At 67.3% G+C, this 57671-nt stretch carries 51 protein-coding genes, 2 pseudogenes and 1 riboswitch (2 of these 54 running past the window's edge); of the genes and pseudogenes, 27 read left to right on the top strand and 26 right to left on the bottom strand.

All coding sequences use genetic code 11. The annotated features are described in order from the left end of the window. Positions 1–1645, bottom strand: partial view of a helix-turn-helix transcriptional regulator gene (locus MLP_RS12260; RefSeq protein ID WP_013863411.1) — the 5' portion only. It extends 1262 nt beyond the left edge of the window; only the first 1645 of its 2907 coding nucleotides appear in the window; it begins with the start codon at positions 1643–1645; its stop codon lies off the left edge, out of view. Positions 1646–1843: 198 nt separating this feature from the next. Between MLP_RS12260 and MLP_RS27425 the strand changes: the two genes are divergently transcribed. After that, entirely contained in the window at positions 1844–2149 is a 306-nt protein-coding gene (locus MLP_RS27425; RefSeq protein WP_156821134.1) for a hypothetical protein, read from the top strand. 70 nt (positions 2150–2219) lie between these two features. Next, on the top strand, positions 2220–3908 hold the full coding sequence (locus MLP_RS26330; protein ID WP_013863409.1) for a DUF2786 domain-containing protein: 1689 nt from the start codon (positions 2220–2222) through the stop codon (positions 3906–3908). 24 nt (positions 3909–3932) lie between these two features. On the opposite strand, the gene MLP_RS12245 is transcribed toward MLP_RS26330, so the two are convergent. Beyond that, complete coding sequence (locus tag MLP_RS12245; RefSeq protein WP_013863408.1) at positions 3933–4772, bottom strand: aldo/keto reductase; 840 nt, start codon at positions 4770–4772, stop codon at positions 3933–3935. A gap of 27 nt (positions 4773–4799) precedes the next feature. On the opposite strand from MLP_RS12245, the gene MLP_RS12240 reads away from it, so the two are divergent. Further along, the gene (locus MLP_RS12240; protein WP_013863407.1) at positions 4800–5621 is read left to right on the top strand and encodes a transglutaminase-like domain-containing protein; all 822 of its coding nucleotides are present in this window, start codon (positions 4800–4802) and stop codon (positions 5619–5621) included. 61 nt (positions 5622–5682) lie between these two features. On the opposite strand, the gene MLP_RS12235 is transcribed toward MLP_RS12240, so the two are convergent. Next, positions 5683–6708 (bottom strand): magnesium and cobalt transport protein CorA, encoded by a 1026-nt coding sequence (locus MLP_RS12235; RefSeq protein WP_231851459.1) that lies wholly within the window; start codon positions 6706–6708, stop codon positions 5683–5685. A 110-nt stretch (positions 6709–6818) separates the two neighbouring features. On the opposite strand from MLP_RS12235, the gene MLP_RS12230 reads away from it, so the two are divergent. Genes MLP_RS12230 through MLP_RS12220 form a run of 3 tightly spaced genes read left to right on the top strand, consistent with a single transcriptional unit; the run spans position 6819 to position 8308 of the window. Then, positions 6819–7049, top strand: coding sequence for a FitA-like ribbon-helix-helix domain-containing protein (locus tag MLP_RS12230; RefSeq protein WP_013863405.1), 231 nt, complete (start codon positions 6819–6821; stop codon positions 7047–7049). Further along, a complete protein-coding gene (locus MLP_RS12225; protein WP_041790001.1) occupies positions 7036–7443 on the top strand; it encodes a type II toxin-antitoxin system VapC family toxin in 408 nt (135 codons plus the stop codon). The genes MLP_RS12230 and MLP_RS12225 overlap by 14 nt, the downstream gene beginning before the upstream one ends. Next, the gene (locus MLP_RS12220) at positions 7433–8308 is read left to right on the top strand and encodes a putative protein N(5)-glutamine methyltransferase (RefSeq protein ID WP_013863403.1); all 876 of its coding nucleotides are present in this window, start codon (positions 7433–7435) and stop codon (positions 8306–8308) included. The genes MLP_RS12225 and MLP_RS12220 overlap by 11 nt, the downstream gene beginning before the upstream one ends. 35 nt (positions 8309–8343) lie before the next feature. On the opposite strand, the gene MLP_RS12215 is transcribed toward MLP_RS12220, so the two are convergent. The 3 genes from MLP_RS12215 to MLP_RS12205 form a co-directional block, all read right to left on the bottom strand. Next, entirely contained in the window at positions 8344–9333 is a 990-nt protein-coding gene (locus tag MLP_RS12215; RefSeq protein ID WP_013863402.1) for a zinc-dependent alcohol dehydrogenase, read from the bottom strand. A 109-nt stretch (positions 9334–9442) separates the two neighbouring features. Then, positions 9443–10576 (bottom strand): sensor histidine kinase, encoded by a 1134-nt coding sequence (locus MLP_RS12210; RefSeq protein WP_013863401.1) that lies wholly within the window; start codon positions 10574–10576, stop codon positions 9443–9445. Then, a complete protein-coding gene (locus tag MLP_RS12205; protein ID WP_013863400.1) occupies positions 10569–11261 on the bottom strand; it encodes a response regulator transcription factor in 693 nt (230 codons plus the stop codon). Before MLP_RS12205 ends, MLP_RS12210 begins: the two co-directional genes overlap by 8 nt. Positions 11262–11460: 199 nt before the next feature. On the opposite strand from MLP_RS12205, the gene MLP_RS12200 reads away from it, so the two are divergent. Continuing rightward, positions 11461–12555, top strand: a complete 1095-nt coding sequence (locus MLP_RS12200; protein WP_013863399.1) for a lactonase family protein — start codon at positions 11461–11463, stop codon at positions 12553–12555. Between the two features lie 198 nt (positions 12556–12753). On the opposite strand, the gene MLP_RS12195 is transcribed toward MLP_RS12200, so the two are convergent. Beyond that, the gene (locus MLP_RS12195; RefSeq protein WP_013863398.1) at positions 12754–13548 is read right to left on the bottom strand and encodes a class I SAM-dependent methyltransferase; all 795 of its coding nucleotides are present in this window, start codon (positions 13546–13548) and stop codon (positions 12754–12756) included. Positions 13549–13599: 51 nt separating this feature from the next. Further along, positions 13600–14793, bottom strand: coding sequence for an FAD-dependent monooxygenase (locus MLP_RS12190; protein WP_013863397.1), 1194 nt, complete (start codon positions 14791–14793; stop codon positions 13600–13602). Between the two features lie 76 nt (positions 14794–14869). Between MLP_RS12190 and MLP_RS12185 the strand changes: the two genes are divergently transcribed. The 3 genes from MLP_RS12185 to MLP_RS12175 all read left to right on the top strand — a co-directional run bounded on the left by MLP_RS12185 (position 14870) and on the right by MLP_RS12175 (position 17086). Further along, a complete protein-coding gene (locus MLP_RS12185) occupies positions 14870–15778 on the top strand; it encodes a TetR/AcrR family transcriptional regulator C-terminal domain-containing protein (protein ID WP_013863396.1) in 909 nt (302 codons plus the stop codon). Positions 15779–15867: 89 nt separating this feature from the next. Next, the gene (locus tag MLP_RS26325) at positions 15868–16428 is read left to right on the top strand and encodes a hypothetical protein (RefSeq protein ID WP_013863395.1); all 561 of its coding nucleotides are present in this window, start codon (positions 15868–15870) and stop codon (positions 16426–16428) included. A 160-nt stretch (positions 16429–16588) separates the two neighbouring features. Next, positions 16589–17086: a putative immunity protein gene (locus MLP_RS12175; protein ID WP_231851458.1), complete on the top strand. Its 498-nt coding sequence runs from the start codon at positions 16589–16591 to the stop codon at positions 17084–17086. Between the two features lie 4 nt (positions 17087–17090). Here the strand turns inward: MLP_RS12175 and MLP_RS12170 are convergent, their stop codons facing one another. The 3 genes and pseudogenes from MLP_RS12170 to MLP_RS12160 form a co-directional block, all read right to left on the bottom strand. Further along, complete coding sequence (locus MLP_RS12170) at positions 17091–17810, bottom strand: VOC family protein (RefSeq protein ID WP_013863393.1); 720 nt, start codon at positions 17808–17810, stop codon at positions 17091–17093. 87 nt (positions 17811–17897) lie between these two features. Further along, on the bottom strand, positions 17898–18371 hold the full coding sequence (locus MLP_RS29490; protein WP_049804534.1) for an NUDIX domain-containing protein: 474 nt from the start codon (positions 18369–18371) through the stop codon (positions 17898–17900). 101 nt (positions 18372–18472) lie between these two features. Further along, a pseudogene (locus tag MLP_RS12160) lies at positions 18473–19134 on the bottom strand (tyrosine-protein phosphatase). Positions 19135–19276: 142 nt separating this feature from the next. Here MLP_RS12160 and MLP_RS12155 point away from each other — a divergent pair. The 3 genes and pseudogenes from MLP_RS12155 to MLP_RS12145 form a co-directional block, all read left to right on the top strand. Further along, positions 19277–19528 (top strand): type II toxin-antitoxin system Phd/YefM family antitoxin, encoded by a 252-nt coding sequence (locus tag MLP_RS12155; protein ID WP_013863390.1) that lies wholly within the window; start codon positions 19277–19279, stop codon positions 19526–19528. After that, the gene (locus MLP_RS12150) at positions 19525–19785 is read left to right on the top strand and encodes a Txe/YoeB family addiction module toxin (RefSeq protein ID WP_013863389.1); all 261 of its coding nucleotides are present in this window, start codon (positions 19525–19527) and stop codon (positions 19783–19785) included. The genes MLP_RS12155 and MLP_RS12150 overlap by 4 nt, the downstream gene beginning before the upstream one ends. 411 nt (positions 19786–20196) lie before the next feature. Beyond that, positions 20197–20856, top strand: a pseudogene (locus tag MLP_RS12145) (NADPH-dependent F420 reductase); the annotation flags it as partial. Between the two features lie 629 nt (positions 20857–21485). Here the strand turns inward: MLP_RS12145 and MLP_RS12140 are convergent. Further along, a complete protein-coding gene (locus MLP_RS12140; RefSeq protein WP_049804533.1) occupies positions 21486–22178 on the bottom strand; it encodes an MFS transporter in 693 nt (230 codons plus the stop codon). Between the two features lie 592 nt (positions 22179–22770). Further along, entirely contained in the window at positions 22771–23319 is a 549-nt protein-coding gene (locus MLP_RS12130) for a TetR/AcrR family transcriptional regulator (RefSeq protein ID WP_041792151.1), read from the bottom strand. A gap of 71 nt (positions 23320–23390) precedes the next feature. Between MLP_RS12130 and MLP_RS12125 the strand changes: the two genes are divergently transcribed. Beyond that, a complete protein-coding gene (locus MLP_RS12125; protein ID WP_231851457.1) occupies positions 23391–24335 on the top strand; it encodes a ketopantoate reductase family protein in 945 nt (314 codons plus the stop codon). Between the two features lie 79 nt (positions 24336–24414). Here the strand turns inward: MLP_RS12125 and MLP_RS12120 are convergent, their stop codons facing one another. Continuing rightward, the gene (locus tag MLP_RS12120; protein ID WP_013863383.1) at positions 24415–24717 is read right to left on the bottom strand and encodes a helix-turn-helix domain-containing protein; all 303 of its coding nucleotides are present in this window, start codon (positions 24715–24717) and stop codon (positions 24415–24417) included. A gap of 207 nt (positions 24718–24924) precedes the next feature. Here MLP_RS12120 and MLP_RS26315 point away from each other — a divergent pair, with 207 nt between their 5' ends. The 3 genes from MLP_RS26315 to MLP_RS12105 all read left to right on the top strand — a co-directional run bounded on the left by MLP_RS26315 (position 24925) and on the right by MLP_RS12105 (position 31311). After that, complete coding sequence (locus MLP_RS26315) at positions 24925–26316, top strand: RCC1 domain-containing protein (RefSeq protein WP_013863382.1); 1392 nt, start codon at positions 24925–24927, stop codon at positions 26314–26316. Then, positions 26313–29996, top strand: coding sequence for a hypothetical protein (locus MLP_RS12110; RefSeq protein WP_013863381.1), 3684 nt, complete (start codon positions 26313–26315; stop codon positions 29994–29996). The genes MLP_RS26315 and MLP_RS12110 overlap by 4 nt, the downstream gene beginning before the upstream one ends. 79 nt (positions 29997–30075) lie before the next feature. Next, a complete protein-coding gene (locus tag MLP_RS12105) occupies positions 30076–31311 on the top strand; it encodes an alpha/beta hydrolase family protein (protein WP_013863380.1) in 1236 nt (411 codons plus the stop codon). Here MLP_RS12105 and MLP_RS12100 read toward each other — a convergent pair. Then, a complete protein-coding gene (locus MLP_RS12100; protein ID WP_013863379.1) occupies positions 31265–33967 on the bottom strand; it encodes an AAA family ATPase in 2703 nt (900 codons plus the stop codon). The genes MLP_RS12105 and MLP_RS12100 overlap by 47 nt on opposite strands. A 246-nt stretch (positions 33968–34213) precedes the next feature. Between MLP_RS12100 and MLP_RS12095 the strand changes: the two genes are divergently transcribed. Further along, entirely contained in the window at positions 34214–35020 is an 807-nt protein-coding gene (locus MLP_RS12095) for a hypothetical protein (protein WP_013863378.1), read from the top strand. An 831-nt stretch (positions 35021–35851) separates the two neighbouring features. Here MLP_RS12095 and surE read toward each other — a convergent pair. Further along, positions 35852–36976 carry a 5'/3'-nucleotidase SurE gene (surE, locus tag MLP_RS28310; protein ID WP_013863376.1) on the bottom strand — a complete coding sequence of 375 codons (1125 nt, stop codon included), beginning with the start codon at positions 36974–36976 and terminating at the stop codon, positions 35852–35854. Between the two features lie 195 nt (positions 36977–37171). Between surE and MLP_RS28305 the strand changes: the two genes are divergently transcribed. Further along, complete coding sequence (locus MLP_RS28305) at positions 37172–38236, top strand: hypothetical protein (RefSeq protein ID WP_013863375.1); 1065 nt, start codon at positions 37172–37174, stop codon at positions 38234–38236. Between the two features lie 60 nt (positions 38237–38296). Here MLP_RS28305 and MLP_RS12080 read toward each other — a convergent pair whose 3' ends face one another. Then, positions 38297–38794 (bottom strand): winged helix-turn-helix transcriptional regulator, encoded by a 498-nt coding sequence (locus MLP_RS12080; RefSeq protein WP_013863374.1) that lies wholly within the window; start codon positions 38792–38794, stop codon positions 38297–38299. Between the two features lie 54 nt (positions 38795–38848). Continuing rightward, complete coding sequence (locus tag MLP_RS12075; protein ID WP_013863373.1) at positions 38849–40153, bottom strand: MFS transporter; 1305 nt, start codon at positions 40151–40153, stop codon at positions 38849–38851. A 233-nt stretch (positions 40154–40386) separates the two neighbouring features. On the opposite strand from MLP_RS12075, the gene MLP_RS12070 reads away from it, so the two are divergent. The 3 genes from MLP_RS12070 to MLP_RS12060 are packed head-to-tail and all read left to right on the top strand — an operon-like array spanning position 40387 to position 43576. Then, positions 40387–41982, top strand: a complete 1596-nt coding sequence (locus MLP_RS12070) for a cation:proton antiporter domain-containing protein (RefSeq protein ID WP_013863372.1) — start codon at positions 40387–40389, stop codon at positions 41980–41982. Then, on the top strand, positions 41979–42611 hold the full coding sequence (locus MLP_RS12065; protein ID WP_013863371.1) for a bifunctional 4-hydroxy-2-oxoglutarate aldolase/2-dehydro-3-deoxy-phosphogluconate aldolase: 633 nt from the start codon (positions 41979–41981) through the stop codon (positions 42609–42611). Before MLP_RS12070 ends, MLP_RS12065 begins: the two co-directional genes overlap by 4 nt. Beyond that, complete coding sequence (locus MLP_RS12060; RefSeq protein WP_013863370.1) at positions 42608–43576, top strand: sugar kinase; 969 nt, start codon at positions 42608–42610, stop codon at positions 43574–43576. Before MLP_RS12065 ends, MLP_RS12060 begins: the two co-directional genes overlap by 4 nt. Positions 43577–43617: 41 nt before the next feature. On the opposite strand, the gene MLP_RS12055 is transcribed toward MLP_RS12060, so the two are convergent. Next, entirely contained in the window at positions 43618–43887 is a 270-nt protein-coding gene (locus tag MLP_RS12055) for a hypothetical protein (RefSeq protein WP_156821131.1), read from the bottom strand. 155 nt (positions 43888–44042) lie between these two features. Here MLP_RS12055 and MLP_RS12050 point away from each other — a divergent pair, with 155 nt between their 5' ends. The 3 genes from MLP_RS12050 to MLP_RS12040 are packed head-to-tail and all read left to right on the top strand — an operon-like array spanning position 44043 to position 47920. After that, a complete protein-coding gene (locus MLP_RS12050; RefSeq protein WP_013863368.1) occupies positions 44043–45221 on the top strand; it encodes a Gfo/Idh/MocA family protein in 1179 nt (392 codons plus the stop codon). A 42-nt stretch (positions 45222–45263) separates the two neighbouring features. Continuing rightward, a complete protein-coding gene (locus tag MLP_RS12045) occupies positions 45264–45881 on the top strand; it encodes an RNA polymerase sigma factor (protein ID WP_083843799.1) in 618 nt (205 codons plus the stop codon). Beyond that, complete coding sequence (locus MLP_RS12040; protein ID WP_013863366.1) at positions 45878–47920, top strand: beta-propeller domain-containing protein; 2043 nt, start codon at positions 45878–45880, stop codon at positions 47918–47920. The genes MLP_RS12045 and MLP_RS12040 overlap by 4 nt, the downstream gene beginning before the upstream one ends. A 91-nt stretch (positions 47921–48011) precedes the next feature. On the opposite strand, the gene MLP_RS12035 is transcribed toward MLP_RS12040, so the two are convergent. The 4 genes from MLP_RS12035 to MLP_RS12020 all read right to left on the bottom strand — a co-directional run bounded on the left by MLP_RS12035 (position 48012) and on the right by MLP_RS12020 (position 51349). Further along, on the bottom strand, positions 48012–48713 hold the full coding sequence (locus MLP_RS12035) for a metal-dependent transcriptional regulator (RefSeq protein WP_013863365.1): 702 nt from the start codon (positions 48711–48713) through the stop codon (positions 48012–48014). A gap of 85 nt (positions 48714–48798) precedes the next feature. Next, entirely contained in the window at positions 48799–49671 is an 873-nt protein-coding gene (locus MLP_RS12030; RefSeq protein ID WP_013863364.1) for a metal ABC transporter permease, read from the bottom strand. Then, positions 49668–50426 (bottom strand): metal ABC transporter ATP-binding protein, encoded by a 759-nt coding sequence (locus tag MLP_RS12025; RefSeq protein WP_013863363.1) that lies wholly within the window; start codon positions 50424–50426, stop codon positions 49668–49670. The genes MLP_RS12030 and MLP_RS12025 overlap by 4 nt, the downstream gene beginning before the upstream one ends. Further along, positions 50423–51349: a metal ABC transporter substrate-binding protein gene (locus MLP_RS12020; RefSeq protein WP_013863362.1), complete on the bottom strand. Its 927-nt coding sequence runs from the start codon at positions 51347–51349 to the stop codon at positions 50423–50425. The genes MLP_RS12025 and MLP_RS12020 overlap by 4 nt, the downstream gene beginning before the upstream one ends. A 234-nt stretch (positions 51350–51583) precedes the next feature. Between MLP_RS12020 and MLP_RS12015 the strand changes: the two genes are divergently transcribed. Next, on the top strand, positions 51584–53326 hold the full coding sequence (locus tag MLP_RS12015; RefSeq protein ID WP_013863361.1) for a SulP family inorganic anion transporter: 1743 nt from the start codon (positions 51584–51586) through the stop codon (positions 53324–53326). Between the two features lie 40 nt (positions 53327–53366). Here MLP_RS12015 and MLP_RS12010 read toward each other — a convergent pair whose 3' ends face one another. Next, complete coding sequence (locus MLP_RS12010) at positions 53367–53885, bottom strand: hypothetical protein (RefSeq protein ID WP_013863360.1); 519 nt, start codon at positions 53883–53885, stop codon at positions 53367–53369. Positions 53886–54054: 169 nt separating this feature from the next. Between MLP_RS12010 and MLP_RS12005 the strand changes: the two genes are divergently transcribed. Next, complete coding sequence (locus tag MLP_RS12005; protein ID WP_013863359.1) at positions 54055–54918, top strand: ATP-grasp domain-containing protein; 864 nt, start codon at positions 54055–54057, stop codon at positions 54916–54918. Between the two features lie 96 nt (positions 54919–55014). On the opposite strand, the gene MLP_RS12000 is transcribed toward MLP_RS12005, so the two are convergent. After that, a complete protein-coding gene (locus tag MLP_RS12000; RefSeq protein WP_013863358.1) occupies positions 55015–55329 on the bottom strand; it encodes a DMT family transporter in 315 nt (104 codons plus the stop codon). Positions 55330–55340: 11 nt separating this feature from the next. Next, positions 55341–55404: riboswitch (guanidine-III (ykkC-III) riboswitch) on the bottom strand. Positions 55405–55747: 343 nt separating this feature from the next. Next, positions 55748–57671, bottom strand: partial view of an exo-beta-d-1,3/1,6-glucosidase gene (locus MLP_RS11995; RefSeq protein WP_013863357.1) — the 3' portion only. It continues 332 nt past the right edge of the window; only the last 1924 of its 2256 coding nucleotides appear in the window; its start codon lies beyond the right edge, outside the window — the gene reads right to left on this strand; the stop codon is at positions 55748–55750.

Here is a 57671-nt window from a genome sequence, read left to right as displayed (position 1 = left end):
CGGTCAGCGCAAGGCTCAACGCACCAGGGTGCCCGGCGGCCCGCGCATCGTCCAAGGCGACCGGTGCCAGCTCCGCTGCGCGAGCATCACCGCGCCAGAAGGCGGCGTGGGCGAGCTCGGCCTCTGCCAGGGCAAGCTGCCAGGAGGACGGCTCAGCTCTGGCGAGCTCGACGGCGCGCTCCATCTCTTCGACGGAGAGGAAGGCGACTGCCAGCGACGCCCTCAGAAGCATCCGGCGCACCAGCAGTTCGCTGAGCTCCAGGGGGTGCCGCTCGGCCCCGGTCAGTGCGATCAGTGCCTCCACGGCCTCCAGTTCCTCCGCGTAGGCACCGGCGTCAGCTGCCAGTCCACGCTGCCGTCGCCACAACTCGCTCAGGCTCTCGGCGGCGCCGGCAACGGTCGGACGGAGCTCGATCGCCCGTCGCAGCACGCGGCGCAGGCCGGCCGGCCCTGGCTCCTTCCGGTCCGCCGTCGGTGCGGAGCCGAGCTCGTACGCCCGCATGGCCCAGGCGTACGCGACGGCGGCCGATCCCGCCCGATCGTGTCGGATCGCCTGATCGACTGCTTCCTGCACGGTGGGCTCGCGGCCGGCGAACCGACGTTCGCCGAGCCGGGCCAGCGCTGCGTGCCACATGTGCTGGTCCTCGACCAGGACCGGTCGCTGGATGATCTCTGCCTGCAGTGGGTGCCGGAACCAGTACCGCCCATCGTCGTCGGCGACGACCAGCCCCGCGTTCTGTGCCTCGAACAGTGCGGGTTCCACCTCGACCAGATGATCGAGGTCAGCGGTGAGTTCGGCCAGGTCGATCGCCGTCAGCGGCGTGGCAGCGACGGCCAGCAGGCAGGTCAAGAACCTGGTTGGCGAGCCACAGCCATGCCAGCGACCCATGACGGCGGACACGAGGTCCGGAGGTGTGTCGGTCGGCACATGCCGATCAGATGGTGACAGTCCCTGGGCGAGCAATTGGGTGAAGTACGGGTTGCCACCGCCCGCCGCATGCACCTCGTCCACCAGGCTCTGGTGCGGACGACTGCCGAGCAGGTTGCCCAGTTGGGTCTCGGTGGCGGCTCTGCTGAGCCCGATGAGGCGAAGGCGGGCAACCTGGTGGATCCGCAGCGCGTCGGTGAGCCAGCGGTGCAGGGGATCGCCTTCAGCCAGCCCGGAGACCGTCGCAGTGATCAGGATCGCCAGCCGGCGGTCCGCCGGCCCGGCCAGCAGGTAGGCGATCAAGTCGCGCAGGCTGCCGTCCGCCCACTGCAGGTCGTCGACGACCACGACCAGGGTCGAGTCGGCGGTGACCTCGTCCACCCATTCGTCGATCGCTCGGATGGGGTCGCCGGCGTCCATCCGGCTCAGGCAGGTTCTGGTCAGCGCGGGTGGAACCGACGTGCGGCGCAGTCCGGTGCGCACCGGTGCGAGCTCGGTGGCCAGCGTCTCCGTCGGCGGACAGGCGACGAGCAGGCGATGGATGCGCGAGGGGTCACGCACGCTCATCGCCGCCAGGCAGAGCTCGGTCTTGCCCACCCCGTGGGCACCGGTGATGACCAGCGCCGAGGCTCGCCCGCTGTCGGCGGCGTCGATCACCTGGTGCAGACGGATCAGCTCTGCTTCCCGCCCGACGACAGCCGAGTACGTCTGCACCATGCCTGCTCCCGTCTCGGCGACTGTCTCTCGATGTCCCGGTGGTCTCATCGTCCTGCGGTACAGCCCCTGATGGGAACGGTCGGACACGGATTTGAGGAGTCCGTCCCGGAATCTGAGGGGTCGCACCTGATGAACCCGAGTGCCGGCCGAGAGCACGCTCGCAGTGGAACCAACCATGACGAGCGCGAGGAGCCCACCATGATCACCAGGACGATCGGCCGGAGGATGGCCGCAACGGTTCTCGCAGCACTCTCGACGGCAGTGGCCATCGCCGGTAGCGGAGCCGGCATGGCCATGGCGAGCACTGCGATTCGACCGGATCCCGGCGGTGGCAGTGCCGAGACGAGTCTCTCCGCGTGGACGACATCGACCGCCGGTGAGGCGAGTCACACCGTCTTGCCGGAGTGCCCGCTCCGCCGGCTCGGCACGCAGCTGGTGCGTTGTGACCTGCTGACCGGCGCCGGCGTTGCCGCCCCGGCCTTCATCCCGGAGTGGACTCGGTGACCCCACGCCTGAGCCGAGCACCACATCCGCCTCATCTGTCACAGGGCCGTGTGCCCGTAGTGGAGTGTCAGTGGCTGATGTCAGGGTGTTCGGCATGGGACGCAACAACCGCCAGCGACGGGCAGCCAAGCAGAAGGCGCGGGCCCGCCGAGGCCCGACACCACCACACCAGAACCGCTCCGAGTCGGAGCTGCTCGATGACCTGCTGCGTCGTTTCGGCGACGCCTTCGACGAGGAGGACGAGTTCGAGGACGACAGCTTCCACGATCGCAACAGCGCCTGGCCGGCCACCCATGCCCGGCAGCACCAGCAGATCCCACCGTCACCACCGACGACCTGCCAGCAGGCTCGGGCGCTCCTGGATCGGCTGCTGTCTTGGGCCAACATGGACCTGAGCGCCGACGGTCTGACCAGCGCCATGACCAGGGAGCTCCGCGGTCAGCCATCGGAGGTGCTGCTCCGACTCGACGAACTGGCGAGTGGAGCACTGCTCCAGGCGGCCGGGCCGCTCTGGGAGCGCGGTTGGCAGCCGCGGGACCTGATACACGTCGCCGCCCGGTTGGACAAGTGGGCGGGGGCACTGGCGGCCGACCTGTCGGTGGTCCACCTGCACCGTTCCGGCCGGCTCGAGTTGGCGCCGTCGTCGTGGCACGAGCAGCTCGGCGCCGCTCGCGATCGGGCACGGGCGGCTGGGATCATCAACTGGTCGACCAACGCGGAGCCGGCCCAGTCGGAGCCAGCCCAGTCGGAGCCAGCTCTGTGGGAGTCGACACCGTGGGAGTCGACACCGTGGGAGTCGACACAGTGGGAGTCGACCGGGTCGAAGTCGGCTGAATCCGAGTCGACGGGGTCCGAGTGGGTGGCGGTCGACCAGTTGCTGGTGGCAGGCGCGTCGGCGCTGGTGGCGTGGACAACTGTGATCCGACTGCTCGCCCGGATCCAGAGCCTGCCACCTCTTGCCCGTACGCTGCCGCCGCCGTCGGCGTGGGGACAATCCGCCGAGCCGCCACCCCGGACGACTCGTTCGACCCGGCCGAACCCTCCGAACCGTTCGACCGCGCAAGGGGCGCCCGGAGCCAACCGGGACAAGGTGCTGACCACGATCCGCGCGCTGCTGGCCAAGGCCGAGTCCACCCAGTTCGCGGCCGAAGCGGAGGCACTGACCGCCAAGGCGCAGTCCATGATGACCCGGCATGCGATCGACGAGGCACTGCTGCATGCCGGCGCGGAGGAATCGGTCGAGGTGATCAGCCGCCGGATCCTGATCGACAATCCGTATCTGGTGGAAAAGGTCCATCTGCTCTCGGAAGTGGGGCACGCCAACCGGTCCAAGGTGGTCTGGATGGGGGACGACTACGCCATGGCCACCGTGGTGGGCACGCCGGTGGACGTGGACCAGGTGGAGCTGCTGTTCGTGTCCCTGCTGATCCAAGCGACCCGAGCAATGGCTGAGGCCGGAGCCAACCGGACCGGCTCGTTCGACCGTTCGCCACGATTCCGGCGTTCCTTTCTCACCGCGTACGCGGTGCGGATCGGTGAGCGGCTGACCGAAGCGGACGCGGAGGCGACCGCCTCGTACGGGTCGGAGTTGGTGCCGGTGCTGCGCCGTCAGGAGGAGGCGGTCGATGCCCGGTATGAGGAGCTCTTCCCGCACACGACGCAGCTGAACTCACGGAAGACCTATGACCGGCGCGGCTGGGACGCCGGTCGGGAGGCCGCCGACCGCGCCAGGTTCGTGCAGGGTCGGATCGCCGGCTGACTCGGGGAGCTCAGGAGGGGGAGCTCAGGAGGGTAGCCGAGCGAAAGCGTCCGGATCGGGACCGGTGCGCTGGTCCCGGTTCAGCGCGCTGATCGCCGCCAGATCGTCATCGGTCAGCTCGAAGTCGAACAACTCGAGGTTCTCGCGGAGGCGTACCGCATGCACCGACTTCGGGAAGATGATGTCGCCACGCTGCACATGCCAGCGGAGCGTCACCTGAGCCGGGCTCCGGCCGACCCGTTGCGCGATCGCGACGATCGCCGGCTCGTCCAGCACCCGACCGCGGGCGATCGGCGACCACGCCTCGGTGGCAATCCCGTGCTCGACGTCGTAGCTGCGCACCTTCTCGTTGGTCAGATGCGGGTTCACTTCGATCTGGTTGACGGCCGGCACGATGGTGCATTCGGTCAGGATCCGGTCGAGGTGGTGGGTCTGGAAGTTCGAGACACCGATGGCCCGGACCTTCCCGCCGCGATAGATCTCCTCCATCGCCCGCCAGGTCTCGACGAAGTCACCGATCGTGGGCAGCGGCCAGTGGATCAAGAACAGGTCGAGGTAGCCGATGTCCAACGTGGCCAGTGTCTGGTCGAAGGCAGCCAGCGCATCGGCGTACGCGTGCGCGCCGTTGTTCAGCTTGCTGGTGACGAAGAACTCCGATCGGTCGATGCCTGATTCGCGCACCGCCTCGCCGACGCCGGCCTCGTTCCCATACAGCTGCGCGGTGTCGATGTGCCGGTAGCCGAGTTCGATCGCGAGAGCCGTGGCTGCTCGGGTCTGATCCGGTGGGATCTGGAAAACCCCGAGGCCCACTTGCGGGATGCTTATGCCGTTGTTGAGGCTGATGTCGGGAATGTCGGACGCCATGAGCAAGCAGACTACTGAAGGGGAACCATGGGCACGCGACGCCTCCAGCTGGGCTGCACCTTCATCCAGCACTCCCAGATCCCGGTGCACGCCGTGTTCCAGGTCGAGCCGGTGCTGGGTGAGATCGCCACCATCACCGACGAGGAATGGCTGCTCGATCCAGCGACGCCGACCACTTCCTACCGTGACCTCTATGGAAACCGCTGCCGTCGCTTGATGCTGCCGGCCGGTCGATCCGAGATCACCTATCGAGCGACGGCCGAGGTCCCCGATGCGACCGAGGAGATCGACACCGGCGCCCCGGAGATCCCGCCGCATGACCTGCCCGATGAGGTCTTGGTCTACACGCTGCCGAGCCGGTTCTGCCTGCCGGATGTGCTGGCCAACGAGGCCTGGTCGCGCTTCGGCGGACTACCGTCCGGTTACGGTCGGGTGCAGGCGATCTGCGGCTACGTGAACCAGTACCTGACGTTCCAGTACGGCAGCAGCGGTCCGTGGAGCACTGCGGTGGATGTGCACCAATCCGGATACGGGGTCTGCCGCGACTTCACTCACCTCGCGGTCTCATTCTGTCGAGCGCTGAACATCCCGGCTCGGTACGTGTTCGGCTATCTGCCCGAGATCGAGGTCGCGCACCGGGAGCAGGAGATGGACTTCGCGGCCTGGATGCAGGTCTGGCTGGGCGACCGGTGGTACACATTCGATCCGCGCAACAACATGCCGCGCAAGGGCCGGGTGCTGATCGGCGTCGGGCGCGATGCCGCCGACGTCGCGATGAGCACCGCCTTCGGCGGTCCATGGCTGGAGAGGATGACCGTGGTGGCCGAGGAGCTCACCACGAGTTCGTGAGCGGGAAGACGACGTAGCCGGTGAACGTACGTCGGCGTCGCGAACGGACTCACTGGATCTGCTATAGCCAGCCCTTCCGGCGGAACACCGTGTACAAGATCACCGCGAGGGCGAGCATCATGCCCAGCGCCATCGGATAGCCGAAGCGCCAGTCGAGCTCAGGGATGTGCACGAAGTTCATCCCGTAGATGCCGCCGATCAGCGAGGGAGCGAACAGGATCGCAGCCCAGGACGAGACCCGTTTCATCTGCTCGCCCTGTTCCAGACTCGTCTCGGTCAGTCGCTTGGTCTCCTCGCTCTGCCGCTGTGCGGTCAGGGTGGCGTCCACGCTCAAGGCGTTCTGCAGCAGCGTCCGGAAGCCGTCCACCTGGTCGACGATCCGCAGCACGTGATCTTGGACGTCGCGCAGGTTGCGTTGCAGCTCGATGTCGACCCGATACTTCTCGAAGCCCCGGGCGAGGTTGTCCATCATGGCGACCAGCGGTTTCACCGCCCGCTGGAAGTCCATCACCTCGCTCATCAGCAGGTAGATGCGCTGCGAGACATCGGGATCGCCGTCGAACAGCTGCTTCTCGATCTCGTCGATGTCGTTCTCCAGGCCGGCGACGACGGGGGAGTAGTCGTCGACGACCTGGTCGATGATGCTGTAGAGGATCGCCTCCGGTCCCTGGCTGAGCAGACCGGGGTGCTTCTCCAGCCGCTGACGCACCCAGGCCAGATCGGGCCGCTCCGCGTGCCGGATGGTGACCACGAAGCCGGGACCGGTGATCACGTGCAGTTCGCCGAACTCGACCTCTTCCTCGTCATCGAGATAGCGGGCCGGGCGCAGCACGGTGAACAGCGTCGTGCCGTAGCGCTCCAGCTTCGGGCGCTGATGGGCGGCGATCGCGTCCTCGACCATCAGATAGTGCAGGTCGAACTCTTGCGCCACTGACTGGATCATCGTCTCGCTCGGCCGATACAGCCCGATCCAGGCGAGTCCGCCCCGACGTTTCTGCAGGTCGTAGGTCTGCTCCAGGGTCGGCGGGGAGTCGACCCGATATCCGTCCACGTAGACGGCGTTGTCCACCACTCCTGGCTTGGGCACGAAGCCAGCCTCGCACAGGATCGTGGCCGTGAGGTCGGTCGTCCGGGTGCTCGACGGTGACGGCCACCCATGCACTTGCGATTCGACGCTTCCAGCGCCATAATGGCGCCATGCCGAGCGTGCAGATCAAGGACGTTCCCGAGGAGACCCATCGGGTTCTTCGTCGTCGTGCTGCCGAGGCCCACCAGTCCCTTCAGGAGTATCTGCTGACCAAGCTCGTCGAGGACGCCCGCGTGCCGACGATGGCCGAGGTGCTCAGGCGGGCCGATGACCGGACCGGCGGCACGATCTCGCTCGCAGCGGCAGCGGACCTGGTGAGAGACGACCGTGATAGTCGCTGACGCCAGTGTGGTGATCGCTGCCCTCGTCGATGAGAATCGCAGCGGTGCCTGGGCCAGGTCCCGACTTCTGAAGGACAAGGACAAGACGGCGGTGCCTGATCTCCTCTATCTCGAGGTTGCCTCGGCGGTCCGCCGCCTTGAACAACGCGGTGAGCTGACGGCGAGGCGGGCTGCTGCCGCGATGGAAGACTTGATGGCACTGCCTCTCCAGGTGGCCAGGCTCCGCACACTGCTCCCACGATGCTGGGAGTTGCGGCACAACCTCACTCCGTACGACGCCGCATACGTCACACTCGCGGAGTTCAGCGAGTCACCGTTGGTGACCGCGGACCGACGGCTGGCAGCGGCTGCAGGACCGCGATGCAAGATCGAACTACCGCCACATGACCTCTGAATCGGTCGGGCTGGACCTGAGTGAGGTGGTGGCTCGACTCCGCGCGGCCGGCTGCGTCTACGCCGAGGACGAGGCGACTTTGCTGCTCGAGGCTGCCAGGGATGATGCGGTTGGGCTGGAACGACTGGTGTCCGCACGGGCGGCGGGCGCACCTCTGGAGCCCTTGCTGGGTTGGGTTGCCTTCGCTGGCTTGCGGATCGCGGTCGGGCCCGGCGTGTTCGTGCCGCGAGTGCGCACCGAACTGCTGGCCGAGCAGGCGCTGGCCCGACTCGACGACCTGGCTCAGTCTGGGGGCAAGGCCGTGGTCGTCGAGTTGTGCTGCGGTGTCGCGGCGGTGGCCGCCGTGCTGCAGCGCTCTGGCCAGATCCGGGAGTTGTATGCGGCGGACATCGACCCGGTTGCCGTCGGCTACGCCCGACAGAACCTGACTGACTCGGCGGTGGCACTGATCGGTGATCTCTACGATCCCTTGCCTGCAGCGCTTCACGGGCGAGTCGACGTGATCGTGGCCAACGCCCCGTATGTGCCGACCGAGGCCATCACCCTGATGCCGCGCGAGGCTCGTGACCATGAGCCGCACCAGGCCCTGGACGGTGGCGGTGACGGAGCCGACGTCCATCGCCGGATCATTGCCGAAGCGCCGTCCTGGTTGCGTGCCGGCGGACATCTGCTGATCGAGACCGGTCGAGACCAGGCAGTCATCACGGCAGGGGAGATGCGACAGGCCGGCTTCGAGGTCGAGGTCGTCATCGACGACGAGCGAGACGCCACCGTCACCGTCGGTTCCCCCGTCCGGCCGATCCACGGGACAAACCCATGGCTCAACGATGACGGAGGCCGCGACACGCCGACGCGAGCGGTTTGAGCCGCAGATTTGTCACTCAGCGGGTCGTGTGAAACTCATTGATCGAACCCGATCGTGATCTTGAGCTGCCCCGGCGCCGGCCGGACGGCATGCTCGTATGCCCGTTGCGCTTCAGCGATGGGGAAGTGGTGGGTCAGATAGCTGCCGAACAGCCCTGGATACGCACGCGCATACTCCTCGGCCTTCGTCAGCGATCCCGATCGGTCTCCGGTGACACCGCCGATCAACGTCAGATGCTTGCGGAAGAACCGGTCCATCGGGAAGGCGTAGTACGCCTGGTCAGGGACCCCGAAGTAGAAGACGACCCCCTTGGGCGCAGCCGCCTCGATGGCGTCCACCAGGGTCTCGGTGTTGTGCCCCACCGCCTCGATGACCACATCCGGACGAGCGTCATCGCCGATCCGGGCGGCCCAACGCTCCGCCCTCGACCAGACGAACTCGTCGACGCCGAAGGCCGAGGCAAGATCACTCCGATCGACCTGATCGACACCGATCACCTGCGCAGCGCCGCGGGACTTGGCGACATGGCTGAACAGCACACCGATCGGGCCGAGGCCGATCACCGCGACGGTGCGCCCGGTGAAGTCAGCGGAGATCCGGTCCAAGGCGTAGATCACGCAGGCCAACGACTGCAGGGCGACGGCTTCGCGGGGTGACCACTCGGGCCCGTACTCGATCACCGAGGTGCCCGGCGTGACCGTCAGTTCGGCCAATCCCTGGTGAGTGGTGGCCCAGCCGACGACGCGGGAACCGACCCGACGGCTGGGATCCCGGCTCGCTCGGACCAGACCCACGATCTCGTGCAACGAACCACCGACCGGGATTCCGGTCGGATCGTCGACAGGCAGCGGTCGGCGCGGGAGTCCGCCGTTGAAGTAGGACAGGTCGCTGCCACAGATCCCGCCCACCTCGATCTCGACCAAGATGTCACCGGCCTGCAGATCCGACTCCGACAAGCGGCTGGCGGTGATCCGCTCGAGCTCGCGCGGGCCGCTCATCCGATAGGCCCACATGGTCTCGGTCACTGGCTACTCCTTCATGACAATCCATCGGTGATCGGCTCCTGGCCGCATGCATGGTAGTTCCGGCGACCCCTGCTGGTCGCCACCGCCACCGTAGTCTGTGTCCAGCTGCTCAGCTCGCCTGCCAGACCCTGGGCAGGGTCACCAGGAAGCGGCAGCCGGGCGGCTCATTGTGGACCTGGACGTCGCCATGATGTGCCTCGACGATCCCCTTCACGATGGCCAGGCCGAGACCGGCACCGGTGCCGTTGAGGTCTCCGGTCGACGGGGTCCGGGCTGCGCTTCCTCGCCAGGCCAGGTCGAAGACTCTTGGCAGATCACTGTCCGGGATGCCACCGCAGCCATCGCTGACGGACAGCTCGATCGCATCCTCCAGCTGCCGTCCGGTGATGGAGACGATCCCGTCGGCAGGGGTATGACGGATGGCATTGGTGACCAGGTTCGCCACGACCCGGGACAGCCCCGCGGGGTCGGCATGCACGATGACGTCCTGAGCAACCGAACCTCCCAGCCGGACGCCGACAGTCCGGGCGACCGGGTCGGCGCCCGCGATGGCCTCCGACACGACGTCGGCCAGAGAGACTCGCTGCAGCGAGAGCTGCAGGACACCGGCATGGATTCGGGACAGCTCGAACAGGTCGTCGACCATCCGAACCATCCGATCCACCTCGGCTCGCATCTGGGCGTGGTAGCGGTTCGGATCGTCGACCATGCCATCTTCGAGTGCCTCGGTCATGGCACGCAGCCCAGCCAACGGACTGCGGAGGTCGTGCGACACCCACGCGACCAACTCACGACGCGAGGTCTCCAGGCGGCGTTCGCGCTGACGGGACTCACTCAACCGGCTACTCGCCCGCGAGAGCTCGGCCGACAGCTCCTGGAACTCCGCCGGTCCGTCGACTGTGTCCTCGTACTCCCCGGTCTCCCCGAACTCGCGGGCGCCGCGCGTCAACCTGCGGGAGCTGCGCAGGACCAGCGACGCGACGGCGGCGGCCACCCCGATCGCCACCACGCCGGCCACCAGACAGACCAGGAGGACGACACCGAAGTCGTGGGCGGAGAGGAACATCGCGTTGGCGGTGCCGATCACCCCGGCCACCACCGCGGCGACCGCCACGATGGCCACCAACGCCGATGACCAGCGCAGCGAGCGTCGCCGCGTGAGATAGGCCAGGGCCAGGCCAAGGGCACCCATCGCGCCGGCCCAGCCGATGGCGATCAGCCCGATCGCCACCTGATCAGGCATCGGCGCGCACCTGTGGATCCCAGCGGTAACCGACACCCCACACGGTCACGAGTCGAGTGGGCCGGGTCGGGTCCCGCTCCAGCTTCTCCCGCAGTCGACGAACGTGCACGGTCACGGTCGACTGATCGCCGAACGACCAGCCCCAGACCTCACGCAGCAGGTCCTCCCGCGAGTATGCGACGCCGGGGTTGGCAGCCATGAACCGCAGCAGGTCGAACTCGCGTACGGTCAGCTGGAGCGCATCCCCTGACAACGTGGCGAGATGCTGGGCAGGATCGACGAGCAGATCCCCGTCGACGACGACCGCTGCCGGATGCCGCCGCTCACCCACCCGGCGCAGCACCGACTCCACTCGCAGCACGAGCTCGCGAGGGCTGAAGGGCTTGGTGACGTAGTCGTCGGCACCGCGTTCCAGCCCGATCACGCGGTCCGTCTCACTGCCGAGGGCGGTGAGCATGATGATCGGCACGTCAGAGCGAGCCCGCAGCCGACGACATGCCTCGAGACCGTCGATGCCAGGCAGCATCAGGTCGAGGACGACCAGGTCGACAGGATCGTCGCGGGCCGCCGCCAGGGCGAGCTCTCCGTCGGCCGCCTCGATGACAGCGTGACCGCCGGCCCGCAGATAGGACACGACGACCTCGCGTACGGTGCGGTCGTCGTCGACGACCAGGACTCGAGCCACTCGTCCACGCTAGAGCGTCGCGATCGGCCGACACCACGGGCCGGGCTTACGAGATGGTGACGTTGTGCCGCGGAGATCGGCGGTCCTTACGGGCATCTCACCAGGTTGTGACGAGGTTCTTACGTGCGCTGACTTCGGTGTCGCTGCCGCCCTACCGTCAAGTGGTCACCAATTCTCCAACTCTCGAAGGGATCTCAGCATGATCACCAAGACTCAGCGGTTGCTCGGCCGGTCACTGGTCGCCGCGGTGGCACTCGGTGCCACGCTCGGACTGAGCGGGACGGCACAGGCGAGCCAAGCTCCGGTCGCGGGTCACGTCTATCAGGCCACCAACAACGCCAACGGCAATGCGATTGCCGTCTTCGATCGAACCGCGAACGGCACCTTGCGAGCCCATGGCACGGTGGCGACCGGCGGCCGCGGTACGGGTGCCTCACTCGCCTCCCAGGGCGGCGTCACCCGGGAAGGCTCGCTGCTGTTCGTGGTGAATGGGGGTGATGACAGCGTCTCGGTGCTGAGCACCAAGGGCGGCAGCCTGCGTCTTCGCGACCGGATCTCCAGCGGGGGAGAGCATCCGGTCAGCGTGACCGTGCACCACGGGATCGGCTATGTCCTGAACCATGACAGCGACGCCATCGCCGGCTTTCGCTATACGCCGTCGGGCGAGCTGCGCAAGCTGCCTGGCTCGACCCGACACCTGACTCATCCGAAGGGCGGCGGCATGACCGATGCCGCGCAGGTCCAATTCAGCCCCGACGGCAGGAGCCTGGTGGTGACCGAGAGGGGCACGAACGCGATCGACACGTTCACTGTCCGCCGCGGCTATGCGAGCCGCGCGCACGCGCACTCATCCGCCGGCATGGTGCCGTATGGCTTCGACTTCGACCGGCACGGCACGCTGGTGGTCTCCGAGGCCGCGTCCGGGTCCGCGTCGTCCTATCGAGTGGCGCCACGTTTCCGTGCGGTCACCAAAGCCCTCGGCAACACCCAGGCGGCGGCCTGCTGGGTGGTGGTCTCTGGGCACTATGCCTGGGTGGTGAATGCGGCCAGCAACTCCATCTCCAGCTATCGAGTTCACCGCAACGGCTCGCTCACCTTGGTGAAGGCGATCGCTGGATCCACCGGCGCCGGTCCCACCGATGCTGCTGTCACGCCGGACGGCCGCTATCTGGAGGTTCGGCTGGGCGACGGCTCGGTCCAGTCGTTCCGGATCCACACCAACGGCACCCTGACCTCGGTCGACACCGAGCGGGTGACGATGAACTACGGCATCGCCGGACTGGCCACCGACTAGTCGGGCGGCAGCCCACTGCTGGCGACCGGTGCCAGGAGCCCAGTTGGCTGCCGACCAAGAGATGGGGGACCGGGGGGTGGCGCCCTGTGCCGAGCAAATCGGCTCAGGGCGCGCCACTGTTGTTCACGGGCGATGACTTCAGCCAAACCGATGTGACGAGTGCCCTCTAGCCAAGGTGGCGCCTGCTCGGGCGGTGGGTCAGCTGATGCGGCAGACGACCTCACTGTGCAAGATCGAGATCCAGCCGTCATCGTCGGCTGCCCACTGGTTCCAGGCCTTGCTGATCGCCTGGAGCTCGGCGGACGTGGCATGGCCCGACTCGATGAGCTGTCGGGCGATCGCCGAGTTGATGATCCGGTCGGCCCACATCCCTCCCCAGCCAGCTCGAGACTCGGGCGTGGCATAGCACCAGGTGCTCGACGTGGCAACGACATCAATCAGCCCGGCAGCATGAGCCCAGGAGAGCAGCCGGCGTCCGGCATCCGGCTCGCCGCCGTTCTCCCGGGCCGCCGTCCGATAGAGATCGAGCCAGGTATCGAGTTCCGGGAGAGCGGGCCACCAGCAGAACGCGCTGTAGTCGCTGTCGCGAACGGCCACGATGCCTCCGGGCTTGGTCACCCGAGCCAACTCGCGGAACGCCTGCACCGGGTCGACGACATGCTGCAGCACTTGGTGCGCGTGGGTCACGTCGAAGGTCGCGTCGTCGAACTCGAGCGCATGGACATCGGCGACCCGGAAGTCGATGTTCACGACGTTCCGATCCGCAGCAGTGGCCCGGGCAAGCTCCAACTCATCGGGACCGATCTCGGTCGCGGTGACCTTGGCGACCAGTCCGGCAAGGTCCGCGGTGATGGTGCCGGGTCCGGCGCCGACGTCGAGCAGCTGATCGGTCGGCTTCAGGAGCGGCAGCAGGTAAGCCGCCGAGGTCTGCGCTGTCCGCGAGCGGTGGGACCGCAAGACCGATTCGTGATGACCATGTGTGTAGGTCGCCATCAAGTGTTCCTCCAGATCCGCTGTCAACGGTGGGAGGCTACCCCGAGCCCATCAGCTCTCAGGCACGGCCGGGTAGTCGGGGAGCGCCAGATCGGCCGCCTTGCTGAACTGCTTCTCCAGCATCGGCCGCATCGGCCATCGGGTCGCATACCGCATGCCCAGCGTCTGCAGTCGAATTGCCAGCTCGCTCCTCGGGGCGAATCCCGCAGCGCCGCCGGGTGGCAGCTCCTGGGCGCTGGTCACGTACGGCCGGCACACCTGATCGTAGCGGGCGAAGGCCCGGCGGTGATCCCCGTTGGCGGTGAGCAGCTCGCCGGCCAGGACGTATGCCTGGACCAGCGCCACGCTGGTGCCGAGACCGGTCAGCGGGCTCGGGCTCGCGGCGGCGTCGCCGATCAGTGCCACTCGTCCCTGTGACCAGCTCGGCAGATGGATCTGGCCGAGCTCGGCCGAGGCGAAATCGGTGGCGTTCTCCATGGCTGACATGAGTTGCGGAACCCGCCAGCCGACTCCGTCGAACTGCCGCGCCAACAGTTCCTTCTGCTCCTGACGGCTGGTCGGCACGGCCATCCCACGCGGCATCCGCAGGCCCAGCGAGGCTTTGGCTTCGCCGGCGACTCGGCCTGGTCTGATCGAGGCGTTCCGACCGCTCCCGGCCAGATACATCTCATACCAGCCGTCAAGATCGCCAGGGTCCGGCGCGGTGAACCAGGAGATGAGGCAGCCCAGCGACCTTTTGCCGTCGCCGAATGCCAGGTTCCGCACCACCGAACCCAGCCCGTCGGCGCCGATGACGAGATCGAACCGCTGCCGCTGCGTCCGGGCAAAGGCCACATCGACACCGTCGGCATCCTGGGCGAGTTCGGTGATGGTGTCGTCGAAGACATACTCCACCGCGTCGCGCGTGGCGTCGAACAGCACACTGGCGATGTCGCCACGCAGGATCTCCAGTTCGGAGATGAAACCTTCGCCGTCGAACGCGTCGACCCCCATCCGGGCCCGTACCCGGCCGCGACCATCGACCCAGGACATGCCCCGTTGCCGGAGTGCCAACGTCCGGATGGCGGGCAGCAGACCCATCCGCTCGATCACGGTCCGGCCGGCGCCGCGCAGGTCCACTGCTTGTCCGCCGAGTCGCAGATCGGCGGACCGCTCGACCACGACGACCCGGTGACCGGAGCCGGCGAGCCAGAACGCCACACTTGGGCCGGCGATCCCGGCCCCGCTGATCAAGATATTTGCCATACAGTGAAAGTACGGCGTACAGAGGCAATCCTGCCGGACTGTACTGCTTCCGTACTAGGACACTGGAGGTCAGCCGATGCCTGTTTCCGCGTCTGAGCGGATCGTTGCCGAGCTCCGCGCGCGGATCGATTCTGGCGAGCTGGCGCCGGGAGATCTGCTGCCGTCAGCCCGCCGGATCAGTCGCGACTGGCACGTGGCGATCGCGACCGCCACCCGCGTCCATGCCGGTCTGCGGGAGGCCGGGCTCGCCGAGACCCTGCCCGGGGTTGGCGTTGTGGTGCGGCGGCCCAAGCCCCGAGCGACCAGCCGGGCACCCTTGCGTACCCAGGTGGTGGTCGCGACGGCGATCGCCATCGCCGACACCGAGGGCATGGACGGCGTGTCGATGCGCCGGCTGGCCGTCGAACTGGACCTGGCGCCGATGTCGCTCTATCGGTACGTGAGCGACAAGGACGATCTGCGGACGAAGATGCTCGATGCAGCGCTCGCCCAGTGGCAGCCGCCCGAGCGAGGTGACGCCGGTTGGCGGGAGTGTCTGGAGGCCGCGGGCCGCGGGCTATGGCAGCTGTTCCGCCGGCATCCCTGGCTGGCCGCCACACTGTCGCTCGCTCGTCCGCCGATCGTGCCCGGCGGCATCGGCTGGACCGAGTGGGTGCTGTCGGCACTGAACGGATACGAGCTGGACCTGTCCACGCGGTTCGACATCCACCTGGCCCTGTTCGGCCTGATCCATGGGATGGCGAGCAACCTCGAGACCGAGACAGCGGCCACCGCGGCGACCGGGCTGAACGCCGACGAGTGGATGGACGAGCAGTTGCCGGCTCTGCGGGCCATCGTCACCGAGGCCGGCTATCCGCATCTCCATCGGCTGGTCCACACCACGTACGACTTCAGCCTCGACCGCGTCGTCGAGCGGAGTCTGCGCTACTTCCTGGACGGGCTCGAAGTCGAACTCAAGGGTGCCATGGCACGCCGGTCGGGGTGAGCGCTACTGATCAGTAGGTATCAAAGCAACCTTTTCGGCACTCGGAGCGTAAAGGAGTTACTTCTATCCACCGAAGGAGGTTGATCACCATGTCTGGTCGAACTGTCAGGATCGCCGGAGGGGTACTCGGCGTCGTGCTGGCCGGATCTACGCTCGGTGCGGCATCGGCCGCGGCGGCGGACTCCTATGACGGAAGGGCGACTGCCAATGGCGGCTTGACGGTCCGAGCGCTACCGACAACTGCGTCGGCGGCCAAGGGCTCGATTGCCAAGGGCAAGGTCTTCCCGATCGTCTGCAAGGTGCGTGGCACCTCGGTCGACGGCAACAACATCTGGTACGCGTTGCCACCGACGCTGGGGGAGTGGGTGTCGGCTCGGTACGTCGAGAACGTCGGACCGGCGCCACGCTGGTGCGGCAACGACGAGCGCTTCGTCGGCCGTACGACCACCACGCTCACCAAGCGCGTCGCTCCGACCACCGCTGCTGCGTCGGCCGGCACTCTCGGCAAGGGTGCTGGCGTTGACATCATCTGCAAGCTCAACGGGAAGAGCGTCGACGGCAACAAGAAGTGGTACTACCTGACCGACGGCCGTTGGGTGGCTGCGCGCTATGTCACCAACGTCGGCCGGGCGCCGGGATGGTGCAACTGATCCACCTGATGGGGGGCGTTCGGTCCGGGCAGTGGGGACCTGCCCGGACCGAACACCGCGCTGGCACAGGGTTACAGTCGTTGGACATGGCCGTAGGTGAAGTCGGCATCGGCGCGCGAGCTGCGGAAGACGCGTCGTCGTTGTCATGATCCTCCCTGACGTGCGGGATCCCCGGTTCATCACGATCCGTCGTGGCGGCACCTTGACGGACTCCGACCACCGGTTGCTGGCGCTCTGGGCGGCGTCCTGCGCGGAGCATGTGCTGGAGCTGTTCGAGTCCGCTCATCCTGGTGATCCGCGACCACGGCAGGCGATCGACCACATCCGCGCCTGGGTTCGTGGCGAGGTCACGATGATGGAGTCCCGCGCCGCCGGCGGTCACGCCATGGGCGCGGCGCGTGACAAGAGGGGAGCAGCACGGTTCGCGGCGTATGCCGCCGGACAGGCCGGCGCCGTGGCCCACGTTGCCGCACACGATCTTGGTGCGGCCGCCTATGCGATCAAGGCCGTACGCGCTGTTGCTCCACCAGGTGAGGCCGGCGTCGCCGGTCGGCTCGAGTGCCAGTGGCAGCGCGATCAGCTTCCCGATGAGATCCGGGAACTGGTGCTGGACGACCAGCGTCTGCGTAGCGACATCTGTTGGTCGGCCTTCGACTGAGAGCTCAGCTTCGAGCAGGCAGCACGCAGAACTCGTTGCCCGAGGGATCGGCATAGATCCGCCATGGCAGGTCGTCACGATCGCGGGGGAGTTCTCGGCCTCCGCGCTGGGCGATGGCCACGGCAATCCCGTCCGGATCCTCTTCCGGCTCGAGCCGGACGTCGAGGTGTAGCCGGTTCTTCGGGGAGTCCTTGGGGCGTCGCTCAGGGCACAGCTCGAGCAGCGGCCCCCGCCGCGATGGATGGCGCAGCGACGGCAGACCCGCGCCGGGTGCCTCGATCCAGCCGGTCAGCCAGGACCAGAACCCGACGTCGCTGTCTGGGTCGGCGGAATCGAGGGGGAGTGCCGCGATTGGGCCGGTGTCGACGTACGCCGCCCGGTCCTCCATCACACAGCAGGGATTGCCCTCCGGATCAGCGAGCACCACCCAGGGCACGTCGCCCTGGCCGATGTCGAGGGGCCGAGCACCCAGACCGATGAGCCGATCGACCTCCTCCTGCTGGCGATGGCCGCCGTAAAGGTCCGGATGGAGCCTCGGCAGCTTCGATGGCGGCTCCGCGACGCGCTGGAAGCACAGGTCCAGCACCGGACCGCCCTCGACGGTGAGCCGGGTCTCGAACCCGCCGGGCTCGTCGGTGAGCCGCTCGCCACCGACCACGGCTTCCCAGAACCGGCCTAGTCGCTGTGGATCGACGGCGTCGAAGACGAGGTTCTCCAGGTACATGAACCCACGGTAGGCCGTCGATGCTGAGTCTCGGCTCGGTGAGTAGGTCGTCCTCTGAATACGGGTGGTGAATACGGGGCGAGTAGCTCACTCTCCCGCGAGCGGAAGGACGTGAGGCCCGTCGGATGCCATGACGATCGACCGCAGGAGATTGTCGTGTCTACCTCGCGAGAGCCAATGCTTCAGTGCGACGGACGTGGTCGGTGGCATGGGTAGGTAGGTCCGCCATGTCGGGGGCGATCTGGAACCAGCGGAGCTCGCCCTCTGTGCATTCGTCGGGATCGGGGACATCTGGTGGGACGTGGCAGTGAAGTAGTAGGTGATCCGAAGCTCCTCACCGTTGTCTCGGAGTGAGACGTACCGCAGCGTGAGATCGCGGATCTGATCAGGGGACAGGCCGACTTCCTCCTCCAGTTCACGGAGCGCAGCCTGGGTTGGTTCGCGAATCTCGTCGGGGTCAACGTGGCCACCGATACCGACCCACGAGTCTCGAACAGCAGACGACCCGACCCGATACAGGAGCAGCATCCGGTCAGCGCGGATGAGAAAGATCGATGTCATCTGTCGCGCCGAGCGGAGGTTCATTGCGGCAGGCTCGCACACCATGACCACAGCGAGCCTGGACCACGCCGAGGTGGCCGTCAGTCAGCTTGCTGGGTTTGTCAGCACGTCCTGGTCGGCGCTGAACGGCTTCTTGTTACTGACCCTCGCCAAGTATCGATCACGACACGTGTTTCGTCGTCAATACCCGAGATACCGAACCACTCGTCGAGTTCGAGGTCGCCGTACATGCTACGAAACGCCGACTCTGCGGTGTGACCAAATCGGGCCAGAACCTCGTGGCGCTCCTCGACATCGAACGATCGTCCGTGAAGTCTCGCCATCGCATCGGCATTCGCGAAGGACACCAGATAGTCGGCGGTAGCGGCGTCATCGGTGACGTCGAGAACGCGCAGAAGGACCGCTGCGACGAGTCCGGTTCGGTCCCACCCGGCTCCGCAGTGGAAGAGAACTGCGCCATCGTCGGCAGTTGCGATTGCCCTCAGCACCTCGGCAAGCCGGTGCGGAAGATCCCGGATGTGCGCGAGGTAGTAGAGAGGGGTTCCCCACCGACCATTCAACTCAATCGGATCCCAGAAATCCCGTTCGTCACCGTCCAAGTCCACGCGCACAAGTCGGATGTCGTCTGGTACGTCTCCGGTGTACTCGCATGGTCGTCGCAGATCGATGACGGTGCGCACACCGTGAGTTCGGAGTTCCCCCATGCTGACGCGCTCAAGCGATCGAGCATCTCGGCACGGATGAACACCCCGGTCGGTGTCACCGAACCGTCTTGGCGCTGCAGGCCGCCGAGGTCGCGAACGTTGGCGAGTCCCTCAATGACAAGCGGAGGCAGCACGCGACGAGTCTCACATCACTTGCTCAGCGATCCACCATGACGTACAGTTTTCTGTACGGAGGTGGTCATGAAGACTATGAGCTACACGGAGTCTCGCGCAAAGTACGCCGAGGTGCTCGACGCGGTCGTCAACGACCGCGAGGAGGTCGTCATCACACGGGCCGGGCACGAGCCTGCGGTCATCGTGTCACTGGACGACTATGAGTCCCTCAAGGAAACGGCGTACCTGCTGCGCAGCCCAGCCAACGCGCGACGCCTGCTCGCATCCATCGACGAGCTCGAGTCTGGGAAAGGTGTGGAGCGGGAGCTGATGGAGTGAAGGTCGTCTTCAGCACTCGGGGCTGGGACGATTATCTGTGGTGGCAGCGGCAGGACCGCAAGCTCCTCAACCGGATCAACCAGCTGATCCGGGACGTCATGCGAAACGGCAATGAGGGCATCGGCAAGCCAGAGCCGCTGAAGCACGGTTTTCAGGGCTATTGGTCTCGCCGGATCAACGACGAGCACCGTCTGGTCTACAAGGTTGTCGATGACGAGGTGCGGGTCGCGGCGTGCCGCTACCACTACGAGAGATAGCCACCTCATGAAAGTGATATATCAGCCCGACCCGGGCCTGACCGGTCCTCCTGTCGATCCCGGACTGGAAAGCGGCGCTGGCGTCGTGTGTTGAGTCCCTGAGACCTGGTGGCCGCCTGGTGTTTTCAGTTCATCACCCCGCGTTCGAAGAGCTCCTGCCGACCCGGAGCTCTCTCGGCCACTACCGGACAGAACAGTATTTCGATATACATCAATGAGGTCATCGCCTTGGGATGTCGCATTGCCGAGGTGTGCGAGCCACGTCTCGACGCAGTGGTTGCGCACGAGAGCACGATTCAGGGCATCGAGGCGCACACACGACTTCCGAACTTCGTCATCGTCGCGGCGGTGAAGGACTGAGGCGATGCGTTCAGCGTCCGAACCAAGGCGACGGCGGAATATCGGCGCCGCCGGGACGTTGCGGCCAGTATGACGACACTCGGCATCATCGGAGCAGGCAATATCGGTCGACAGGTTGCCCGGGCGGCTGTCGGACTCGGATACGACGTCGTGATTGCGAACTCGCGAAGACCAGAGACCCTGCGCGACTTGATCGGCGAGCTAGGCCCAAGAGCTCGCGCGGCCACGGCTTCAGAGGCAGCGGCCGCCGCGGACGTCGCCATCGTCGCGGTGCCGCTCCGCGCCTACCGCGACGTCCCGGTGGAGCCGTTGGCCGGCAAGATCGTGCTCGACGCCAACAACTACTACTGGGAGCGCGACGGTCACATCGAGGCCCTCGATCGTGGGGAGACCACGACCAGTGGTTTGCTGCAGCAGCACCTGCCGACCTCGAAGGTCGCGAAGGCGTTCAACCACATCATGGCCAAGGACATCACCAGCGATGGGTACCCGGCGGGCGATCCACGGCGGCGAGCCCTGGCCACCGCCAGCGACGATTCGGGCGCGACAGCCTTCGTCACCGACTTCTACGATCAGCTGGGTTTCGACACCGTGAACATTGGGCCGCTTGCCGAGTCCTGGCGGGTGGAACGTGATCGTCCTGCCTATGTCGTTCGACAAACCGCTGACGAGCTGCGCGAAAACCTGACGAGGGCCCAGCGCACACTCTGACGCTCGTCCAACGCTGGAGAATGCAGGCGCGCCTCCACTACAGCTCTTGTCCGATAAGCAACATTATGTCAAGTAGTGTGTGTTGCACCGCTTCCCCTGCCTCCTGATGCGGGGCTCGGTTTGTCCTGTCTCAGCTGGGTCGTCGCAGGCTCACTGAACCTGACGCATTCGCGGATCTGTCTCATCGCTGGCGCGCGAGTCTGGTAACAGTCGACCAGGCTGATGGCTGGTCTCAGCGCTTCGAGTCGCTCCCTCCGGTCCGCGTCCCTCGGGCGTTCAAGGGCCAGCGCAACTTCGCCGGCTCCTAGTCGTCGTCGACGAGATCCATAACCTCAACCTCGCCATGGCGAGGCGGTCCTTCCAGCGCCAGCGGTAAGACCTCGGACAACCGACCTCCTACGAACGTCGCTCTCTTGCCGAATCGACCGCATCTTCAGGATCGGCTCTTGGGTCCTCGAATCGACGAACGCCCTTAACGGCGAATGGAAGGATCGTGGTCACAACCAGTCCGATCCCCGATGCAACGAGCACCGGCTCGAGTCCGAATCTTCTGACGGCGAAGGGCGTTGCTGCTAGGCCGACTGGGTCAAGCCCGAGTTGACCGAGGTAGTCGAGTGAAGCGACGCGAGCTAGCGCTTCGCTCGGGATCGCTGCGCGATGATGACAAGAACCCAGCGGTGCTGCCAGACGACTCGGAGGCCGGCCAGCGTCTCATCCATAAACGATGCTGACGGCCTGGACCGGGTATCGGAGCCCAGGTTGCGGGAGACGACAAGCAGCGTCACGACACTCACGGCGAACGTGGCGAGATCGATCGCGAAGGCCCACTCGACGCTCAGAGCTGTCACAACCACACCGCCGATGGCCGGACCAACAATGCCGGCGGTGCGTGAGCTGGTGGTGATCAACGCGTTCGCGGACTGGATGACTTCGTTTGGCACCAACGCCGGGATGAGTGCGCGTTGCGCCGGTGCGAACAGGGCCTGACCGCCACCCATCAGCACCCCGCAGAGGACTAACAGACCTAGGTGTGCCTGGATCGGGAGGAGCATGAATCCGGCGACGGCGACAAGTCGGATGAGGTCCGCGGCGGCCATGACGTTCGACCGCTTGAAGCGGTCGGCGACGACCCCGCCGGCCAGCACGGAGACCGCAAAGGCGAGACTCTGCGCACCGAGCACCAGTCCTAGATCGGCAGGATTGTCGCGTCGTTGGAGGATGAGAATGCTCAGCGTCGCAAAGAAGATGCCGTCACCGACTGCACTGAGCGTTTGACCGATCCAGTACCACTTGAACAAGCCGTGGCGTAGAGGCTGGAGCATCAGCGGACTTCTCCGAGCGGCATCGGCGGTTCCCCGCCGCATGGTCTTCCCAGGAGAGAAGTAGGGCCCTGCTCTTCAAGGTGCCCGGACATGGTGAGCGACGCTAGCGACGACTCGCGCAGGCGGTCAACAGATATTGGCGGCGCTCGGGGATCGCTCAACGCGCTACGCACGATGACCCGCTACGGGGCTGGCACCACCAGATCCATGAAGTGGTCGTGGGCCGTGAGTTTCGTCGTTGGACAACGCCTCGACGCGGACGAGGTCGATATACCAGCCGCCAGCGAGCGCACCCGTGAACGAGACGGGTCGAGTGAGTTGGACGCCTTCGTCAACCAGCAGATAGCAGCGATCATGGTCAGGGCGACCCGGACCCGCCACTGCTGCAGCAGCTGCACGTCGTAGGTCACGGCGTCAGAGCCAGAGCGCACGCCTGAACACCAGTGCCCGCTGCGATGCAACACCTGCACGGCCTGAAGCAACACTCCTGAAGTATGTCGTAGGCCGGTCGTCAAGCTGACGATGCCAGAAGCACACGAGTCGCGCTTGGATCGGTGTTCCTGGACGCGCAGGCCGAGCCCGCTCTCCCCCGTCAGCGTCTCTCCAGACCTCGAATGATCAGGTCCGCGACTGCGCGTGATTCCGACGCCCACCCGGGACGGTCGGTGGCAGATCCGATGCCGTGTAGCGCGATCATCACAGCACCTGGGGCGACGTCGTCACGGATGGCGCCGTCAGCGGCCGCGCGGGTCATCAAGTCGGCGACCGTACGCTCGAGCTCACTGCCGCCCTCGGCTTGGGTCGCGGGGTCAACAACGGCGGCCAGGGTGCGCGCGAGCGCTGCGTGCTCGACCATGTAGTCCACGAACCCCCGTAGGAACGCGTTGAGGCTTTCGCCAGGTGGTCGCGTCGAGTCGAGGGCTTGCCCGCAGAGGGCGGCCACCTCGCCCTGGTAGACCGCCGCCGCCAACGCCTCCCTGGTGGGGAAATGCCGGTAGAGAGTCCCCACCCCTACCCCAGCCCGCGCCGCGAAGTCGTCAAATCGCAGCTGCTCATCGTGCTCGAACACCGCACGAGCAGCCGCGATGATCGCGTCCCGATTGCGGCGAGCATCGGCTCGCAATGCCTTCTCCTCGGTCATCAGCACCCCTCTTGACAATCGGAGACTATCTCCATATCGTCAGTAAGTGGAGATAGTCTCCAGACTGTCGGATGGGTGCGACAGTGCGGATTCTCATGTTCGGTCGCGGCGTCATTGCGACGATCTATGGCCAGGCCTTCCAGGAAGCTGGGCACGATGTCGAGTTCTTGGTCCGCCCGGGCCGCGCCGCCGAGTACGGCGAGAGCGTGCAGACAGACCTTATCGACACGCGTCGCGCCCTACGAGGCCAACGAACTGCCAGCACGTTCAAGACGCGCCTGCGAGAGTCCGTCGAGCTGGAAAACGAGTTCGACCTGGTCGTGCTCAGCGTTGGGCATCATCAGCTGAGGGAGGCAGCGGCCTACCTGGCCCCGCGAGTCGGCGCGGCCACCGTGCTGGTTTTCGGCAACGTCTGGGACGAACCCCTCGCCGCGGTCGCCCCGATCCCTGCCAACCAGGTGATATTCGGTTTCCCGCAGGCCGGCGGAGGCTTCACAGACGATGGCGTCCTCCACGGTGGCCTACTCCGATCGGTCATCCTCGGCACCACAGGGGCGTCACCCAGTCGACGGGAGCTGACGGTGCGAGCGGCTTTCCAGCAAGCAGGTCTGCGCATCAAGGAGGAGGCCGACATGCGCGGCTGGCTGTGGCTGCACTTCGCTTCGGACGCCGGCATGTTCTCTCAGGCGCTGAAGAGCGGAGGGCTGGCAAACATGATCGGAGATCGCCGGGCGCTCCGAGAGGCATTCCTGACAAGCCGCGAGTTGCTACCGGTCCTCAAGGAACGGGGCGTCGATCTGCGTCGGCACCCCGAGGCGATGCTCCCCTATCGGCTACCTCGCTTGACCGGCACTGCGTTCGCGTTGGCCACCCTTGTGCTTCCCATCGCACGGGCAAGCCTCGCGGCACACACCGACCCGAACGTGGCAGAACCCCGCGCGGTCTTGGATGACGCCCTGCGCACGTCCCGCCAGCTCAACATCGCGACTCCGCGCCTCGAGCAATCCGTCCGATAGCGTGGCCTCTGGTCAATGACAGGTTGTCTGAGACCGGACACCAAGCTGGTGCCAGTGGTCTCGATCTGGCCAGCTTGTCTCAGGCGGCGATGTTGATGCCGAGGGTCCCACCGAGGGCGCGGGCGATGCGGGCGAGCATGACACCGCCGGGCGCCTGGGCCCCATTCTCGATCGCGGAGATGACAGCTTGGCGGGTACCGGCCCGCCGAGCCAGCTCGGTCTGGGAAAGCCCGGCCGTAGTGCGGGCGTGGTACACCAGCTCGGCAAGCTGCAAGCGGGCTTCAGCGTCGACGGTCGCGGCGTCGTACTCGGCGCGCTCGGTGTGAGTCATGGTTGCCAGGGATTCTTCTCTGACCTGCTCCCATGGAGTCGTGGTGCTCATCGCTTCCCATCCTTCTTCTTTCACCGGCGTCGACGCGGCGCACGATATCCCGCTCATGCTCGGTCAACGGCTCGAGTCGAAGGTAGGCGATCCCCAGCAAACCTGGTCATTCTGACCAGGGTCCTTTCTCGACAGCTGTTCCAGGCTGAAGCTGACCGCGCGGAGTCTTCGGCGGTCGGATCTGGCGGGACGAGGACTGGAGCGGAGATGTCGAAAGAGAAGCAGGCAACGTACGCGTACGTCTGGGGCTACAACAACACCGGAGAGCTCGGTGTCAACCACGCGGCCAGGGTCTACTCCCCTCGGCCGGCTCGTTTGCCGGCCGGCATCGTGGATCTGCAGGGTGGGGCGAACTTCACTATTGCGCTGACCGAGTCGGGTCGGGTGTTGACCTGGGGCAGCAACGAGCATGGCCAGCTGGGTGACGGCAGCCGTCGCCCACGACGTACCCCTCAACAGGTGAGGCTGCCGGAGGGTCATCGGGCTGCCGCCATCGCCGCCGGCACCGACCACGTCGTGGTCGTCACAACCCGTGGGCACCTGATCACCTGGGGTCGCAACCACCGTGGTCAGCTCGGCACCGGCGACCGGGACGACCGACTATCGCCGAAGGTGGTGCGGGCCGAGACCGTGAGGAAGGTGGCCGCCGGCGACGGGATCTCCGCCGCGATCACCCCAGGTGGCCGACTGCTGACCTGGGGTCGCAACGGCCAGGGCCAGCTCGCCCAGAAGGGCTCGGTACCTGTTGGGCGCGACGTGCTGAAGCCGATCCACGCCCGCCAGGTGAGCGAACCGGTATCGGCGGTCGACGCAGGGCTGCGGCACCTCGTGGTGCTGACCTCGGACGGTGACGTGCTGATGTTCGGTGTCGACGTCGCCGGTCTGCCGCTCGGCAAGAAGATGGCGCTCCCGGCCCGTTGGGGGCAGGTCCGCACGATCGTCGCCGGCGAGGACCACACGCTTGCCCTGACCCGTCGCGGAGTGATCCTGGGTTGGGGCGCCAACGATCTAGGCCAGCTCGCCACTGGCGACAGCGCGCACCAGCTGAGCCCGGTGGTGGTGAAGCTGTCGGGCGTACGAGGCCAGGTGACACAGATCCGCGCAGGTCACCGCCACGGACTCGCGCTGACCGACAAGCACGAGGTGTACGCGTGGGGCGACGGGTCGTTCGGCGCGATCGGCACCGGTGGTCAGAAGCCGGAGGCCACCAGCGTGCTCACTCCGCAGCGCGTCTCGCTGCCCGGTGTCGTCGCCACGGGTCTGGGCGGTGGCGGCTACGGGTCGGTGGTGTTCGTCCGCCGCGGCCCAGGCGTTCGCCTCGAGCTCGACCCACCCACCGCGACCAGCCGGCCCGGCCGCAGTGTCCGATACACCATCCGGACGGTCGACGCGTTCGGCACAGATCTCGGTCCGGCCCCCGCCGGCGTGGCCGTGGTGGTCCGGGGCGGGACCGCCTCCCACACCTCCCCTCGTGCCACCACGGTGACCGCGCCCGAGGTGGGCACCTATTCCGTCGTCGCTCGCGCCGGTCACCTGATCGGTCGGGCCACCCTCAGTCTCTCGAAAGGACCCCAACTCTCGAAAGGACCGCAGCGATGAGCGCAGAACTCGTACCCGCCGAAGACCCTGCTGCCGCAGCAGAATCTGCGTTTCGGCGCCCCGGAGCCTTTGGGCGGCGGGCCCTGCTGGCCGGGCTGCTCGGTCTGGGGGTCGGCACCTACCTCGATACCTCGCCGTTGACCTCCTGGACGGCGTATGCCGCCAAACCCACCGCCAAACCCAAACGTGCCGCTGCCGACACCCCGCCTACTCAGCCGGGCCCGTACGCGATCACCGCGACGAGCGAGCTGTCCGACGACGTGTTCGCCACCGATGACGTGCTGATCGGGGTCGACGACGAGGTGCTGCCGTTCTTCAACCCCTTCAGCAAGACGGTCGAAGCGCTGGTGCTGTCCGGCGGCAGCCTGCACCACCTGCACCGGGACCCGACCCAGGCCACCGGTTGGGCCTATGCCGACTTCGACCTGCAGCAGACTCTGACCTCGGTCACCTCCGTGGCGGTCGCCGCGGACGGCGCCAACGTGTACGCACTGCTGTGGGGTGATCCCGACCCGGAGGACAACTGGTCCGAATCCCCGTACTGGTTGACCTGGCTGGACGACGCGACCAGCTGGGACGAGGGCTTCATCGCGCCCCTCGACGACGACACGTACCCGCCGAGTCCCGGGCCGATGAAGGGCGGCGTCTCCCGCGAAGGCGTGCCGTACTTCTACAGCACCGCCGTCGCCGGAACCACCACCAGCCTGGTCGCCTGGATCACCACCGGTGACCCGTCCGAGCCGATCGTGGCGCAGGACCTGGCCGACCTCGACACGACGAGCTCACCGGTGCAGGACTACCTGATCCTGTACGACACAAATGCCAGCGACACAGTCGGCTATGCCCTGGTGCTGCAGGCCGACGGGACGCTGTCGGTCTACCAGCAGCAGGGCGAGACCTTTCCGGCGGTGCCGATGACCACCGCGGGCGCGGCCGGGGTCACCGAGCTGATGTGGGCGTGGACGACACCGACCAGCACCACCGGTCTGCCGGGCTACGCCTTCCAGGGCAACGTCCCGACCGTCGGCGAGGGAGCGTTCTTCTGCGACGAGCAGGGCAACTTCACCCGGGTCGCCGACGCGCCTGAGGCCGGGGCCAGCACCGTGGCGGTCTGGCTGCAGAACGACCAGTACACCGTGAACCTGCTCGACAGCAACGGCGTCCTGCAGACCATCCAGCAGACCGCGCCCGGGGCCTTCGCCGACCCACTGCCGATCGCCAACGGCATCCCCGGCAGCGCCAAGCCCGGGCTGATCGCGGTCTACGGAGTGCCGACCGACCCCACCCAGGCCACCCTGTTCGGCGTCGGCGCCGACGAGACCCTCAGTGTGCTGAGCCTCGACGCCGGCGGCTGGACCCAGACCCAGGTGCGGCAGAACGACGTCGTCGCCTCGGCGATCACCGCCTATCGGGTGACCATCAACGTCCAGGACAGCAACGGGATGGCAGTCCAGTACGGGCAGGCCCAGCTCACCACCGACCGTCCGGTCGGGCTGTGGCAAGACATCGGCAGCACCATCGCGATGCCGGGGACCCCGGTCACCCTGACCGGTGACCTGAGCGGCCAGATCATCGTCAGCGTGCCGGCCGAGGAGATGGACACCGCCGCCTTGACCGCGCAGGCGCTGGACGGCAACGGTCAGCCCAGTGGGTCGGTGCTGAACGTGATCGGCGACTACGACGTACGCAACTTCCTGGCCGGCAGCGCGGCCTTGAACGATCTCGGCACCATGGACGCCACCACGCTGACCGGTGCGACCAACTCCGACGGCAGCAAGCTGCTTCCCGGGCTGGATCCGAGCACCGCGGGTTCGCTGGTCACCGGGCTAGGTGCCGCGGTCACGGCCGGCAACGGAGCCCCGCCGGCAGCCGGAGCGATCAAGGCCTACAAGCTCGAACGACGCGGCAAGAAGCTGACGGCCTCGACCTCCCGCGACGCGACCGCGTACGGCTCGACGGTGGTGGCCGGTTCCCTCGGCAGCTTCTTCCGCTCCATCGGCCACGCCCTGCGGCATGCCTTGGCCAAGGTCACCTCGGCGGTCGTCCGATGGGCCGACGACCTGAAGCAGTGGGTCGTGGATCTGGCCACCGATGTCGCCGACCTGGCCACGTATGCGATCAACGACATGCGCGACGCGTTCCACGTGATCGGCGGCTGGTTCACCACCTTAGGCGCCGACATCGTCAAGGCGGTGAACTGGCTCAAGCGGGAGATCCTCGGGATGCTGACCGGGGTCGGGAAGAACGCCACCACCATCGGCAATCTCCTCGGCGACGGTCCCGACCAGCTGATCGGCATCGTGAACGGGATCGAGAAGCAGGTCGACGGCTGGTTCGCCACCCAGGAAGCCGCGGTCACCGGCTGGATCACCGAACTCGCCGACGCGGTGGAGGACGCCACCTTCGGCTCCTCCCAGCCGCTGTCCACACCACCATCGGACACCGGCAGCGCGAGCGCGATGAACGACCTGGGCAAGACCGTCGGCTGGATGTCCAAGGTGGTCAACGACTGTCCCGGCAAGTGGCTGTACGACAAGCTGATGCAGCACCTGCCGCAGGATCCTGGCCCGAACCTCAGCGGTGACTTCGACGCCGTGCTGCAAGACCTGACCAACGCGTTCACCGACAGTGTCGACCTGGCGTACGACATCGCCAACACCATCTGGACCTCGCTGAAGGACTTGAACAGTCGCGGCGCACTCACCGAGGCCAAGGTGTCGGACTGGTTCAGCGACATCAACGCCGCTGCGGTGAAGGCACTGCAGCTGTGCGACGCGATCGCCGACACCGTGCTGGACTTCGTCAAGGCCGTGCTGAACATTCTCGACCGCTATCTGAAGTACCAGTGGTCACTGACCTCGATCAGCCCGATCCTCAAGCTCATCCTCGACGAGCTCGGCTTCGACCCGACCATCAGCCTCAACCGGCTGGTCAGCCTGGTCGCGGCGTTCCCGCTTACCCTGGTGCGGACCTTGACCGGGCTGAACCCGGTGTTCTCCCCCGACAGCGAGACCGCGACTGCCACCTCCGACAGCGGCGACAAGTTCTGCTACACCACCGGGGCCATCGCCCAGTTCATCTGGACGGTCGCCGACGTCGGCGGCGACTTCGAGCTGGTCGCGGCGAAGAAGGACGGCCCGCGGGGGCAACAGCCCGGGATCATCGACTACTTCGACATCATCTGCCCGATCCTGGAGACGCTGCTGCTGATCCCGGGCCGCGACGACAACCTGGTCTGGAACGGGTTTCCCACCGACACCAATCTGCCCGGGCTGCTGCCCGGGGCGATCTTCAGCTCGGTCGTCACCCCGTTGTTCAAGATCGCCGCCAAGGCCAAGGCCGCCGCACCGACCCCGGACCCGAACGTCATCCAGTACTACAACGAGGCACCCGCCTCACCCGATCCGCTCTCGCAGTACTACGGGCCGATCGTGAGCATGCTCGCCGCCGGTGCCAACGGCGTGCTCGGTGGCATGTACAGCTACAAGAACGCCAGCTCCACCGGCGGCGAGGTGGAGGCGATCCTCGGCACGGTGTTCGGCAACGCGTCCAACCTCGCTTCGCCGCTGACCACCTGGTGGCTCAACGAGAGCACCGAAGACGTCCCGCTGCTGGTCAAGATCGTCATCGACGGTGTCGCGGGCTTCGGTGCCGGAGCGATCTATGCGGCCAGTGCCTGATGCACCGACCGACCAGCAGTGCCAGGCATACCACGAAGAGAAGAAGCCAACGAAGAGAAAGAAGCCAGGGAGCGACACGATGATCATCACCGCAACCCACGGAAACCACCTGCTCGAGAAGGGGTTCTTCGCCGACGAGAATCTGGACTTCGCCACCCGCGGAGTGCTCGGTCGCGCCGTCCACGGTGCCAGCGAGATCGGTGAGGTGCTGGCCACCATCGGCCGGATCCGACACAGCTCGGACTGGGCGCCCCAATGGGCGCTGACGGCGCAGACCGTTCGGCGCGAAGCAGACAGCGCGAAGGCCGGCGGCCATCTCGTCAGTGCACGTTCCGGCTATCTGCGGGCCGCGACCTACTGGGCGTGCGTCGTCGACGGGCTGTCCACCACCAACGCAGAGCCCGAGCTCCTTGCCGCCTTCCGTTCCCATCGGGATGCCTGGGATGCCTTCATCGACTGCTCGCGGGGAGCGCATCTCCGCCTCGACATCCCGTACGAGGACGGCTGTCTGCCGGGCTACCTGCTCCGTCCCGACGCGAGCGGCGACCGCCGCCCGACCTTGATCATCACCAACGGGAGCGACGGCTCCATCAGTGATCTGTGGACACCGACCGCCGGTGCCTTGGACCGTGGCTGGAACGTCCTCGTCTACGACGGTCCGGGGCAGCAGTCGATGCTGTTCGAACAGCTCACCCACTTCCGACCCGACTGGGAGGCCGTCCTCACGCCGGTGGTCGACGCTCTCATCGCGCGCGACGATGTCGACCCGACGCGTCTCACCGGGTTCGGCGTCAGCCAGGCGGGCTACTGGCTGCCCCGCGCGCTGGCCTTCGAGCACCGGCTGGTCGGCGCCGTCGTCGACCCGGGTGTGGTGGACGTGTCCGCCAGCTGGACCCGGCCGCTCAGCGGCGGGATGGTGCGGATGCTCCGGGAGGGAAACCGGGACAAGTTCGACCGGGACATGCGACTGGCGACGAAGATCCCGAGCCTGGGACGTACGCTGGCCTGGCGCAGTCGTCCGTATCAGCACACCGACTGGTACGACCTCTACCGCACCGTCATGGAATACCGCCTCGATGCCGAGCTCGCCGCGCAGATCCGGACGCCGCTGCTGATCACCGCCCCCGATCACGAGCGTTTCTGGCCCGGTCAGTCACAGCAGCTCGCCCAGCTGGTCGCCCATGCCGAGACGATCTCGTTCCATGCCTCCGAGGGCGCTGATCATCACTGCCAGCCGCTCGGTCGCCTGCTCACCGAGAATCGGGTCTTCAACTGGCTCGAAGAGCTGCTGGATGAGCCAGCACGTACGCCGTGAGGTCGTGGCGGGACCGCACCCCGAACTTCGCGTACAGGTTGGAGAGGTGGTAGGCGACCGCGCTCCTGGTGACGAACAGCTGACCCGCGATCTGCTGATAGCTCAGTCCCTTGGTGAGCAGCGCCAAAACGTCACGTTCGCGGTCGGTCAGCGTCGGGAGGTACGCCGAGGTCTGGGTCGGCAGCGAGGTCTCCCCCGGGCCCGGTGCTGCCACCAACGGAGCGAGGCGCTCTTCGTACGGTGATGCCCCGAGTGCGCAGTAGATCTCCAGTGCCCGCTGGCGGGCCTGCTGCGCCTCGGACCTCCTCGACGGGGGCAGCGCCTCAGCCAGGTCGGCCCAGCTGTGAGCTCGGTAGAGCGGGAGCTCCTGGTGGTCGTCGGCGGCCGCGGTTTGCAGCAGCTCGACAGCCTGCGCTTCCTGGGCTTCCAGCGCCAGCAGTCCGCGGAGCCATCCGATCAGCGCCCGGTGGGAGCGGGATGGCTGGTACGCGTCTTCCATCAGGTCTGCGCAGTGCCGGGCGAGCACCGGGCGGCCCGACCAGTGGGCGAGCAGACCGGCGTGCAGCAAGATCGAGCCATCGGCACCGGACATGACCTCCACCAGCTGGGCCAGGTCGTGGTAGTCGGCCGCCAGTGCCGCGACCTCCCCCGGTGGTCGACCAGCCGCGTGGACGCGAGCGACGCGCGCGACCATCAGCTGCAGGCGTCCCTCCGGCCAGGGTGCTCGTCGCACCGCCGCGATCGCCTTGCTCAGCTGCGCGTCTGCGTCGTCGAACCGACCCCAGACCGAGCTCAGCAGCGCGCCACCGATGTCGGGACTCCAGTGCCGCAAGGGACTGGTGCTGGTCGAGAGTCCTTGGGCGACGTTCGCCAAGCCCCAGTCCCCGGTGTACCAGCGCGCCAGGACGAGCTGAGACTGCAGCGGTGAGCTGTCCCGCTGACCGATCGACCGGTCGATCATCGCCTCGAAGTCGCGGGCGGCCTCGCGCACCTGCAGCGAGTGCAACCGGTAGACAGCACGCCACCCGAGCAGCCCCAGCATCTGGTCGGGGACGTCCATCGGGTTGTCGGGGAGCTGGGCCAGAGCCGTCGGGATGGCCGCGCTGTCCCCGTGCAGTCGTGCGGCCACGAAGCCCCGGGTCGGCGACGCCATCGGGGCGAGAGCCGGGTCGCTCACCCCGGTCTGGTCGACCGCGTCGAGTGCCTCAGTCACCCGCGCCGTACTCTGACCACCCACCAGCCGGGTGTACGCGGTCAGCAGGTGGATGCGGTAGCGGGTGATGGGTGTCGCCTGCTGAAGGGCATCGGCGGCAAGCTGGTTCAGCCGCTGCGTCGCGGCGCCGATCTGATCGCCCCGGACCAGGTGCAGGGCGGCCACGCTGGTGGCAGCAGCATCCTGGCCGACGACCTCGGCGGCCACCCGGTCGGCCCCGCCGGCTTGCGTTGCCAGCACATCGCACCACTGGCTCTCCAAGTCCAAGGCTTGCCGTTCGGCGGGGTCCGGCGTCAGGTCTCGGGCCACCCGAAAGTAGTGCGCGGACTGGCGATAGGCCCATTGCTCGTACAGCGCCGCAGCGTGTCGCGATGCCTCCTGCGCGAGCGCGTCGTCGTAGCTCTCGGCCGCGGCCACCCGATGGTCGAGGGCATCGACACCGGTGAAGACCCCGGCCGCCCGACGATGGAGCTCGCGGCGACTTGGCAACGACATCAGCTGGCGTACGGCGGCGCCGACGAGGGCATGTGCGGGACGCACCGACAGCTGCCCGGTCAGCCGTACGTGGACGAGATCGGCATCGACGAGCTCTTGGACCGCTTCGAAGGGAGCCTGCTGCTCCGCGACCTCGGCGACGTCGGAGACGGCCGACCAGCCTGCACCCAGCACCACCGTCGCCCCGAGGACGTCGCCGGCACGCGTCGAGAGCCTGGCGAGTTTGCGTTCCACGGCGGTGGTGAACGCCCGCGGGGCCGGCAGCTCACCGCGCAGACCGTCGAGCTCATCGCTGTCGAACTCGGTGAGCAGCGACGAAAGATAGAGCGGATTCCCGCCGGTGTGCCGCCACAGCTCCAGTGCCGCACCAGCGGCGAGGTCAGGATGAGCTGAGCCGATCAGCTGGATCGCGTCCTCGGCCGCAAGCCCGTCGAGCCGTAGACTGATCTGCCGGGAACGCGGACGTACCAGATCCTCGATGTCCGGCGAGCCCGGCAGCGCGGGCGTCCGCCGACCTAGTGCCAGCAGCAGCGGTGTGCCGACCAGCCGCCGGAGCAACGACCGCAGTGCCTCGACCGACTCCGGGTCGGCCCACTGCACGTCGTCCAGTCGCCAGAGCACCGGACCATCGGTCCCGAGCCAGTCGAGAGCAGCCGCCAGTTCACTGGTGGCTCGTGCCGCGGCGTCCTCGCCGAGCATCCCGTCGGTGAGCTCGATGCCCCAGTCTCGGAGCACCCCGTACGGGATCGGCACCGCGTTGCTCTCAATGCCGTCCGAGGTCGCGACCACGAAACCGACGGCCCGGTCGACGAGCTCATCCAGCAGACTCGACTTCCCCGTGCCGGCCGCACCCTCCAGGAGAAGAATCGTCGGCACTCCACCTCGCGCGGCGTCGAGAGCAGCATCGACCGCGGTCAGCTGATCAGCGGTCCAGTACAGCAACGACATGCTCCCCCACTCTCGACCACGGCGACGCCCATTCTCGACCATGGCGACGCGCGACGGATTGCCGGAAAGCCTCCCGTCGCACTCCGGCTGAGACGCGACACGCCGAGACCTGCCGATTGAGAGTCAAATTCCCATCACGAACAAATGGCTCAGTCGGCTCGCCAGCCCGCCCCAACCAACGTTGTGTGGGCGACCAAGACAACTGCCTCTGCACGCCGTCGGTGCTCGAGCCGTCAGACTGCGAGTGTGCTTCTGGCGTTGAAGTTGCTGCTCGCTCCGACATTGGTCGTCCTGTCTTCGCTGGCTACCCGCCGGTGGGGTCCGCGGCTCGGCGGGATCCTCGTCACCATTCCGATCGTTGCGGGACCGATCCTGCTGATCATCTGCCTGGAGCATGGCCCGGCATTCGCTGCGCAAGCGGCTGCAGCGTCGACGCTCGCCAACGTCGCTCTGGCGGTGTTCGCGCTCGCGCTCATCATGACGGTGGATCGCGTGCCGTGGTGGGTGGCGATGATGATCGCCTGGGCACTGGTGCTGCTCACCGACCTCGGCCTTGCAGCTGTTACGGTGCCGGCCTGGCTGGCGCTGCTTGTGGCGGTTCTTGCGCTGCACGGTGTGCAATACGTGCTGCGTCGGCAGCCAGATGACCTTCTCACCGCGACCCGCCTGCCGTGGTGGGATCTGCCCGCGCGGGCTATGGCGACAGCTGCCCTCGTGCTCACGGTCACCTGGTCGGCCGAGGTGGCAGGTCCGAACCTGTCAGGAGTGCTGGCCCCGTTCCCCATCGCGCTGAGTGTGGTCTGCGCCTTCGCTGCGGCGCAGCACGGCAGAACCGGGGTGATCGGGCTACTTCGCGGGATCGTGCCCGGCTTGGACGGTTTTGCGCTGTTCTGTTTCGTCTTGGCCGTCACCCTCAACCGGTTGCCGGTATGGATGGCGTTCACCTTGGCCACGATCTTGAGCCTCGCCTGGGCGCTAGCGCTGATCCGGTGGGGCGAGCGAAAAGGCGGTGGTACCGGCCACGCCCCGAGAACCGTGCACTACGAAGCATGAGCCGCACTGATGCATGGGCCTTGTCCGACGACACTGGCATGGGAGGTACGAGCTTCACCGCGCTGAAACGACCACTACTCGCCACTCAATGGCGGGAGCCCCCTTGCCGAGTGGCGAGTTCGGGATGCTTCGCCGCGTAAACCATCCGGTCGTCGCCCGGATGCCGGGATCTCATCTTCCACGCGGGTCCGTTCGACGCCGCCGGGCCACAGACAACCGAAGCTGAGCGGAACGGCAGTACGACTGGCGCCCCTGGGATGCCACAGATGGACGGTGATCAGCCGGACGGCCCGTACGTCTGGCGCCCCGGACCAGAGACCATCGGCACGGAGGCGTGCCCGGAGTGCGGTTCGCGCCCCCGGGCCACACACGACCGCAGATCAGCCAGCAGGCCCGTACGTCTCGCGCCCGCGGGCCAAAGACGACCGCAACTCGAGCGGAGCAGCGGTACGTCCTGCGCCCGCGGGCCAAAGACGATCGGCACGGAGGCGTGCCCGGAGTGCGGTTCGCGCCCCCGGGCCACACACGACCGCAGATCAGCCAGCAGGCCCGTACGTCTCGCGCCCGCGGGCCAAAGACGACCGCAACTCGAGCGGAGCAGCGGTACGTCCTGCGCCCGCGGGCCAAAGACGATCGGCACGGAGGCGTGCCCGGAGTGCGGTTCGCGCCCCCGGGCCACACACGACCGCAGATCAGCCAGCAGGCCCGTACGTCTCGCGCCCGCGGGCCAAAGACGACCGCAACTCGAGCGGAGCAGCGGGGTACGTCCTGCGCCCGCGGGCCAAAGACGACCCACGACGGGGCCCGCGTCCGATGCGGAGCCGGGTGAGGTCAGCGCATCAACTGCCCGCTCTTGACCAGCGCGCGCAGCCGGTGGTCCTCGCCGGTCTGCAGGGTGCGGTCCCGGGTGAGCGCGGTGAGCGTGATCTTGCCCGCGAACAGGGCGGTGCTGTCGGCGTCCCGGCGCGGCTCGTCGATGCAGTGCTCCGCGGGGCAGACCGCCCAGCCGATGGTGAAGGTCCGCGAGCCTGACGCCGTCGGGCTATAGGCGTGCACGCCGAAAGTCCCCAGACCAACCCGCGTCCAGACCGGCTTGCCAGGCCGTTGGCCGTTGGTGACATCGGGGTAGTTGACGTTGAGCACGTAGGCGTCGGTGAGCAGCCGCTTGGCGCGCAGTTGAGCGATCAGCCGAGCGCCGAAGTCGGCGGCCGCGACATAGGTCGGGCGCGTCACCGTGTCCGAGACCGGCTCGACATGACCCGAGAAGGCGATGGCCGGGACTTCATTGTCGATCCCGGCGATCGCCGAGCCGACGGTGCCGGAGTCATTGATCGACGCACTCACGTTCGGGCCGGAGTTGATGCCGGTCACCACCAGATCGGGGGCCTTCTTCCAGCCGACCAGCGCCTTCAACCCACCGTGCAGGGCGAATTTGACGGTGTCGGCCGGGGTAGCGCTGAGCGAGTCCGGCGTACAACCCGTGTCTCGGCACAACCCGAACACGGCTCCACCCGAGGGCGCCGAGGCGCAGTCGTCCTCATACCCAGCGGGCAGTGCGGTGCGCTGCTCGGCAGTGAACTGGCCGCTGTTGGTGACTGCGCCACCCGCACCGCTCATGTATCCCCAGGGAGCGATCACGACGACGTCCGCCCCGGCCGCGCACAGCGACTTGCGCATGTCGTAGAGGCCGATACCGTCCTTGCCGTTCGCGCGGGCGGCTTGCATGGAGTCGTCGTTCGACATCAGGATCCGCAGCCCTGCCAGCGGCTTCTTCGCCGGCTTCTGCGGGTGATGCTTGGCGACCGCGGTGGCGCCCAGTGTGGCAGCCGCAGCGTCAGAGCCGCCCTGGGCCGCGACCGGTTCGGCGGCCTGGGCACCGAACTGGCCACCGACGGACGTCGCTATCGCGGCCACCGCCACGGCGGCGAGCAGGCCGATTCCGTGCTTCCTTCTCATGGATGGTCCTTCCTTGCTGCCGCCCGGTCCGTCGCCATCGACGGAAGGTGCCTGGCCCCAGCAGCGCTCAGGCTGCCCATGAGGACACCGGATGGCAAGACCGAAGTCGGTTATCTGGGACGCCGGACGCAATAAGCCACGCCCCGCTGCTCGAAACGGCGTACCGTGCGTGTCACGGACCAGAGAGGCCAGGGAATGGACACGTCGGACTGGACGAGCTGGGCGCTGCACGATCCGCAGCTGGGGTTGCCGGTGCTCGGTCTCAGGCATCCGCCGGGCTGGACGGCGCAGGGCAACGTGACGTGGGTGCCGCAGCACAACGAGTCGCCGGAACACCACTGGTTCCAGGTGACCGATCCCGATCAAGTCGCGATGGTGCAGGGCTGGCCACGGTTCGACTTCACTTGGCCGGGCGGCGCGCCAGGTCAGCCGAACGGGCACGGCCGCACCTATCTGCCGCCGGACTCCCCCGACCGCCTGCTCGGTGCCGTGCTGCCGCAGCTGTTGGGGCCCGAGGCCGGACAGCCGACCCGGTTCGAGATCTATCCGTTGCCCGACTGGGCGCAGCGCTTGCACGTGGGGCCGGAGTCGATCACGCCCGGCGTGAGCTACACCGGACTGTACGCCGTGGCGGACGCTCCAACGAGGGGCACACCACGGCGGCTGGAGATTCTCGGCTTCCACTACACGGTGAGCAACCAGGCGGTGTTCTCGACCATCACCAACCACGGCCTGCTGGTCATGGTGCTCAGCGCGACCATGCAGCGGTATGACGAGTTGCGGGCCACCCTCTACGCGATCATGGACGGCACTCTGCCAAACCCAGCCTGGAACGCGGCGATCAATCAGGTCGGCCAGACGAACGCGGCGCAGTTCGCAGCGCAACAGGCAAGCATGCGTTGGGCGGCGTTCCAGGCCGAGCAGGCAGGTATCGCTGCGGTGGGCCAGGCGGCCGCCGATCTGCGCCACACCCAGGCGGGCAACGCGCAAGCGGCCTTCAACGCCATGATGGCGCCGCCGCCGGCTGCGACCGGCCATGCCGGGGTGTCGGCGCAAGAGGCCTGGCGCCACGAGTTGGGTGCGGTGACCGCGGTGGAAGACCCGAACAGCCGCGAGGGCAACACCAGGTACGTATCGTCGAGCACGGCTGTGACCTGGCAGAACGAACTCGGAGAGGTGATCGAGACCGACGACGTGAACCTCGACCCGAACATCAACTCCGGCACCACCTGGAAAGTCGTACGCCGCTACGGGGAGTGAGCACCGATCGGGGTCAGCCCCGCGCCGGCCAACCTAGGCGCCTGATCAGCTCCTGATTCCTCACTCCCCCGCCCCCGCGCCGACGAGCTCGAGATCCTGTGGTTCTCGCCAGGACTTACGCCAGGTGGTGGTGTCGATGGTGAGTCGTTCGCCGCAGTGGCTGCAATAGTCGGTGGTCGTCGTCTGCTGACCGCACGATCGGTGGATGATGTCCATCCGCACGCCGGGATCTGGGTGCGGCCGATGCCGTTCGCCCCACTGGGCCAAGGCGATCACGACAGGGAAGGTGTCAGCCCCGGCCTCGGTGAGGACATACTCCTGACGGGTGCGACCGCTGTCCTGGTAGGGCACACGGCGCAACAGCCCAGCATCGACCAGGTTGTTGAGGCGTTTGCTGAGCACGTTGTCGGCGATGCCGAGCTGATCACGGAACTGCTCGAAACGTCGTACGCCGGACAGCGCCTGCCGGAGAACGAGCATCGTCCAGGGGTCGCCCAGGATCTCCAACGAGCGCGCTATCGGGCAGTTCTCAGCGGACCAGTCCGAACGCAGCGGCATCTGCCCATTCCCCTCTCTCCTTGCCCGACTCGCTGGGCGCTGGGCTGCCACAGTTCACGGAGTCAGATCCGCAGCCGATTCCGCGGCCAACTGCTTGTCCCGGGCCACGTCGGCGGGGTCGGGCGGCTGCTCGGGCAGCCGGCGCAACGCGATCGACAGCAGCGCCGCGATCAGGCAGAGTGCAGCACCCCCGAACCAGGCGTACGTATAACTGCCGAAGGTGTCGCGCACCACCCCGGCAGCGAGCGCGGCTCCCGCGGCGCCGAGCTGGTGGGAGGCGAATACCCAGCCGAACACGATGGTGCCCTCGCTGCCGAAGATCCGCCGGCACAGCGCGGCGGTCGGCGGCACTGTCGCCACCCAGTCCAGGCCGTAGACGACGATGAACAACACCATCGACGGATGCACGGTTTCGGCCAGCAGCCAGGGCAACAGCAGCAGCCCGACACCACGGAAGGCGTAGTAGGCCAGCAGCAGGATCCGCGGATCGATCCGGTCGGTCAGCCAGCCTGACGCGACGGTGCCGACGATGTCGAAGACTCCGACGACCATCAACAGCCCGGCGGCGGTGGTGGTGGCCATGCCGTGATCATGGGCGGAGGGAATGAAGTGGATGCCGATCAGGCCGTTCGTCGTCGCACCACAGATCGCGAACGCACCGGCGAGCGCCCAGAACGCCTTGGTACGTACCGCTCTCCCCAGTGCGCCGACCGCCAGCGCCGCAGCGTTGCCGGTAGCCGGCACGGCAGGGATCACCCGATCTCCGCCGTACGGGGCGAGACCGAGGTCGGCGGGCCGATCCCGCAACAGAGCCACCGCGAGCGGAATCGCGACCAAGGCGGCGGCGGTGATCACCAGTGAGGCCACGACCCAGCTGATGGTTTCGGCCAGGTAGGCAACCAGAGGCAGGAAGACCAGCTGTCCAGCGGCGCCGCCCGCGGTGAGGATGCCCATCACCAAGCCACGGCGTTTCACGAACCAGGCGTTCGCGATCGTGGCAGCGAAGACGAGTGCCATCGAGCCGGTGCCCAGACCGATCAACACGCCCCAGGTGAACACCAACTGCCAGGCGGCGGTCGCCAGCACCGACAAGCCTGCGCCGGCCGCGATCAGCAGCAACCCGGCCGCCACGACCCGGCGCAACCCGAATCGCTCCATCAGGGCGGCCGCGAATGGTGCAGTCAACCCGTACAGCACCAGATTCACGCTCACCGCCGCGGACATGGTGACGATCGACCAGCCCGCATCCTCGTGGAGCGGCACCATCAGCGGCCCCGGCGCGGCCCGGAACGCCGCTGCCGCGACCAACGTCGCGAACGCGGCACCGGCCACCACCCACGCATAGTGCACCCGCGCCATCTCAGCCTCCTTCAGGAGCGACGATGCTAACTTTCTGAAGAAAGTCAATAGTGGTGCGGTGCTGGGTCTGGCCCGCGAGAAGGAGGTTCAGCACCTGATCCGTGCCGGATTCGGTGCCCAACCTCCTTCTCGACAAGTCGTTTGCCCGTACGAAGGTCCTTACCCGTTCACCAGGGTGACGATGGTGATGGGATCGTTACTCTCGGTAAAGAACCATCTGACAGTCTCGTCCCGTGACCGTCATCGCAACGTACCTCGTCGTGACGCTCGTGCTCGGACTGCTCGCGGTTGTGGTGCGGCTGCCACCGCTGGTCGGCTTCCTGGCAGCTGGCTTCGTGCTCAACTGGATGCACGTCGAGCATCTCCCCGAGATCGAGGTGATCGCCGACCTCGGCGTGACCATTCTGCTGTTCGGCATCGGCCTGAAACTCGATCTGCGCACGCTGATCCGGCGCGAGGTCTGGCTGACCGCGTCGTTACACCTCCTGCTCAGTGTCGTGCTCGGCACCGCGTTGCTCTGGCTGGCGGCACTGGTCGGCATGCCGATGCTGGCCAGCCAGGATCTGCGTACGTTCGTGCTGTTGGCTTTCGCTTTGTCGTTCTCCAGCACCGTGTTCGTGATCAAGGTGCTGGAGGAACGGGGTGAGACGCACTCGCTCTACGGACGCGTCGCGATCGGCATCCTGGTCATCCAGGACATCGTCGCGGTGGTCTTCCTCACTGCGACCAGCGGCCACCTGCCCAGTCCGTGGGCCGGGATCCTGGTGCTGCTCTGGCCGTTGTCGCGGGTGCTGCGGAAGATCTGGGGACGATTCGGCCACGGCGAGATGCAGTCGCTGTTCGGCATCGTGATGGCGCTGGTGCCCGGCTACGCGCTGTTCACGGCGGTTGGCATGAAGGGCGATCTCGGTGCACTGATCATGGGCATCCTGCTCGCCTCGCACCCGTCCTCCTCCGAGCTGGCGCGCTCGCTGTTCCACCTCAAGGAACTGCTGCTCGTCGGCTTCTTCGTTTCGATCGGTCTGACCGGCCTGCCTGATCTGCCGATCCTGGCCATCGCGATCTTCATGGTCGTGGTGCTGCTCCCACTGAAGGCCGTCGGCTATGTGGCGCTGCTGTGGCTGATGCGGCTGCGCGGCCGAACTGCTCTGCTCGGCGGTCTGAGTCTGACCAACTTCTCCGAGTTCGGACTGATCGTGGTTTCGGTCGGGGTCGGCGCCGGCATGCTCGAACAGACCTGGCTGGTGGAGATCTCGATAGCGGTGGCGATCAGCTTCGTCTTCGCGGCCCTGCTCAATGGCCGCGGTCACATGATGGTGGAACGGTTCGCCGCGCGGTTCCCGCGCCGCGACCCGGAGAAGCTGCATCCCGAGGAGCGGCCGGCGGATGCCGGTGACGCCGAGGTCGTCGTCATCGGCATCGGACGAGTCGGCATTGCTGCGTACGATCGGCTGCGGGATGACTACGGCCTGCGCGTGGTCGGCGTCGACTACGACGGGCCGCGCGTCCAGCAGCAGCTGAAGGAAGGCCGTCACGTGGTCGAGGGTGACGCCACCGACCTCGACTTCTGGAAGCGGCTGACCCGCAGCGACTCGGTGAAGACGGCGATCCTGGCGATGCCCGAGCACGGCGCCAACATCACCGCACAGCAGTGTCTGCAGGAGAGCGGCTTCACCGGAAAGGTAGCCACCGTCGCCCGTTACGACGACGAGGTGACGTGGGCCAAGGAGCACGGCATCCCGATCGCCTTCAATCTGTATGCAGGTGCCGGCTTGGAACTCGCCGATGCGGTGGCGCGTGCAGGTGGTTTGAAAGAGATTCGGCCATGACCAGGATCACCACGACCCCGACGGGAGTCGTGCCCGTCGTCGAGATCGATGACCCGGGAGACGCCGAGCCCCTTGTCACCGCCCTCCTGGCCGGCGGTGTGTCCACCGTCGAGATCACCTTGCGTACGGATGGCGCCTTGGGGGCGATCCGGCGGGTCGCTGCGACCCCGGGCGTCACCGTCGGCGCGGGCACCGTTCTCGAGCCTGACCAGGCCACCGCGGCAGCCGCCGCCGGAGCCCGGTTCATCGTCAGCCCCGGACTCGACGAAGCCGTCGTCGAGCGAGCTCGAGCAGTCGGGCTGCTCGCGGTCCCCGGCGTGGCCACCGCCTCGGAGCTGCAACTCGCGCGGAAGGTCGGACTGCGTCTGGTCAAGATCTTCCCTGCCAAGCAGCTCGGTGGTCCCGACTTCGTCGCCGCACTCAGCGCACCGTTTCCCGACATGCTGTTCATGCCCAGCGGCGGAGTCGACCCCGACAGCGCCGCGGCGTACGCCAAGGTCCGCGTCGTCGCCGCCCTGGGCAGCGGCTGGATCGCACCACGCAACCTCATCCGCGCTCACGAGTTCGACGAGATCACTCGGCGCTGCTCGATCATCCGGGATCTCTTCGAGGGCGGCGTTCGTCCATGATCGCCGGACAGCGCGAGTCCGTACGCCCGTTGGTCACCTTCGGCGAGACCATGGCGTTGTTCACCAGTCTCGAACCTGGTCCACTCAGCTACGCCTCCGGCGCCCGGATCGGCATCGGCGGTGCCGAGAGCAACGTGGCGATTGCCACCCGGCGGCTCGGCGTACCCGCATGCTGGATCGGCCGTCGCGGCGCCGACTCGCTCGGCGAACGCGTCGAACGGACCATCCGCGGCGAAGACGTCGCCGTTCACGCGATCGTCGATCCCGAGGCGCCGACCGGTCTGATGATCAAGGAACACCGAAGCGCGCTCGCGACCAACGTCTGGTATTACCGCAGCGGAAGCGCGGGCAGCCGGCTGTCCCCCGCCGATCTGCCGACCGAGGTGATCCAACAGGCCGGCGTGCTGCACATCACCGGGATCACCCCGCTGCTGTCAGCGTCTGCGCGGGACGCCACCTGGCGCGCGGTCTCGATCGCCGAGGCTGCAGGCATACCGATCTCGTTCGACGTCAACTACCGGTCCCGGCTGGTCGGAAGCACCGACGTCACAGAGCTGTTCCACGCGCTCGCGGCGAGATCGACCATCGTCTTCGCCAGTGATGACGAGGCTCAGCTCATCCACCCAGGGATCGACGAACCGCTCGGTCTTGCCCGTGCCATCGCCGACGTGGGACCGACGCAGGTGGTCATCAAGCTCGGCGCCCGCGGTTGCGCGGCACTGGTCGATGGGGTTGAGTACGTCGTCCCTGCTGTCTCGGTGCCCGTGATGGACACCGTCGGGGCAGGCGATGCCTTCGTAGCCGGCTACCTCGCCCGGCTGCTCACCGACCAAGACGCTGAGTCCCGGCTGCACTGTGCCGTCCGGACCGGCGCCTTCGCCTGCATGACCGCCGGCGACTGGGAAGGCTCACCGACGACCGCCGAGCTCGAGCAACTGTCAGCCTCCGATCCCGTCGCCAGGTGATTCGGCGGATCCGGAGTGATCTCGATCCGGAGGGCGCAGACTCACGCAACGCCAAGGCGGGCCGCGATGAATTCCTTGCCATCGCTCTTGAGGTCGACGACGCGGATCTTCAGCCGGTCACCGACCTTGACCCCGGTCCCCACGGAACCGGGGATGATGCCACGCATGCCCTGAGCCGTGACCACGATCAGGCCGCTGGTGACCTTGGTGACGACGGCCACCAGCACGTCGCCTGGCTTGAGTGCTGCCATCCGGATTTCCCCTCTCGGCTGTTCACCCGAGGCCAAACGTAGCGCCTGACGAGTTGCCACGCTCAGTCGACCTCGACCTCGACCTCGACGTCCAGGACGGGGTGGGGCAGCACGAGAATTCTCATGGCGCCAACTCTCCTCCTCAACCACCTGCTAGATTTTGTCCGGACATTAGGATCTTGAACGACTCGATGCTCGATGAGAGAGGCCTTACTGTGACCGCTTCTATTGCATCCCCCGAACGGCTCCGCGTCGGCGTCATCGGCTTCGGCTGGATGGGGCGAGTGCATGCGCGGGCGTACGCCAGGCTGGCCCAGCACTACCCAACGCTGGCCGGCGCCCCCGAACTGGTCGCGGTGGCCGACAATGCCTCCGACGACCGGCTGGCAGCAGCGGCTCAGGCGTTCGGCTTCCGCGACGTCCACGCCGACTGGCGCGAGCTGGTCGCCCGCGACGACATCGACGTGATCAGTGTGACCGGCCCCAACTTCATCCACCGTGATGTGTCGGTCGCGGTCGCCGAACACGGCAAGCACCTGTGGGTGGAGAAGCCGGCCGGCCGCAACAGCGCCGAGACCAGACAGATCGCCGCCGCGGTCACCGCACACGGCGTACAGTCCGCGGCCGGGTTCAACTATCGCAACGCGCCCGCCGTCGAGCGGGCCCGGCAGCTGATCGCCGATGGCGAGCTGGGCACCATCCGCCAGGTCCGGATTCGCCTGCTCGCCGACTACGCCGCCCATCCCGAGGGCGCGCTCACCTGGCGCTACCAGAACGAATGGTCCGGATCTGGCGTGGCCGGCGACCTGGTCAGCCACGGGATCGATCTGGCCCGCTACGTGGTCGGCGAGGTCGAGCAGGTCTTCGCCGACACCGCGATCTTCATCCCCACCCGGCCGCTCCCCTCCGGTGTGGCCACCGGCCACGGATCCCGGGGCTCCGGCGAGCACGGCCCGGTCGAGAACGAGGACTATCTGGCGGTGCTGCTCCGCTTCCAGGATGGCGCACGCGGCGTGCTGGAGTCCTGCCGAACCGCGATCGGCGAGCAGTGCAACTACGGCATCGAGATCCACGGCGACCGGGGCTCGCTCGCCTGGGACTTCCGCCGGATGGGCGAGCTGCAGACCAGCCTCGGGCAGGGGTACGAGAACGCGTTCTATCGGACCGAGTTCGTGGGCGTCGAATCCGGCGAGTTCGGTCACTACCAACCCGCCGGTGCCATCGCGATGAGCTACGACGACCTCAAGGTCATCGAGGCCGGCCGGCTGGTCCGCTCGATCCTCACCGGTGGCCCGGTCGGCGCGACCATCCACGACGCCGTGATCGCCGCGGACCTGGTCGACGCCATGCTGGAGTCGGTCGAGACAGGCACTTGGACCCGCACCACCGGCTGAGTCCCCGCCCTCGGCAAAGTCTGCCGAGATAATCGGGGCGTCATGTCAACCGAAGAGCCTCCTGGCGCGAGTGACTCAGTGATGGACAGCCAAGGAGCAGCGACGACGAGCGACGCTTCCGGATCAGCGCCGGGGCGGCCGCTACTGGCGGCCGTCCCCAACCCGGTCGAGGTGTCGGACGAGCCGCTCCTGTTCGACGACTTCTATCGCAATGAGCGCCGGCAGGTGCTCGGTCTGGCGTTCGTGCTCACCGGCAGCCTGTCGGTGGCCGAGGACGTCACCCAGGACGCGTTCACGGCCGCCTTCCGGCACTGGCGTACGGTCTCTGGCTGCGACTCACCCGGCGCCTGGGTGCGCCGAGTCGCCTGCAACCGTGCTGCGTCGGTGGTGCGGCGGCGACTGGTCGAGGCGAAAGCACTGGTCCGCCTGGCCAAACGGACCCAGACCACCATCGAACTCGATGAAGGCGACGAGGCGTTCTGGCAGGCCGTTCGTCGCCTGCCGCCGCGGCAGGCGCAGGCGGTCGCGCTCTACTACTTCGCCGACTACAGCGTGCGCGAGATCGCAGCAGTCCTGGACTGCAGCGAAGGCACCGTGAAGACCCACCTGAGCCGGGGCCGCGCTGCAGCCGCACGTCACTTGCGTCTGGAGGATTCATGACTGACTTTGACTCCCGAGCCCGGGAGGCTGCCGAGGCGGTACGCCGCCAGATCGATGAGCTTCCCGAGGATCACGAAGCGGGGATTCGCCGGGTCAAGAGATCACCTGCTCGGATCGCCGTCCCGGCCCTGGTCGCCGCGGCCGTGCTGATCAGCGCCGTGGCCATCGGGCTGCCCAGAGTCATCGGCAGTCTCCCGACCGGCGGCGGGAGCGCCGCATCCGGCGGATCAGAAGCGGGATCCGGTGGGGCGGGCGCGGCCGCCGCCTTGACCGGGGTGCTGACCCCGTTCGACACCTGTGACACGGCCCTGCGGTACTTCAAGGACCACGCTCCCGACTATCTGATCGAGCAGGCCAGCGGCGGAGGCCTGGTGTTGACCTCGGGCACGGCGAGGGACACGCCGGGAGCGGCGGAGGCTCGCGACTCGGCCGGGGCCGGCGAGTCCACGGCGGGTGGCGCGGAGTACTCGGAGACGAACATCCAAGAGGCCGGCGTCGACGAGCCCGACATCGTCAAGACCGACGGCCGCCGCATCGTGGCCGTTGCCCAGGGCCGCGTCCATCTGATCAGCACGGTGGGCGGCAAACTGACCCTGCGCAAGACCCTGCCCGGTGAGCTGGCGCAGAACGTGTTCCTGTCCGGCGACCGACTGCTGGTGTTCGGCGAGGCTCCGTCCACCAGGTCCGATTCGTGGATCACCCGGGCCACCGCGACCATCTACGACATCTCCGATCTCAGCGGACCCGAGCTGATCGCCACTTTGACCGTCGACGGCCGGGTGATCGACGCGCGCCTGGTCGGCACCCAGGTACGCATGGTGACCATCGCATCGCCGGACGTCGACATCCCGTCACCGACGTATCGACGCGACGGTCGCGTCTCCAAGAAGTCCGAGGAAGCACTGAGGTCCGCCGTGGCGCGCTCCACGATCGATGACTGGATCCCCTCGTATGTGCTGACGGACGGCCGAGGCGCCCAGGTCGGCAAAGGGCTGCTGGTCGCCTGCCCCGATCTGGCTCGGCCGGAGAAGTTCTCCGGCATCGACACCGTCGCGGTGTCCACGTTCGACATGGGCTCCGCCCTGCAGACCCGTCGCTCGGTCGGCGTGATCGCCGGCGGCGAGCAGATCTACGCGAGCAGCACCTCGACCTACGTCTCGACCACGGAGTGGAGTCGCGACGGCTCGCCGGCGACGACGAGCATCCACAAATTCGTCACCGCGCCGTCCGGCGCCAGCAGCTACACCGGATCGGGTGAGGTCCCAGGGACGCTGCTCAATCAGTACGCGATGTCGGAGTACGACGGCGTCCTGCGGGTCGCGAGCACTATCACCGAACGCCGCGGGTGGGTCGGCGCCCGTGAGGTGACCGAGGGCATGGTCACCACTCTGCAGGAGCGGGACGGTGCGCTGCGCCAGCTGGGACAGGTCGGCGGACTGGGCCGGCAAGACAACGAGTCGATCCGGGCGGTGCGGTTCATCGCCGACCGCGGGTACGTCGTCACGTTCCGGCAGACCGATCCGCTCTATGTCCTCGATCTCGGCGATCCCGCAGCGCCCAAGGTCTTGGGCGAGTTGAAGATCCCTGGCTACTCGGGCTACCTGCATCCGGTCGGCAAGAATCTGCTGCTCGGCGTCGGGCAGAGCGGCGGCACCGCCGGTGCTGGACCTGGTGTGCAGTTCTCCTTGTTCGACATCAGCAATGCGGCAGCTCCACGCCGGATCGCCGTGCAGACCTACGGTGCCGGGGAGGCGGCGGCCGAGTTCGACCCCAAGGCCTTCCTGTACTGGCAGCCGCGCAAGCTGGTCATCGCGCCGATCTACCTGTACGGAGAGGACAAGGCTGCGTTCAACGGTGTGGTGCTCCTGCGGGCGACCGGCAAGGGCCTCGACGAGCGCGGCAAGGTTTCCGTAGCCGAGAAGGACGGCATGGCCAACCGCTCCCTGGTCATCGGCGACGCCGTCTACCTGCTCTCCGATCAGGCGATCCAGTCCGCCGATCTGGACACGCTCCGGCCGATCGACCGGCTGGGCTTGTGAAGAGAGTGACGGAAAACCTCCTGCCGCACTCCCCGACTGGCGCGACACGCCGTGTCCGAACTGGATGAGAGAGTCAAATTCCCATCACGAACTAATCTGGCGGCTTCGGCCCCGCGGCCCCTGCCGGAAGACCCCTGGCAGTGATCGGTGTGACGCGGATGATGTGCGCTGTCGAGTTGGGAACGGTCAGGGAGTGATCGCCGCGGCGGATGGTGACGTGCTCGGGTTCGGCGGCGGATTCGACCATGACGAGTTGACCGATCGCGATGCCGGATTCGGTCAGCTGGCGGAGCAGGTTGGGGTCCTCGTCGCTGACCCGATCGATACGGATCCGGGTGCCGGCCGGCAGGGTGTCGAGCCGGACATCGGGTTGGTCGTCGAAGGCCCGGTCGGCGGCTGGGATCGGATCGCCGTGGGGGTCGACCCGGGGGTGTCCGAGCCGGGCGTCGAGCCGATCGATGAAGATGTCCGAGACCGCGTGTTCGAGAGTCTCGGCCTCGTCATGGACCTCGTCCCAGCTGTAGCCGAGGTAGTCGACAAGGAAGGTCTCGATCAGCCGATGCTTCCGGACCATGCCGAGGGCAACATGCTCGCCCTCGGGGGTCAGGCTGATCGCGCCGTAGCGGGCATGCGCGAGCAGCCCGCGCTCGGTGAGTTTGCGGACCGCCTCGGAAACCGAGGACGGGGCAAGACCGAGCTTGGCCGCCAGCAACCCGGTGGTGACCGGCTCGGTGGACCATTCTCCGGCGTTGAAGACCGCCTTGAGGTAGGTCTCGATGACTCTGGCCTCCATCAGCTTCCTCCCGTCAGATTCCTCTTGTCGGACTCGTCGTGTCAGACCTGGATTTCCAGCTCGCCGGGTGTCAGATTGCCGCTTGTCAGGCCCCGGTGGCCAGCGCGCCGGCTCGCCGCCGCTGCAGTCGGCGGCTGATCAGGCCGTGCCGCGGGCTGGCCAGGTAGACGCCGGCGAACATCAGGCCTTGCACGACCACGACGAGACCACCGGGCGAGGCGTCGAGCCAGTAGCTGAGGTAGATGCCGGCCACGGAGGCAAGTATGGCTGCGGCCGGCGCGATGATCAGCATCCGGCCGAACCGATCGGTGAGCAGCTGAGCAGTGGCACCGGGGATGATGAGCAGGGCGACGACCAGGACCACCCCGACCACCTGCAGCGCCACAACGGCAGTGAGCGCGAGCAGTCCCAACAGCAGGGCGCCGATCAGCCGGGGATTGAGCCCGATCGCGTACGCATGGGCGGGATCGAAGGCGTACAGGGTGAGATCACGACGCTTGATCAGCACCACGACGAACGCAACGGCCGCCAGGATCAAGACCTGCACCAGGTCGCTGGTCGACACCCCCAAGACATTGCCGAAGATGATGTGGTTGAGGTCGGTCTGGCTGGGTGTGATCGAGATCAGTACCAGACCGAACGCGAACAGCGTCGTGAACACGATCCCGATCGCGGCGTCCTCCTTGACCCGGCTGGTATCGCGGAGCACGCCGATCAACCCGACGGCAAGGAATCCGAAGACCAGGGCGCCGAGGGCGAACGGCGCTCCGACCACATACGCGAGCACCACACCGGGCAACACCGCGTGGGAGACCGCGTCCCCGATCAGCGACCAGCCGACCAGGACGAGCCAGCAGGACAGCAGCCCGCAGACGACGGCAGCGACCACGGTGGCGACCAAGGCGTTGATCATGAAGTCGTAGCGCAGCGGCTCCAGGATCCAGTCGAGCGGACTCATGCCGCGCCGCTGTGATCGGGCAACTCCAGCCCGAAGGCACGGGCCAACTGCTGCGGCTGAAGCGCGTCATGGACCGGTCCGTGGTAAACCACCCGCCGCAGCAGCAGGATCGCCTCGTCGGCCAGTTGCGGAAGGGCGTGCAGGTCGTGGGTCGAGACCAGCACGGTGTAGCCCTCCTCGGCCAGGCTACGGAGCAACGCCACGATGGTGGCCTCGGAGCGCTTGTCGACACCGGCGAACGGCTCGTCCAGCAGCAGGATGTGGGCGCCCTGGGCCAGCCCACGGGCCACGAAGGCGCGTCTGCGCTGGCCACCGGACAACTGCCCGATCTGGCGATGGGCGTACCCGCTCAGCTCCACCCGCTCCAGGGCGCGCTGGACGGCGACGTGATCGGTGGCCGTCGCACGGCGAGCAGGACCCATGGATCCGTAGCGGCCCATCATCACCACCTCGCCGACACTGATCGGGAACGTCCAGTCGACGGCCTCGCTCTGCGGCACGTAGCTCAGCTGCCCGCGACGGCGAGCGGTCGCGGGATCGGCGCCGTCCAGCAGGATCCGACCCTGGTCCAGCCGGATCATGCCCATGATCGACTTGAACAGGGTCGACTTGCCGGCACCGTTCATCCCGACCAGCCCGGTCACCCGGCCGGCGGGAACGCGCAGCGAGACTCCGTCCAGGGCGGTCACGTCACCGAAACGGACGGTGACATCGTCGACCTGGATCCCGGCGGTCCCCTGGCTCCCGGTGATCATTGCTCTCCCCCGGTCAGGCCCTTGATGATGAGGTCGGTGTCGTACCGGAGCAGATCCAGATACGTCGGGACCGGGCCGTCGGCCTCCGACAGCGAGTCCACGTAGAGCACCCCACCGAACGCCGCGCCGGTCGCCGCGACCACCTGCCGCATCGGCTTGTCCGACACCGTCGATTCACAGAACACCGCCGGGACCTGGGCGGTCCGAACGTCGTCGATGACCGCAGCGATCTGCTGCGGGGTGGCCTGCTGCTCGGCGTTGACCGGCCAGATATATCGCTCGGTCAGCCCGGCATCGCGAGCCAGGTAGGAGAACGCTCCCTCGCAGGTGACCAGTGCTCGCTTGGCCTCCGGCAACGCGGACAGCTCCGCCAGGAGCTTGTCGTGGACGGTCTGCAGTTGTGCCTGGTAGGCGCGTCCGTTCGCGGCGAATGCCTCCGCATGGTCGGGGTCCAGCTGACTGAACGCCGCAACGATGTTGTCGACATAGATCTTCACGTTCAACGGGCTCATCCACGCATGCGGGTTCGGCTTCCCGGCGTAGGCGTCCGAAGCGATATCCATGACCTCGACACCGTCCGACACCACCACATGGGGAACCTCGACGCGTTCGACGAACTGTGCGAACCACGACTCGAGATTCAACCCGTTGTCCAAGATCAGCGCCGCGTCCGCCGCCCGACGCACATCACCCGGCGTCGGCTCATACCCGTGGATCTCCGCACCCACCTTGGTCAGCGATTCCACCGCCACGTATTGCCCGCCCACGTTCCTCGCGATGTCGGCCAGCACCGTGAACGTCGTCAGCACCTTCGGCTTCGACCCCTGGCCGCCCGCGCCCGCCGACGTCGGCGAACAGCCGGCCAGCAGCACGACGAGGAGTGCTGACCAGAGGGCGAGTTGGATCCGAAGAGGTTTCGGCACACCGAAACCCTACGGTTTCGGTGTGCCGAAAACAACCGCGACCCGGCCGCCGCCTCACCCATCCGCCTCACCATTTATTCGTGATGGGAATTTGACTCTCCTCGGACCCTGAGCCGCGTGTCGCGCCGGGATCGGCGCGCGAGAGGAGGCTTTCCATCCGTGGCTGCGCGGCGCAGATTTCGTCACCCGTCGCGGGTGATCCGTCCGGCCGCCCGCTGTCCCTAGGCTGCGGACATGAGCGGGGACGACCGAGCTGCGCCGCCGAGCTGGCAGGCACTCGTGCCGGGCATCGCCGTGCTCCGGGGCTACCGACGCGAGTGGCTGGGCAAGGACATCGTGTCCGGACTGGTGCTCTCTGCACTGCTCGTCCCGCAAGGCATGGCGTACGCCGAACTGGCCAATCTGCCGCCGGTCACCGGGCTCTACACCTCGATCCTCTGCCTGATCGGCTACGCGATCTTCGGACCGTCGAAGGTGCTGGTGCTCGGTCCCGACTCGGCGCTGGGCTCGATGATCGCGGCCACCATCGTTCCCCTGCTGCTGGCCGACGGCGACCCGGCCCGGGCCATCGCGTTGTCCTCAGTGCTGGCGATCTTGGTCGGGGTGATCATGGTCGTCGCCGGCCTGGCCAAGTTCGGCTTCATCGCCGATCTGCTGTCCAAACCGACTCAGATCGGATACATGAACGGCCTGGCTCTGACAATCGTCATCAGTCAGCTGCCGAAGCTGCTCGGCTTCTCCATCGACGCCGAGGGTCTGCTGCGGGAAGTGGGGGCGGTCCTGACCGGCATCGTCCAGGATGCCGCGAACGTCACCGCCGCGATCATCGGGCTGGCCTCGCTCGCGGGCATCCTGCTGCTGAACCGGCTGCTGCCCAAGCTGCCCAGCGTGCTGATCGTGGTCGTGCTCACCGCGATCGCGGTCAACATCTTCGATCTCGGCGGGCGTGGCGTCGACACGATCGGCGTGCTGCCCCAGGGCTTTCCACCGTTCACCCTGCCGATCGTGCGCTGGTCCGACCTCCCCGTGCTGATGCTGGGTGCCGTCGCCATCGCCGTGGTCGCGCTGGCCGACACGATGTCGACGGCATCGGCGTTCGCCGCCCGTCGGGGCGAACGGGTCCAGGGCAACCAGGAGATGGTCGGCATCGGAGCCGCCAACATCGCCGCCGGCTTCTTCCAGGGCTTTCCGGTCAGTACCAGTGGCTCGCGGACCGCCGTCGCCGAGCAGGCGGGGTCGCGTTCCCAGGTCACCGGTCTGGTCGGTGCGGCGGTGATCACCGTGCTGCTCGTGTTCGCGACGTCGCTGATGCAGTACGTGCCGCAACCGACGCTGGGCGCGATCGTCATCGCGGCTGCGTTCTCCCTGGCCGACCTGCCTGCGACCCGACGCCTGTGGCAGCAGCGCCGGATGGAGTTCGCGCTGTCGGTGATCGCCTTGCTGGGGGTGGCCTTCCTCGGGGTGCTGCCCGGCATTGTGATCGCGGTCGCGCTGTCGATCCTCAACGTGTTCCGGCGCACCTGGTGGCCGTATCAGGCCGAGCTCGGCAAGACACCGGACCGGGCCGGTCTGCACGACCTGACGCGATATCCGAACGCAGCCGTGCTGCCGGGGCTGATCGTCTACCGCTTCGACGCTCCGTTGATCTTCGCCAACGCGCGGATGTTCTCCGAGGCGATCCGGGGCCTGCACGACCGATCATGCGACCTGCGCTGGATCGTGATCGCCGCCGAGCCGGTCACCGATGTCGACACGACAGCCGCCGACATGCTCGAGGAGTTGGACGCCTGGCTGAACGAGCGGTCCGTGTCGCTGGTCTTCGCCGAGCTCAAGGACCCGGTCAGGGAGAAGATCGAACGCTACGGGCTGACCCGGACGATCGATCCTGCGCACTTCTTCCCCACCCTCGACGCCGCGCTCGAGCAGTACGTCCGGGAGACCGGTGCGACCTGGCGCCGAACGGAGCCGGACACATGATCGTTCCAGCCGTGCTGGTCACAGGTGGACTCGAGCCGGATCAGTGCAGCAGGTACTTGAGCAGGATCACCAGCATGCCGAAGCTACCCGCGATCAACGACTCCGCGACCAGCATCCAACCGCGCACCCCGGCAAGATAGGCGGCACCGGCCCCGGCCAACACCAGCAGGCCGACGGTGAACCACAAGGCGATCTGAGCGGCGGTCTGGACGTCGGCACCGAGGAACTTGGCCCCGAGGAAGACGAGGATCGGCGGTAGCGCCCCGGCCAGCAGATCACGGGAATGTCCCATGGCAGGCACGATTCGCCGGTGCATCGGTTGTTCGAGATCGCGGAGCCGGCCACCGACCGCGTCGACATAGACGTGGGCCAGCCAGTAGATCGCGGTCACCAGCGCCGTCGCCGCGGCGACGTGGGCGCTGTCTGCGGCATGCGCGCTGGACACGGCCAGCACCGACCCTGCCACGATCGCTCCATAGAGCAGGTTGGGTGCGTTGTGGGGCAGCAGCGCGCGGCGGACCCGTTCCGGTCTCGAACTCGGGCCGCGGTCTTGATCCACCGGCTCAGTCTAGTGCCGTGTCTCCTAGTCAGCACGCCAGTCAGCGGCGTCTGGATGCGTGCATCACCAGGCCGACGAGGATCGGTTCAGTTCTCATCCTGGTGACTCTGGTAGGCCACCCGGGGACTTCGATGGAGGTGTCCGCGTTACGAGGAGCTAGGGTCAAGCCGTGCGCCATCGCAACACGCCCCGGGTGGCACTGGCGACCTACCGCGCACTCCCCCACCTGGATTCCGACGGCCAACGGATCCTCGCTGGCCTGTGCGCTCGCGGTCTCGATGCCGAGGCGTGCGTCTGGGACGATCCGGACATCAGTTGGACAGATTTCGACCTCGTGCTGTTGCGCAGCGTGTGGGACTACCACCATCGTTGGGACCAGTTCGCTGGTTGGCTGGCTCACGTTCCAACGCTGATCAACAGTCGTTCCGTGGTCGAGTGGAACGCCGACAAGCGCTACCTGCGAGACCTCGCCCAGCTGGGGGTGCCAGTGGTCCCGACGATCTACCTATCCCCCGACGCCGAGCCCGATCTCAGCCGGCTCGGTCCGCTGGATGACGTGGTGGTCAAGCCCGCGATAAGCGCCAGTGCGCAGGACACCTACCGCTGCACGACTGGCACCGCTGTCGCGGCCGCCATGCGGCGGATCACCAGCTCAGGCCGGACGGCGCTGGTCCAGCCATACCTGGCAGGAGTCGACACGTTGGGCGAGATCTCCCTGGTCTTCCTAGCCGGGAGTTTCTCGCACGCGTTCCGCCGGGCACCGCGGCTCCGCCTCGACCACGAGCACGCGCTGCCGAATCGCACCGAACCGACCGTTGCCTCCGGTGCCGAACTCGATCTCGCCCACCGCGCCCTCGTTGCCGCACCCGAGCCGGTGAGCTACGCGCGGGTGGACCTGCTGCCCGACGCAGACGGCAATCCGGTGCTGTCCGAGCTCGAACTCATCGAGCCGGGCCTGCGCCTCGACCTCGCGCCACCCGAAGCGGTTGATCGGCTGGTCAGCGCCATCGAGAGGCAATCCCGACAGCGCTGACCGGCTGGCAGTGCCGGTGTGACCGACGATCGATTCAGGCTGCGGCGGCGTCTTCCGCGGCCCGGATACGTCGATCGGGCCGCTCATCGGTTGACCTCAGTGGAGCAGTTTGAGCCCGATCACGCAGCCAACGATCCCGGCCAGCAGCAAGACCTTGAGCACTGAGGCAGTCTCATCGCCGGTGATCATGGCGTAGGTGACGGTCAGCGCGGCCCCGATGCCAACCCAGACGGCGTACGCGGTGCCGACCGGCAAGGTCCGCATCGCATAGCCGAGACCGACCATGCTGAAGCCAAGAGCGATGAAGAAGATGATGGTCGGCACCAGCCGACTGAAGCCCTCGGATTTGCCGAGAGCCGTCGCCCAGACGGCCTCCAGCATTCCGGCGAGCACGAGCACGAACCAGGCCACGACAGACTCCTCGAAGGCCGTCTTGTCGCTCGCCGGGTACAGCTCCCTCGTCCGGGGTCCAGCACCTGGACCACTGTCCATGGTGCCCTGAAAAACTCTTCCGCGGGCGCCGCTGAGCGGTGATCTTGGTCTCCACCCGCGTCGGTGCCTCGCCGCACACGCCGCCTCGACTCGACGAGTTGAGACCCGTCCCGCGGTCGGGCAACGATGGAGATGGGTTTGGGAGAATCTGGCATTGGGTAGGACCGGAAGCGGTCTCGATCGGGAGCTGGATGAGGCCTGCGTTGGGCCGTCGGCGCGGCAGGAGGGGCGCAGTGATGAGCGCGTCCACCGGGGGGCGCCGCAGAGTCGGCGGCCCAACGCCTAGATCCGTGGATGAATGGCTAGAAGTGAGGGTCGCTCACCTGGATCTTCCTGGTCAGCCGGTGATCCGGAACCGAGCCCGGAGCAGGTCCCGCGAGTTCGGACCAACACAGAAGTCGAACTCCCCTGGCTCCACCATTCGGCGCAGATCCGGGGTGACCAGGGTGCACGCAGCGGCCGGCAGTTCGAGTCCGACGGTGACCGTCTCGCCCGGAGCCACTGTGACCCGGCGGAAGCCCTTGAGCTCCTTCTCCGCCCAGGTGACGCTGCTGACCAGGTCACTGACGTAGATCTGCACGGTCTCGGTCGCCGGCCGGTCACCGGTGTTGGTCAAGCTCACCTGGGCGCGAATCACCTCGTCGGCTCCCAGTTCCGGAGTCGACACGACGAGGTCGGAGTAGTCGACATTGGTGTACGACAGGCCCTCGCCGAAGACGAACAGCGGCTCCTGGGTGAGGTCGGCGTACCGATCGCCGTGCTGGCCGCGGATCTGGTTGTAGTAGACCGGCAGCTGGCCTGCGTGCCGGGCGAAGGTGATCGGCAGCCGGCCGGACGGCTCGATCTGGCCGAGCACCAGTTCGGCGATGGCCCGCCCGCCCTTCATGCCGGGGTTGAACGCCTCGATGATCGCCGCCGCCTCGAACGCCGAGTCGGGCAACGTCGAAGGCTTGCCCTGGACCAACACCAGCACTACCGGAGTGTCGGTCGCGACAAGAGCCTCGAGCAAGGCGATCTGGCCGCCCTGCAGCTCCAACGTCGCCGTCGAGCAGCCCTCGCCGGTCAACGCGACCGTGTCCCCCAGCACCACGACGGCGACGTCGGACGAGGAGGCCAGCGCCGACGCCTCGGCGAGGTGCTCGGGATCGGCCGGCGGGGAGGCGAAGATCCAGGGGCGGGGCTGCCCGTCCGGCAGTGTGTCGCCGGCCGGATCCGGCACCAGGGACTCGATCTCGCAGCCGCGCGCGTACCCGACCTCCCAGCCCTCACCGGCGTCGGCGCAGACCGCGCGGAAGCCGTCGAGGACGGTCTCCACCAGTTCCCGCGGATGTCCGTCCGGCATCCAGTCGACCTGTCCGGAGTTGCCGGCCCAGTCTCCGAGCATCGCCTGCGGGTCGTCGGCATTGGGACCGATCACCGCGATCTTCCGGGGGCGGTCATCCAGCGGCAGCGTGCCGTCGTTGCGGAGCAGCACCAGTGAAGCCCGCGCCAACTCCAGGTTGGCCGCGGTGTGCTCGGCACAGCCGATCACCTCCTGCTGGCGCTCGGCCGACGGCGGCCGCGGGTTCTCGAACAGCCCGAGATCGAATTTGAGCCGCAAGATCCGGCGTACGGCAGCGTCGATGTCCGCCTCGTCGAGTCGACCGTCGGCAACCGCCTCTTGCGCGCCCTCGAAGAACTGCGGGGTGGTCATCACCAGGTCGTTGCCGGCCTTGACCGCTACGGCCGCCGCCTCGGCGTGGTCTGCGCAGACCTTCTGCTCCCAGACCATCCGGCCGACGTTGTCCCAGTCGGTGATCAACGTGCCGGTGAAACCCCATTCGCCCTTGAGCACCTCGTTCAGCAGCCAGTCGTTCTGGGTGATCGGCACCCCATCCATCGACTGGTAGCCGAGCATGAACGTACGGCAGCCTTCCCGGGCAGCCCGCTCGAATGGCGGCAGGAACCAGGAGATCAGCTTCCGCCGGCTGAGGTCGGCCTCGCTGGCGTCCCGCCCGCCCTGGGTCTCGGAATAGCCGGCGAAGTGCTTGGCACAGGCCAGGATGCCGGTCGGATCGTCCAGCCCCTCACCTTGATAGCCGCGGACCATGGCCATGGCGAACTCGCCGATCAGGTACGGGTCCTCGCCGAACGTCTCGTCGACCCGACCCCAGCGCAGATCCCGGCCGATGCAGAGCACCGGTGAGAACGTCCAGTGGATGCCGGTCGCGGCCACCTCGATCGCGGTCACCCGGGCAGCCCGCTCGATCAGCTCGGTGTCC

It is taken from the genome of Microlunatus phosphovorus NM-1 (assembly GCF_000270245.1).
Taxonomy (GTDB): domain Bacteria; phylum Actinomycetota; class Actinomycetes; order Propionibacteriales; family Propionibacteriaceae; genus Microlunatus; species Microlunatus phosphovorus.
Note: the sequence above shows the minus strand (reverse complement) of the source record. Positions and strands in the feature narration are given on the sequence as shown.

What these genes read in the sequence shown, in the direction of transcription:
- MLP_RS27425 (WP_156821134.1), top strand. Translation starts at nt 1,844, where the DNA reads ATGATCACCAGGACGATCGGCCGGAGGATGGCCGCAACGGTTCTCGCA.
- MLP_RS12245 (WP_013863408.1), bottom strand. Translation starts at nt 4,772, where the DNA reads ATGGCGTCCGACATTCCCGACATCAGCCTCAACAACGGCATAAGCATC.
- MLP_RS12240 (WP_013863407.1), top strand. Translation starts at nt 4,800, where the DNA reads ATGGGCACGCGACGCCTCCAGCTGGGCTGCACCTTCATCCAGCACTCC.
- MLP_RS12230 (WP_013863405.1), top strand. Translation starts at nt 6,819, where the DNA reads ATGCCGAGCGTGCAGATCAAGGACGTTCCCGAGGAGACCCATCGGGTT.
- MLP_RS12220 (WP_013863403.1), top strand. Translation starts at nt 7,433, where the DNA reads ATGACCTCTGAATCGGTCGGGCTGGACCTGAGTGAGGTGGTGGCTCGA.
- MLP_RS12210 (WP_013863401.1), bottom strand. Translation starts at nt 10,576, where the DNA reads ATGCCTGATCAGGTGGCGATCGGGCTGATCGCCATCGGCTGGGCCGGC.
- MLP_RS12200 (WP_013863399.1), top strand. Translation starts at nt 11,461, where the DNA reads ATGATCACCAAGACTCAGCGGTTGCTCGGCCGGTCACTGGTCGCCGCG.
- MLP_RS12195 (WP_013863398.1), bottom strand. Translation starts at nt 13,548, where the DNA reads ATGGCGACCTACACACATGGTCATCACGAATCGGTCTTGCGGTCCCAC.
- MLP_RS12190 (WP_013863397.1), bottom strand. Translation starts at nt 14,793, where the DNA reads ATGGCAAATATCTTGATCAGCGGGGCCGGGATCGCCGGCCCAAGTGTG.
- MLP_RS12185 (WP_013863396.1), top strand. Translation starts at nt 14,870, where the DNA reads ATGCCTGTTTCCGCGTCTGAGCGGATCGTTGCCGAGCTCCGCGCGCGG.
- MLP_RS26325 (WP_013863395.1), top strand. Translation starts at nt 15,868, where the DNA reads ATGTCTGGTCGAACTGTCAGGATCGCCGGAGGGGTACTCGGCGTCGTG.
- MLP_RS12170 (WP_013863393.1), bottom strand. Translation starts at nt 17,810, where the DNA reads ATGTACCTGGAGAACCTCGTCTTCGACGCCGTCGATCCACAGCGACTA.
- MLP_RS29490 (WP_049804534.1), bottom strand. Translation starts at nt 18,371, where the DNA reads ATGACATCGATCTTTCTCATCCGCGCTGACCGGATGCTGCTCCTGTAT.
- MLP_RS12155 (WP_013863390.1), top strand. Translation starts at nt 19,277, where the DNA reads ATGAAGACTATGAGCTACACGGAGTCTCGCGCAAAGTACGCCGAGGTG.
- MLP_RS12140 (WP_049804533.1), bottom strand. Translation starts at nt 22,178, where the DNA reads ATGCTCCAGCCTCTACGCCACGGCTTGTTCAAGTGGTACTGGATCGGT.
- MLP_RS12130 (WP_041792151.1), bottom strand. Translation starts at nt 23,319, where the DNA reads ATGACCGAGGAGAAGGCATTGCGAGCCGATGCTCGCCGCAATCGGGAC.
- MLP_RS12125 (WP_231851457.1), top strand. Translation starts at nt 23,391, where the DNA reads ATGGGTGCGACAGTGCGGATTCTCATGTTCGGTCGCGGCGTCATTGCG.
- MLP_RS12120 (WP_013863383.1), bottom strand. Translation starts at nt 24,717, where the DNA reads ATGAGCACCACGACTCCATGGGAGCAGGTCAGAGAAGAATCCCTGGCA.
- MLP_RS26315 (WP_013863382.1), top strand. Translation starts at nt 24,925, where the DNA reads ATGTCGAAAGAGAAGCAGGCAACGTACGCGTACGTCTGGGGCTACAAC.
- MLP_RS12110 (WP_013863381.1), top strand. Translation starts at nt 26,313, where the DNA reads ATGAGCGCAGAACTCGTACCCGCCGAAGACCCTGCTGCCGCAGCAGAA.
- MLP_RS12105 (WP_013863380.1), top strand. Translation starts at nt 30,076, where the DNA reads ATGATCATCACCGCAACCCACGGAAACCACCTGCTCGAGAAGGGGTTC.
- MLP_RS12100 (WP_013863379.1), bottom strand. Translation starts at nt 33,967, where the DNA reads ATGTCGTTGCTGTACTGGACCGCTGATCAGCTGACCGCGGTCGATGCT.
- surE (WP_013863376.1), bottom strand. Translation starts at nt 36,976, where the DNA reads ATGAGAAGGAAGCACGGAATCGGCCTGCTCGCCGCCGTGGCGGTGGCC.
- MLP_RS28305 (WP_013863375.1), top strand. Translation starts at nt 37,172, where the DNA reads ATGGACACGTCGGACTGGACGAGCTGGGCGCTGCACGATCCGCAGCTG.
- MLP_RS12080 (WP_013863374.1), bottom strand. Translation starts at nt 38,794, where the DNA reads ATGCCGCTGCGTTCGGACTGGTCCGCTGAGAACTGCCCGATAGCGCGC.
- MLP_RS12075 (WP_013863373.1), bottom strand. Translation starts at nt 40,153, where the DNA reads ATGGCGCGGGTGCACTATGCGTGGGTGGTGGCCGGTGCCGCGTTCGCG.
- MLP_RS12065 (WP_013863371.1), top strand. Translation starts at nt 41,979, where the DNA reads ATGACCAGGATCACCACGACCCCGACGGGAGTCGTGCCCGTCGTCGAG.
- MLP_RS12060 (WP_013863370.1), top strand. Translation starts at nt 42,608, where the DNA reads ATGATCGCCGGACAGCGCGAGTCCGTACGCCCGTTGGTCACCTTCGGC.
- MLP_RS12045 (WP_083843799.1), top strand. Translation starts at nt 45,264, where the DNA reads ATGTCAACCGAAGAGCCTCCTGGCGCGAGTGACTCAGTGATGGACAGC.
- MLP_RS12040 (WP_013863366.1), top strand. Translation starts at nt 45,878, where the DNA reads ATGACTGACTTTGACTCCCGAGCCCGGGAGGCTGCCGAGGCGGTACGC.
- MLP_RS12035 (WP_013863365.1), bottom strand. Translation starts at nt 48,713, where the DNA reads ATGGAGGCCAGAGTCATCGAGACCTACCTCAAGGCGGTCTTCAACGCC.
- MLP_RS12030 (WP_013863364.1), bottom strand. Translation starts at nt 49,671, where the DNA reads ATGAGTCCGCTCGACTGGATCCTGGAGCCGCTGCGCTACGACTTCATG.
- MLP_RS12025 (WP_013863363.1), bottom strand. Translation starts at nt 50,426, where the DNA reads ATGATCACCGGGAGCCAGGGGACCGCCGGGATCCAGGTCGACGATGTC.
- MLP_RS12015 (WP_013863361.1), top strand. Translation starts at nt 51,584, where the DNA reads ATGAGCGGGGACGACCGAGCTGCGCCGCCGAGCTGGCAGGCACTCGTG.